At 38.2% G+C, this 57,671-nt stretch carries 54 protein-coding genes and 6 tRNA genes (2 of these 60 only partly in view); 26 read left to right on the top strand and 34 right to left on the bottom strand.

Translation table 11 applies throughout. The annotated features are described in order from the left end of the window. The 4 genes in view from DV428_RS08435 to iscX are tightly spaced (at most 40 nt apart) and all read left to right on the top strand, a layout consistent with a single transcriptional unit that may run on beyond the window. Positions 1-527: the 3' portion of a DUF2625 domain-containing protein gene (locus tag DV428_RS08435; protein WP_114909396.1), read on the top strand. The gene continues 160 nt to the left of window position 1, outside the view; 527 of the gene's 687 nt are visible here — the last part of the coding sequence; its start codon lies off the left edge, out of view; its stop codon occupies positions 525-527. Between the two features lie 18 nt (positions 528-545). Next, a complete protein-coding gene (gene hscA, locus DV428_RS08430; protein ID WP_114909395.1) occupies positions 546-2,405 on the top strand; it encodes a Fe-S protein assembly chaperone HscA in 1,860 nt (619 codons plus the stop codon). A 40-nt stretch (positions 2,406-2,445) separates the two neighbouring features. Beyond that, positions 2,446-2,787, top strand: a complete 342-nt coding sequence (gene fdx, locus DV428_RS08425) for an ISC system 2Fe-2S type ferredoxin (protein WP_005629440.1) — start codon at positions 2,446-2,448, stop codon at positions 2,785-2,787. Further along, positions 2,787-2,981: a Fe-S cluster assembly protein IscX gene (gene iscX, locus DV428_RS08420; RefSeq protein ID WP_114909394.1), complete on the top strand. Its 195-nt coding sequence runs from the start codon at positions 2,787-2,789 to the stop codon at positions 2,979-2,981. Before fdx ends, iscX begins: the two co-directional genes overlap by 1 nt. 50 nt (positions 2,982-3,031) lie before the next feature. On the opposite strand, the gene DV428_RS08415 is transcribed toward iscX, so the two are convergent. The 6 genes from DV428_RS08415 to rlmN all read right to left on the bottom strand — a co-directional run bounded on the left by DV428_RS08415 (position 3,032) and on the right by rlmN (position 8,839). Continuing rightward, entirely contained in the window at positions 3,032-3,646 is a 615-nt protein-coding gene (locus DV428_RS08415) for a YfgM family protein (RefSeq protein ID WP_114909393.1), read from the bottom strand. Positions 3,647-3,663: 17 nt separating this feature from the next. Beyond that, a complete protein-coding gene (gene hisS / locus DV428_RS08410) occupies positions 3,664-4,935 on the bottom strand; it encodes a histidine--tRNA ligase (protein ID WP_114909392.1) in 1,272 nt (423 codons plus the stop codon). Between the two features lie 9 nt (positions 4,936-4,944). Then, entirely contained in the window at positions 4,945-6,051 is a 1,107-nt protein-coding gene (gene ispG, locus DV428_RS08405) for a flavodoxin-dependent (E)-4-hydroxy-3-methylbut-2-enyl-diphosphate synthase (RefSeq protein WP_114909391.1), read from the bottom strand. 11 nt (positions 6,052-6,062) lie between these two features. Next, complete coding sequence (locus tag DV428_RS08400) at positions 6,063-6,974, bottom strand: RodZ domain-containing protein (protein ID WP_114909390.1); 912 nt, start codon at positions 6,972-6,974, stop codon at positions 6,063-6,065. Between the two features lie 70 nt (positions 6,975-7,044). Next, positions 7,045-7,587: a type IV pilus biogenesis/stability protein PilW gene (pilW, locus tag DV428_RS08395; RefSeq protein WP_114909389.1), complete on the bottom strand. Its 543-nt coding sequence runs from the start codon at positions 7,585-7,587 to the stop codon at positions 7,045-7,047. A 100-nt stretch (positions 7,588-7,687) separates the two neighbouring features. Next, positions 7,688-8,839, bottom strand: coding sequence for a dual-specificity RNA methyltransferase RlmN (rlmN, locus tag DV428_RS08390; protein ID WP_162790804.1), 1,152 nt, complete (start codon positions 8,837-8,839; stop codon positions 7,688-7,690). A gap of 245 nt (positions 8,840-9,084) precedes the next feature. Here rlmN and DV428_RS08385 point away from each other — a divergent pair, with 245 nt between their 5' ends. Then, entirely contained in the window at positions 9,085-9,963 is an 879-nt protein-coding gene (locus tag DV428_RS08385) for a D-alanyl-D-alanine carboxypeptidase family protein (protein ID WP_114909387.1), read from the top strand. A gap of 83 nt (positions 9,964-10,046) precedes the next feature. Here the strand turns inward: DV428_RS08385 and DV428_RS08380 are convergent, their stop codons facing one another. Beyond that, positions 10,047-10,514 (bottom strand): hypothetical protein, encoded by a 468-nt coding sequence (locus tag DV428_RS08380; protein ID WP_114909386.1) that lies wholly within the window; start codon positions 10,512-10,514, stop codon positions 10,047-10,049. 356 nt (positions 10,515-10,870) lie between these two features. On the opposite strand from DV428_RS08380, the gene DV428_RS08375 reads away from it, so the two are divergent. The 4 genes from DV428_RS08375 to DV428_RS08360 are packed head-to-tail and all read left to right on the top strand — an operon-like array spanning position 10,871 to position 14,332. Next, positions 10,871-11,752 carry a metal ABC transporter substrate-binding protein gene (locus tag DV428_RS08375; protein ID WP_114909385.1) on the top strand — a complete coding sequence of 294 codons (882 nt, stop codon included), beginning with the start codon at positions 10,871-10,873 and terminating at the stop codon, positions 11,750-11,752. After that, the gene (locus tag DV428_RS08370; RefSeq protein ID WP_114909384.1) at positions 11,752-12,672 is read left to right on the top strand and encodes an ATP-binding cassette domain-containing protein; all 921 of its coding nucleotides are present in this window, start codon (positions 11,752-11,754) and stop codon (positions 12,670-12,672) included. The genes DV428_RS08375 and DV428_RS08370 overlap by 1 nt, the downstream gene beginning before the upstream one ends. A 3-nt stretch (positions 12,673-12,675) precedes the next feature. Next, entirely contained in the window at positions 12,676-13,524 is an 849-nt protein-coding gene (locus DV428_RS08365) for a metal ABC transporter permease (protein ID WP_005645260.1), read from the top strand. Further along, positions 13,517-14,332: a metal ABC transporter permease gene (locus DV428_RS08360; RefSeq protein WP_114909383.1), complete on the top strand. Its 816-nt coding sequence runs from the start codon at positions 13,517-13,519 to the stop codon at positions 14,330-14,332. The genes DV428_RS08365 and DV428_RS08360 overlap by 8 nt, the downstream gene beginning before the upstream one ends. A gap of 351 nt (positions 14,333-14,683) precedes the next feature. On the opposite strand, the gene DV428_RS08355 is transcribed toward DV428_RS08360, so the two are convergent. The 3 genes from DV428_RS08355 to rnhA all read right to left on the bottom strand — a co-directional run bounded on the left by DV428_RS08355 (position 14,684) and on the right by rnhA (position 17,370). Then, positions 14,684-15,730, bottom strand: a complete 1,047-nt coding sequence (locus tag DV428_RS08355; RefSeq protein WP_114909382.1) for a porin — start codon at positions 15,728-15,730, stop codon at positions 14,684-14,686. 229 nt (positions 15,731-15,959) lie between these two features. Further along, positions 15,960-16,739, bottom strand: a complete 780-nt coding sequence (locus DV428_RS08350; RefSeq protein ID WP_114909381.1) for a DUF3800 domain-containing protein — start codon at positions 16,737-16,739, stop codon at positions 15,960-15,962. A 166-nt stretch (positions 16,740-16,905) separates the two neighbouring features. Then, positions 16,906-17,370 (bottom strand): ribonuclease HI, encoded by a 465-nt coding sequence (rnhA, locus tag DV428_RS08345; protein ID WP_114909380.1) that lies wholly within the window; start codon positions 17,368-17,370, stop codon positions 16,906-16,908. A 60-nt stretch (positions 17,371-17,430) separates the two neighbouring features. Between rnhA and dnaQ the strand changes: the two genes are divergently transcribed. The 4 genes from dnaQ to der all read left to right on the top strand — a co-directional run bounded on the left by dnaQ (position 17,431) and on the right by der (position 20,396). Next, on the top strand, positions 17,431-18,201 hold the full coding sequence (gene dnaQ / locus DV428_RS08340; protein ID WP_053466219.1) for a DNA polymerase III subunit epsilon: 771 nt from the start codon (positions 17,431-17,433) through the stop codon (positions 18,199-18,201). A gap of 87 nt (positions 18,202-18,288) precedes the next feature. Next, positions 18,289-18,365: transfer RNA gene (locus tag DV428_RS08335), tRNA-Asp, on the top strand. 23 nt (positions 18,366-18,388) lie between these two features. Then, positions 18,389-18,465, top strand: a tRNA-Asp gene (locus tag DV428_RS08330). Between the two features lie 419 nt (positions 18,466-18,884). Next, complete coding sequence (gene der / locus DV428_RS08325) at positions 18,885-20,396, top strand: ribosome biogenesis GTPase Der (RefSeq protein ID WP_114909379.1); 1,512 nt, start codon at positions 18,885-18,887, stop codon at positions 20,394-20,396. A 78-nt stretch (positions 20,397-20,474) separates the two neighbouring features. Here the strand turns inward: der and DV428_RS08320 are convergent, their stop codons facing one another. From DV428_RS08320 to udk, 4 genes are read right to left on the bottom strand one after another with little or no spacing between them, the layout of a single operon-like run. Next, positions 20,475-21,665, bottom strand: a complete 1,191-nt coding sequence (locus DV428_RS08320) for a sugar transporter (protein WP_114909378.1) — start codon at positions 21,663-21,665, stop codon at positions 20,475-20,477. Further along, entirely contained in the window at positions 21,665-22,840 is a 1,176-nt protein-coding gene (locus DV428_RS08315; RefSeq protein ID WP_114909377.1) for a hypothetical protein, read from the bottom strand. Before DV428_RS08315 ends, DV428_RS08320 begins: the two co-directional genes overlap by 1 nt. A gap of 3 nt (positions 22,841-22,843) precedes the next feature. Further along, a complete protein-coding gene (dcd, locus tag DV428_RS08310; RefSeq protein ID WP_046939517.1) occupies positions 22,844-23,431 on the bottom strand; it encodes a dCTP deaminase in 588 nt (195 codons plus the stop codon). An 8-nt stretch (positions 23,432-23,439) separates the two neighbouring features. Next, complete coding sequence (gene udk, locus DV428_RS08305) at positions 23,440-24,078, bottom strand: uridine kinase (RefSeq protein ID WP_005637481.1); 639 nt, start codon at positions 24,076-24,078, stop codon at positions 23,440-23,442. 166 nt (positions 24,079-24,244) lie between these two features. Here udk and DV428_RS08300 point away from each other — a divergent pair, with 166 nt between their 5' ends. From DV428_RS08300 to fbpC, 4 genes are all read left to right on the top strand, one after another. After that, on the top strand, positions 24,245-25,285 hold the full coding sequence (locus DV428_RS08300; RefSeq protein ID WP_005630149.1) for an ABC transporter substrate-binding protein: 1,041 nt from the start codon (positions 24,245-24,247) through the stop codon (positions 25,283-25,285). Between the two features lie 122 nt (positions 25,286-25,407). Beyond that, positions 25,408-26,442, top strand: coding sequence for an ABC transporter substrate-binding protein (locus DV428_RS08295; RefSeq protein ID WP_005627956.1), 1,035 nt, complete (start codon positions 25,408-25,410; stop codon positions 26,440-26,442). 63 nt (positions 26,443-26,505) lie between these two features. Continuing rightward, positions 26,506-28,563 (top strand): ABC transporter permease, encoded by a 2,058-nt coding sequence (locus DV428_RS08290; protein WP_162790803.1) that lies wholly within the window; start codon positions 26,506-26,508, stop codon positions 28,561-28,563. Positions 28,564-28,587: 24 nt separating this feature from the next. After that, positions 28,588-29,637, top strand: a complete 1,050-nt coding sequence (gene fbpC / locus DV428_RS08285; protein WP_114909376.1) for a ferric ABC transporter ATP-binding protein — start codon at positions 28,588-28,590, stop codon at positions 29,635-29,637. A gap of 90 nt (positions 29,638-29,727) precedes the next feature. Here the strand turns inward: fbpC and DV428_RS08280 are convergent, their stop codons facing one another. Then, entirely contained in the window at positions 29,728-31,044 is a 1,317-nt protein-coding gene (locus tag DV428_RS08280) for an NCS2 family permease (RefSeq protein ID WP_114909375.1), read from the bottom strand. A 233-nt stretch (positions 31,045-31,277) separates the two neighbouring features. Between DV428_RS08280 and DV428_RS08275 the strand changes: the two genes are divergently transcribed. Further along, positions 31,278-31,808, top strand: a complete 531-nt coding sequence (locus DV428_RS08275; RefSeq protein ID WP_105872822.1) for an inorganic diphosphatase — start codon at positions 31,278-31,280, stop codon at positions 31,806-31,808. Positions 31,809-31,926: 118 nt separating this feature from the next. Here DV428_RS08275 and DV428_RS08270 read toward each other — a convergent pair. The 4 genes from DV428_RS08270 to DV428_RS08255 all read right to left on the bottom strand — a co-directional run bounded on the left by DV428_RS08270 (position 31,927) and on the right by DV428_RS08255 (position 32,322). Further along, positions 31,927-32,002 (bottom strand) — tRNA-Lys (locus tag DV428_RS08270). A gap of 50 nt (positions 32,003-32,052) precedes the next feature. Further along, positions 32,053-32,139 (bottom strand) — tRNA-Leu (locus DV428_RS08265). Positions 32,140-32,166: 27 nt separating this feature from the next. After that, positions 32,167-32,240: transfer RNA gene (locus DV428_RS08260), tRNA-Cys, on the bottom strand. Between the two features lie 6 nt (positions 32,241-32,246). Next, positions 32,247-32,322: transfer RNA gene (locus DV428_RS08255), tRNA-Gly, on the bottom strand. Between the two features lie 245 nt (positions 32,323-32,567). Between DV428_RS08255 and DV428_RS08250 the strand changes: the two genes are divergently transcribed. The 3 genes from DV428_RS08250 (at position 32,568) to trxA (ending at position 35,128) form a co-directional block, all read left to right on the top strand. Continuing rightward, complete coding sequence (locus DV428_RS08250; protein ID WP_114909374.1) at positions 32,568-33,677, top strand: methionine biosynthesis PLP-dependent protein; 1,110 nt, start codon at positions 32,568-32,570, stop codon at positions 33,675-33,677. 12 nt (positions 33,678-33,689) lie between these two features. Further along, positions 33,690-34,685, top strand: a complete 996-nt coding sequence (locus DV428_RS08245) for a 2-hydroxyacid dehydrogenase (protein ID WP_114909373.1) — start codon at positions 33,690-33,692, stop codon at positions 34,683-34,685. A gap of 119 nt (positions 34,686-34,804) precedes the next feature. Beyond that, positions 34,805-35,128 carry a thioredoxin gene (gene trxA, locus DV428_RS08240; protein ID WP_114909372.1) on the top strand — a complete coding sequence of 108 codons (324 nt, stop codon included), beginning with the start codon at positions 34,805-34,807 and terminating at the stop codon, positions 35,126-35,128. A gap of 100 nt (positions 35,129-35,228) precedes the next feature. On the opposite strand, the gene DV428_RS08235 is transcribed toward trxA, so the two are convergent. From DV428_RS08235 to DV428_RS08210, 6 genes are all read right to left on the bottom strand, one after another. Beyond that, positions 35,229-35,693: a peroxiredoxin gene (locus DV428_RS08235; protein ID WP_114909371.1), complete on the bottom strand. Its 465-nt coding sequence runs from the start codon at positions 35,691-35,693 to the stop codon at positions 35,229-35,231. After that, positions 35,686-36,855 carry a cobalamin-independent methionine synthase II family protein gene (locus DV428_RS08230; protein WP_114909370.1) on the bottom strand — a complete coding sequence of 390 codons (1,170 nt, stop codon included), beginning with the start codon at positions 36,853-36,855 and terminating at the stop codon, positions 35,686-35,688. Before DV428_RS08230 ends, DV428_RS08235 begins: the two co-directional genes overlap by 8 nt. 53 nt (positions 36,856-36,908) lie before the next feature. Further along, positions 36,909-37,715, bottom strand: coding sequence for a phosphate/phosphite/phosphonate ABC transporter substrate-binding protein (locus tag DV428_RS08225; protein WP_114909369.1), 807 nt, complete (start codon positions 37,713-37,715; stop codon positions 36,909-36,911). A 13-nt stretch (positions 37,716-37,728) separates the two neighbouring features. Then, a complete protein-coding gene (locus tag DV428_RS08220; protein WP_114909368.1) occupies positions 37,729-38,856 on the bottom strand; it encodes an acyl-CoA dehydrogenase family protein in 1,128 nt (375 codons plus the stop codon). A gap of 111 nt (positions 38,857-38,967) precedes the next feature. Then, positions 38,968-39,756: a TatD family hydrolase gene (locus tag DV428_RS08215; RefSeq protein ID WP_114909367.1), complete on the bottom strand. Its 789-nt coding sequence runs from the start codon at positions 39,754-39,756 to the stop codon at positions 38,968-38,970. Positions 39,757-39,810: 54 nt separating this feature from the next. Next, entirely contained in the window at positions 39,811-40,320 is a 510-nt protein-coding gene (locus DV428_RS08210; protein ID WP_005627927.1) for a peptidylprolyl isomerase, read from the bottom strand. 102 nt (positions 40,321-40,422) lie between these two features. Here DV428_RS08210 and cysS point away from each other — a divergent pair, with 102 nt between their 5' ends. Further along, a complete protein-coding gene (cysS, locus tag DV428_RS08205; RefSeq protein WP_114909366.1) occupies positions 40,423-41,802 on the top strand; it encodes a cysteine--tRNA ligase in 1,380 nt (459 codons plus the stop codon). A 75-nt stretch (positions 41,803-41,877) separates the two neighbouring features. On the opposite strand, the gene DV428_RS08200 is transcribed toward cysS, so the two are convergent. The 3 genes from DV428_RS08200 to nrdD all read right to left on the bottom strand — a co-directional run bounded on the left by DV428_RS08200 (position 41,878) and on the right by nrdD (position 45,857). Next, entirely contained in the window at positions 41,878-42,744 is an 867-nt protein-coding gene (locus tag DV428_RS08200; protein WP_114909365.1) for a ferritin-like domain-containing protein, read from the bottom strand. 10 nt (positions 42,745-42,754) lie between these two features. Next, on the bottom strand, positions 42,755-43,615 hold the full coding sequence (gene tesB / locus DV428_RS08195; RefSeq protein WP_114909364.1) for an acyl-CoA thioesterase II: 861 nt from the start codon (positions 43,613-43,615) through the stop codon (positions 42,755-42,757). A gap of 118 nt (positions 43,616-43,733) precedes the next feature. Beyond that, positions 43,734-45,857, bottom strand: a complete 2,124-nt coding sequence (gene nrdD, locus DV428_RS08190) for an anaerobic ribonucleoside-triphosphate reductase (RefSeq protein WP_114909363.1) — start codon at positions 45,855-45,857, stop codon at positions 43,734-43,736. Between the two features lie 282 nt (positions 45,858-46,139). On the opposite strand from nrdD, the gene DV428_RS08185 reads away from it, so the two are divergent. Together DV428_RS08185 and DV428_RS08180 are read left to right on the top strand one after the other, a co-directional pair. Continuing rightward, complete coding sequence (locus DV428_RS08185; RefSeq protein WP_114909362.1) at positions 46,140-46,580, top strand: HI0074 family nucleotidyltransferase substrate-binding subunit; 441 nt, start codon at positions 46,140-46,142, stop codon at positions 46,578-46,580. After that, entirely contained in the window at positions 46,573-46,917 is a 345-nt protein-coding gene (locus tag DV428_RS08180; RefSeq protein WP_114909361.1) for a nucleotidyltransferase family protein, read from the top strand. Before DV428_RS08185 ends, DV428_RS08180 begins: the two co-directional genes overlap by 8 nt. A 12-nt stretch (positions 46,918-46,929) precedes the next feature. Here the strand turns inward: DV428_RS08180 and grpE are convergent, their stop codons facing one another. Next, complete coding sequence (gene grpE / locus DV428_RS08175) at positions 46,930-47,526, bottom strand: nucleotide exchange factor GrpE (RefSeq protein WP_114909360.1); 597 nt, start codon at positions 47,524-47,526, stop codon at positions 46,930-46,932. A gap of 100 nt (positions 47,527-47,626) precedes the next feature. Here grpE and DV428_RS08170 point away from each other — a divergent pair, with 100 nt between their 5' ends. Next, positions 47,627-48,517, top strand: coding sequence for an NAD(+) kinase (locus tag DV428_RS08170; RefSeq protein WP_114909599.1), 891 nt, complete (start codon positions 47,627-47,629; stop codon positions 48,515-48,517). Between the two features lie 112 nt (positions 48,518-48,629). After that, positions 48,630-50,306 (top strand): DNA repair protein RecN, encoded by a 1,677-nt coding sequence (gene recN / locus DV428_RS08165; RefSeq protein ID WP_114909359.1) that lies wholly within the window; start codon positions 48,630-48,632, stop codon positions 50,304-50,306. A gap of 21 nt (positions 50,307-50,327) precedes the next feature. On the opposite strand, the gene glnE is transcribed toward recN, so the two are convergent. The 5 genes in view from glnE to tsaE are tightly spaced (at most 7 nt apart) and all read right to left on the bottom strand, a layout consistent with a single transcriptional unit that may run on beyond the window. Continuing rightward, positions 50,328-53,273: a bifunctional [glutamate--ammonia ligase]-adenylyl-L-tyrosine phosphorylase/[glutamate--ammonia-ligase] adenylyltransferase gene (glnE, locus tag DV428_RS08160; RefSeq protein ID WP_114909358.1), complete on the bottom strand. Its 2,946-nt coding sequence runs from the start codon at positions 53,271-53,273 to the stop codon at positions 50,328-50,330. Between the two features lie 5 nt (positions 53,274-53,278). Then, complete coding sequence (gene miaA, locus DV428_RS08155) at positions 53,279-54,214, bottom strand: tRNA (adenosine(37)-N6)-dimethylallyltransferase MiaA (protein ID WP_114909357.1); 936 nt, start codon at positions 54,212-54,214, stop codon at positions 53,279-53,281. Between the two features lie 7 nt (positions 54,215-54,221). After that, positions 54,222-56,102, bottom strand: coding sequence for a DNA mismatch repair endonuclease MutL (gene mutL / locus DV428_RS08150; protein ID WP_114909356.1), 1,881 nt, complete (start codon positions 56,100-56,102; stop codon positions 54,222-54,224). Next, positions 56,103-57,476: an N-acetylmuramoyl-L-alanine amidase gene (locus DV428_RS08145; protein ID WP_114909355.1), complete on the bottom strand. Its 1,374-nt coding sequence runs from the start codon at positions 57,474-57,476 to the stop codon at positions 56,103-56,105. 7 nt (positions 57,477-57,483) lie between these two features. Further along, on the bottom strand, positions 57,484-57,671 hold the final stretch of the coding sequence (gene tsaE, locus DV428_RS08140) for a tRNA (adenosine(37)-N6)-threonylcarbamoyltransferase complex ATPase subunit type 1 TsaE (RefSeq protein WP_114909354.1). 289 nt of this gene lie beyond the right edge of the window; the window shows 188 of its 477 coding nt (coding positions 290-477); its start codon lies beyond the right edge, outside the window; its stop codon occupies positions 57,484-57,486.

Here is a 57,671-nt window from a genome sequence, read left to right as displayed (position 1 = left end):
TGGGGGCAGTGATTTATGAAACAGGTGGAATTTTAATTCATCATGGTTGGTTGCGTATTTTAGGTTCAGGAAGTTTTAAATTACCGCGTGGATTGATGGATTGGAATTTTAGTAAGTCTTTTAGTGAGTCTGGTGAAAAACCAAAATATTTATTGGTTGCAGATGATGTGATAGGCGGTTACTTTGCATTAAATGGTGGTTCGTTAGGCGATAACCTTGGCAAAATTTATTACTTTTCACCAAAAGATCTCACTTGGCATAATTTAAATTTTACTTATACAGAATTTTTAGCTTGGGCATTGAATGGTGATTTAGAGGCTTTTTATCAAGGTCTATTTTGGCAAAATTGGCAAGATGATGTAAAACAATTGGATGGTAATCAAATTTTTATATTCTCGCCTGACTTAAGCGAAGAGAGAAAAATAGCGATTGATGAACGTCAAAAACACGAAGTCAATATTGAAACACATTACCAAGCAAGCTTTGCAGAAAAAAATAAATTTGATTTGGCGTATTCCGTCGCATAACCAGTAGAAAAATAGTATATGGCATTATTACAAATTGCAGAACCAGGACAAGCCGTTGCACCGCATCAACATCGTTTAGCCGTTGGGATTGATTTGGGAACAACCAATTCTTTGGTTGCATCCGTGCGCAGTGGGCAATCCATGATTCTTAATGATGAACAAGAGCGTAGTCTTGTTCCATCGGTCGTTCATTATGACGTTGAAGAGAAGAAAGTTGGTTTAGAAGCCTTTGAACAAGCCTCACTTGATCCAAAAAATACGATAATTTCGGTAAAACGCCTAATTGGTCGTAGCCTTGCTGATGTTCAGTCTCGTTATCCTAGTTTGCCTTATGAATTTGTGGCGAGCGAAAATGGATTACCTTTAATTGTTACGGCACAGGGGCCAAAAAGTCCAATTGAAGTATCCTCAGATATTTTATCGCATTTAAATCATATTGCAGAACAACGCCTTGGTGGCGAGCTTTCGGGGGTTGTGATTACGGTTCCTGCTTATTTCGATGATGCTCAACGTCAAAGTACGAAGGATGCTGCGCGTTTAGCTGGGCTAAATGTATTACGTTTATTGAATGAACCCACTGCTGCCGCAGTCGCGTATGGATTGGATTGCGGACAGGAAGGCATTATTGCAGTTTATGATTTAGGTGGCGGTACATTTGATATTTCAATTTTACGCTTATCAAAAGGTGTATTTGAAGTTCTGGCAACAGGGGGCGATACTGCGCTAGGTGGTGATGATTTTGATCATTTAATTGCAGATTGGGTCGTTGAACAAACCCAACTAAAACCACAAACCCCAAATCAACAGCGCGAACTGATAACCCTTGCAAGTAAAGCCAAAATTGCTTTAAGTACTGATAAAAGTGCGGTGATTTCTTGGCAGAATTTTTCAGTAGAAATTTCACGAGAACAATTTAATGCGTTGATTCATTCGCTGGTAAAACGTTCATTGTTAACTTGTCGCCGAGCTTTGAAAGATGCCAACGTTGAATCTGAAGAAGTGCAAGCTGTGGTGATGGTTGGTGGTTCAACTCGAGTGCCATACGTACGAGAGCAAGTTGGAGAGTTTTTTGGTAAAACACCACTCACTTCCATTGATCCAGATAAAGTTGTAGCACTTGGTGCCGCAATTCAAGCGGATATTTTAGTCGGTAATAAAACTGACTCTGATATGTTGTTGCTCGATGTCGTGCCGCTTTCTTTAGGCATAGAGACCATGGGGGGATTAGTGGAAAAAATTATTCCACGTAACACAACAATTCCTGTGGCTCGTGCACAAGAGTTTACTACTTTCAAAGATGGCCAAACAGCAATGACCGTTCACGTCGTACAAGGTGAACGTGAGCTGGTAGATGATTGTCGCTCTTTAGGGCGTTTTACTCTACGAGGTATTCCAGCAATGGCTGCTGGTGCAGCTCATATTCGAGTGACTTATCAAGTCGATGCAGATGGTTTATTAAGTGTGACTGCAATGGAAAAATCGACGAAAGTGCAGGCATCAATTCAAATTAAACCGTCCTATGGTTTAACAGATGAAGAAGTGACAGAAATGATTAAATCTTCTTTTGATAATGCGCAAGAGGATTTACAAGCTCGCGAATTAGCTGAGCAACGAGTAGAAGCGGAGCGTGTAATTGAAAGCGTGATTGTTGCGTTACAAGCTGATGGAGCTGAATTGCTGAGCACAGAAGAATTTCATCATATTGAAAGTGTGTTAAAACAATTAATGGATGTAAAACAAGGTTCAGATCGTGATGCAATCGCGCAAGGAATTAAAGCCTTGGATATTGCTACCCAAGAATTTGCAGCACGTCGAATGAATGCATCGATTAATAAAGCTTTGACTGGCAAAAATTTGTCAGATATTGAAAAACCGTAAAAGTGCGGTCAGATTATTAAATAATTTTGAGGAAAGTGTTATGCCAAAAGTGATTTTTTTACCTAATGAAGAATTTTGTCCCGAAGGTATGGTTGTTGATGCCGCTGCAGGTGATAATTTATTAGAAGTTGCTCACAATGCTGGAGTAGAAATCCATCATGCTTGTGATGGCTCCTGTGCTTGTACAACCTGCCATGTCATTATCCGTGAAGGTTTTGACTCTCTAAATGAAACGAGTGACCAAGAAGAAGATATGCTGGATAAAGCTTGGGGATTAGAAATGGATAGTCGTTTATCTTGCCAATGTGTAGTGGGAGACGAAGATCTTGTAGTAGAAATTCCTAAATATAACATTAACCATGCCAATGAGGCGGCTCACTAATGAAATGGACTGATGCACAATTAATTGCAGAAGAACTTTACGATCGTAATCCAGATTTAGATCCAAAAACAGTTCGTTTTACTGATTTACATAAATGGATTTGTGAACTTGAGGATTTTGATGACAATCCTAATAAATCAAATGAATCAATTCTTGAGGCTATTTTATTAAAATGGTTAGATGAATTTGAATAATCAGAAATTTGATTGAAAAAATACCCGCACTTTGATGCGGGTATTATTTTTTAAAGATTGTTTAATTTCATTTTTGCCATTTGTTGTTCTAATTGGCTACCACTTTGTTGTGCTTGTTCAAAGCTGTTTTTAGCCTCAACTTTATCTCCTTTCGCGACTTGGATGTTGCCAGTTAAAATCGCTTTACGAGCATTAAAGCTTTCGCCTTTCACTTGGTTTAAGGTGGTTAAAGCATTGTCTAATTGACCCAATTGAAATTGTACTGCACTGAGACGTAATGCAATAATAGATGTTAATACTTCATCTTGAGATTGGGTTAATGCTTGATTTAAGTTTGCTTCTGCTGCTGCAAAATCTTGTTTTTCAGTCGCTTTTTTCGCTTCATCTAACAAAGCAAAGACAGCGTATGCCGTTTTGCTGTTAGCTTGCACAAATTGTTCTATATTTGCTTTTTTAGCTTGTTCATCTTGTTGTGCGGAATAGATTAACGCATCATACTGAGCAGAAGCTTGAGCGATTTGTTCTGCTTGGTGGGCTTGCCAATAACGCCATCCAAACATACCACCAACCCCTAAGATAAAAGCGACAATAATTGTTTTGCCATTTTCTTTCCACCAGTCTTTCAACTGGTTAATCTCTTGTTCTTCTTCAATGGAATAAGCCATGTTTTTCCCCTTTTAAATTAAAATTGAGTTTGAATATAGTCGATTACATTCACTAAATCTAAGGTTTGCTGATCTGCACCACCTTGTAAGTGTTTGACAACGACTTGTTTATTTTGTACTTCGCTTTCGCCGATAACTAATGCCAATGTTGCACCAGATTTATCTGCACGTTTAAATTGTTTTTTGAAATTACCGCCAGAGCAGTGCAACATAGTATTTAAGTGCGGTAATTCTGAGCGTACTTTTTCCGATAATTCAAAAGCGGCTAATGTTGCGCCTTCACCTTGATAAACAACATAAATATCCACCGCACTTTTCACCGGAATATTTGGGTTCACTTCTTGTACCAACAAGACTAAACGTTCTAACCCCATCGCAAATCCGATGCTTGGTGTTGCGTGTCCACCAAGTTGTTCCACTAAACCGTCATAACGACCGCCGCCACATACCGTACCTTGTGCACCAAGAGCTGAGGTTACCCATTCAAATACAGTTTTGTTGTAATAATCTAAACCACGCACGAGTTTAGGATTAATTTCATATTGAATACCCACTGCATCTAATAATGAACATAATTGTTCAAAATGCTCACGGCTTTCGTCATCTAGATAATCAAGTAATTTTGGCGCGTTATCTAATACTTTTTGTAATTCTGGATTTTTTGTGTCCAAAATACGAAGCGGATTTTTTACTAAACGGTCTTTTTCTTCATCGCTCATTAAATCTTGATGGTTTTCTAAGAATCCAACCAAAGCAGAACGATAATTTGCGCGTGCTTCTAAAGAACCAATTGAGTTAAGTTGAAGTGTGACATGTTGATCAATACCTAATGCTTTCCATAAACGGTAGGTAAGCATGATTAATTCAGCATCGATTTCTGGATTCGCAATACCGAATACCTCAACACCTGCTTGATGGAATTGACGGTAACGACCTTTTTGCGGACGTTCATGACGGAACATTGGCCCCATATACCATAAGCGTTGTTCATTGTTATAGATCCAACCGTGTTCAATGGCAGCACGCACGCAACCTGCAGTGCCTTCAGGGCGTAAGGTTAATTGTTCATCGTTATCCCAAAATGTGTACATTTCTTTTGAAACAACATCTGTTACTTCACCGATTGCACGAGCAAATAATGGTGTGCTTTCTACAACTGGCATACGCACTTCGGAATAACCGTAATTGTTTAATATCTGGCGTACTTGCGCTTCAATCCATTGCCATAATGGAGATTCAGTAGGGGAGCAATCGTTCATTCCGCGAATTGCTTGAATAGTTTTAGCCACGAGCTTTCCTTAAATAATTCTGTTTTTTGGATCTTGTTGTGCGACTTTTGCACGAATTTTTGCTTCTAATTGGTTAACAATATCTTCGTTATCGAAGCGTTCTTTTTGACGTTCGCCATTAAGATAATAACCGCTTTTTTTGTTACCACCGGTTACCCCTAGATCAGATACGAGTGCTTCGCCTGGACCATTTACTACACAACCGATAATTGATACATCCATTGGTGTAATAATATCTTCAAGGCGTTGTTCTAATGCATTTACTGTACCAATTACATCAAACTCTTGGCGAGAACAGGTTGGGCACGCAATAAAATTAATGCCACGAGAGCGAATTCGTAAAGATTTAAGAATATCAAAACCTACTTTAATTTCCTCTACGGGATCCGCGGCCAATGATACACGTAATGTGTCACCAATACCTTCGGCAAGTAACATACCTAAACCTATTGCAGATTTAACCGCACCTGCACGTGCGCCACCCGCCTCAGTAATACCTAAATGTAATGGCTGCTTGATAGATTTGGCAAGTAAACGATAAGCTTCTACCGCTAGGAATACATCAGAGGCTTTTACACTCACTTTAAATTGATCGAAGTTAAGACGATCTAGAATTTCTACATGACGTAATGCTGATTCTAATAATGCCTCTGGTGTTGGCTCGCCGTATTTTTCTTGCAGATCTTTTTCTAAAGAGCCTGCGTTTACGCCGATACGAATCGGAATATTTTTGTCACGAGCACAATCAACAACGGCACGGATGCGATCTTCACGACCAATATTGCCTGGATTGATACGTAAACAATCCACTCCATATTCTGCGACTTTTAGTGCAATACGATAGTCGAAATGAATATCTGCTACGAGAGGGACATTCACTTGCTGTTTAATTTGTTTAAATGCTTCTGCAGCATCCATTGTTGGAACAGATACACGAATGATATCTGCACCAACACGTTCTAATGATTTAATTTGAGCAACTGTCGCTTCCACATCAGTGGTACGAGTATTTGTCATAGATTGCACGGCAATTGGCGCATCACCACCAACTGGTACATTTCCTACATAAATTTTTGTCGATTCACGACGCTTAATGCTTGGTTGAAAAGCTGACATCTTTTTCCTTATTAAGGTTGTGAAAGTTTGAATTTTGCAATGCGGCCATCCACTTTTAATGGATAATTTTCACCTTTATAGGTGATACGCACATTACTTGGTGCGCCAACAATTAATGAAAACTCATCTCCATTAAAAGTTAATACTTCACCTTTTTTGTACTCTTTTTGTGCTAATACTCGGCGATTTTTATCTTTTACGCTGAGCCAGCTCGTATTATTTAAGATTTCTACAATCAAGTCTCCTTTTACAGTAGGAGATGCTTGAGAAATTGATGGATTTTCTACCGCACTTTGAGTGTCTGAAACTGATTTTTCATCGTTTTTTGTTTGTGGAACGGCATTTTCTTGTGCTATGTCTGGTAACACATTATTTGTTATTTCTACTGGTTGTGAGACAGCTGCTGTTGTTTCTGGTGCAGTTTTATTACTTTCTTCTGTCGTCACAAGAGCTGTGGCTGGCTGATTGTTTTCGGTAGAAGCAACATAGCTTTGTACTAAGTCATCACGATCTTGGTTATTTTGCTGATAACTTTGCCACCACCAAAGTCCAGTCATGCCAAGGACTAAAATAAGTACAATGATAGATAAACGCCCGACCCAACGAGAATGCGATGAATATTGATTGACTTCACGAGTTGAACGAGCATTTTTACTCAGATCGTTTTTATCATTTTCTGCAAATGTAATATTTTCCCATACAGAATCAGGTAAGCGTAAGAACTTGGCATAGCTACGCACATAACCTTTTACAAAGATTGTAGGGGTAGATTTTTGAATAAATTCGTTGTTTTCAAGTTGTTGTAATATGGAAGGACGCAGCGCAATTTCTTTGGCGACGTCTTCAAGAGAAAGATTCAAGTTTTCACGTGCTTGGCGAAAAATCTCACCTGGTGAAAGTTCTTGCTCAGTTGTTGGATTCATAAATTCAATCAAATAATATGCGATAAATAAAGGCTAAATTTTAAAGTCCAACGCTTGATTTGGCAATGCTTTATTTGAAGGTATTAAATTTTTCCGCTCGTTTACTATCAGTTTGTCGCAATTTTTGTAATGCTTGTTGATAAATATCCATTTTTTGAGCCGAATAAGCACAAAGAGCCATATTTTCAAATGTATCTGCTTGATGATAATAATTAGGGGAATTTAGTGCGAGTTGAAATTGCTGCTGAGCTTGTTCAAATTGTTTTTGACGACATAAAAATGTACCAAAATTATTATGCAAGTCTCCCTGTTGATTATTGAGTTTTAAAGCTATTTCATATTCACGATGTGCGTTCTCGATTTCACCTTGTTGTTGATAATAATGCGCAAGTGCTGAATGCACGAGATAGTAATCGTTATCGTGTTGAAGTGCTTTATCTAAGTTGATTTTAGCGAGTTGAGGATTATTTTGTTGAAGGTAACCGAGTGCGAGTTCTACGCGCGCTTTCGCTGCTGATTGTTGATTGAAATCTTGAATAGTTGATTGGGAAACGCAAGCAGAAAAAATGAAAGGGAAAATAACCGCACTGAGTTGTTTACTTATTGTTTGCATTTTTTCTCCTTTTAACAGGGCAGGAAGAAATATTTAATATGCTTTAATTTGTATGAAAACATAGGGCATGTGAACTTGATTAATTCACATGCCTAGAATATTAATTAACTTCTGTCACCCCAATATTTTGTCCAAATTGGCGTTTCATTGCCGTACGTTTAGTACGATCGATAACATCTCCAGCTAACTGCCCGCAAGCTGCATCAATGTCATCTCCTCGAGTTTTACGAATAATTACGGTAAAGCCATATTCCATCAAGGTTTTTTGGAAGCGGTCAATACGCGTATTCGAGCTTTTTGCATAAGGTGCTTCTGGGAACGGATTCCACGGAATTAAATTAATTTTACAAGGCGTATTTTTTAATACTTCTGCAAGTTGATGAGCATGTTCTACGCCATCATTTACATGATCGAGCATGACATATTCAATTGTCACTTTGCCGTGATTCGCATTTGATACGCTTAAATAACGATTTACCGAGTCAATCAACATTTTGATATTATATTTTTTGTTGATTGGCACAATTTCATCACGTAATTCATCGTTTGGCGCATGTAATGAAATAGCCAAAGCCACATCGATCATTTTGCTCAAATTATCTAGTGCCGGCACAACGCCAGAAGTCGATAACGTTACACGACGTTTTGATAAACCATAGGCAAAATCATCTAACATAATTTCCATTGCGGGAACAACGTTAGCGACATTTAACAAGGGTTCGCCCATTCCCATCATTACCACATTGGTAATTGGTCTAATGCCTGTCACCCCAAAGTTGCCAATAATTTTAGAGGCTCTCCAAACTTGGCCGATAATTTCTGAAACCGTTAAATTGCGATTAAATCCTTGTTGTGCTGTTGAACAGAATGTACAAGCTAAGGCACAGCCAACTTGGGAAGATACACAAAGCGTCGCGCGATCTGCTTCGGGAATATACACAGTTTCAACTTGTTGTTCACCCACTTGCATTGCCCATTTTATTGTGCCATCGGTTGAACGCTGTTCAACGGCAACTTCTGGGGCTTTAATTTCTGCAACAGCTTTAAGTTTTTCTCGTAATTTTTTATTAATGTTTGTCATATTGTCGAAGTTATCTTCGCCAAAATGATAAATCCATTTAACTAACTGATCTGCACGGAATGGTTTTTCACCGAGTTCTTTAAAAAATTCGCGCATTTGTTGGCGCGTTAAATCCATTAGATTAATTTTTTTAGCTGGTGCATCTGATTGCACAGACAATAATTCTGACATTTTAGCCTCGTTATTACACATTGTGGCGATAGCGTTGTGCAGGTGTTTTATCAAAAACTCACAACGAAAAATTCGCAATTAAAAAATGAACGGCGATTGTACAGATTTGTCACCGCATAATCTAGCAGAATTGAAAAACGATAGAAAATATCACCGCACTTTTTTGCGATCTAGATCGCAAATATTTCCAATTACAGCGTAAAAAGTGCGGTAAAATGTAAGCCTATTTTCTAAGGTGACCAATAATGTTTAAAAAAGCTTTATTTATTTTATCTTTGTGTCCTTCTTTTGTGGTGGCACAGTCTTATGTTGTGTATGATTTTACGCATAATCGAGTGTTGGAAAGCCATGCGCCTGATAGCGTTCAGCCTATTGCTTCTGTAACGAAATTAATGACGGCGAACGTTTTTCTAGAGAATAATACAAATCCTAATTGCACCATTGCGATAACCAGTGACGATCGTGATTACATTAAAGGTACAAGCACCAAATTACCGATGAATGTTCCGATGGCTTGCAGAGAATTATTAAAGGCGATGCTTGTGCATTCTGATAACTATGCGGCTCATGCGCTTTCTCGTGCTGCAGGAATGAGCAGAATACAATTCATTAATAAAATGAATGAAAAAGCTCGCCAATTAGGCATGTATTCTACTCGTTTTCATGATAGTTCTGGTTTATCGAGTAGCAATATCTCTAGTCCTATGGATTTAGTTAAGCTTGCTAAGCATTCTTTAAATAAGCCTGAAATTCGACAGTTATCGAATATCAGTGCTACGAATATTCAAGCAGGAAGACATAGCGTATTAATGAAAAATACAAATAAATTAGTGCGTGATGAAATTTTTGATGCTGTAGTCAATAAGACAGGCTATATTCGAGAATCTGGTTATAATCTCGTTTTCATCAATAAACACCCATGTAAAAGTTCCACCATCGGTGTAATTAGTCTCAATAATTCTTCTTCTGCATATCGTTCTAGCTTTACTAAAAATAAATTAGAAAAATACGGTTGTACTGCATTGAATGGACGAACCATTCATGATGTAGCTGGAGAAGCTCAATATGAAGATGGATATGATGAAGTGGGCTTTAATACGCTAATTCAGAAATTATCAAAATAATGTTCATAAACATAAAAAATGCGAGATAATAGTTTGTTTATCTCGCATTTAATTAAATAGTGGCTAGAAGAATGAAACTTGCCCTATTTTTCGGAAGATTGGGCTTGTTGATTAGCCTTATTTGCAGCTTCTTCAGCCTCTTTAGAAAGTTGGATTGAAAGTGCTGAAGCTGCTTTTGATTCTTCAGACAATTTCAGGGCTAACTCTGCAGCAGCATTAGATTCGTCCATTTTTTGTTTAGAAAGTTTTTCAGCCTCTTCACCACCTTGACTTAACACAGTCTGTGCCTCTTGCTGTTTTTGCATTGCTACTTTTACAGCTTCATTGGCTTGAATTGATTTATCTTGAGCAACTTTAGCAGTGTCAATCGCTTTTTGGGATTTTTCTAGTGCGATCTGTTTGTAGTTTATCGATATTGGTTGTTGAGCAGGTTGCTCTACCGATATTTTAGTTTGTTCAGTTGTTTTAGTTTGCTCTGTCATTTTAGGCTTATCATCACAGGCAGTTAAGACTATTGCTGAACTTAATACTAACCAAAATGCTTTTTTCATGTATTATCCTCAAAAGATGAATTTATAACAGCCGTTGCATTCTAGACTTAATTTTAGAAAAAGTCATTCTAGTGATAGAAAAATATTTGTACTTTTGTATCAGTAATTAAATCAATAAATAAGGATAAAAGTTTTTGAAAACTTAGATTATCACGATGATATAACACTTAAAAACATAGGGAAAATCTATCTCACTTTTTGTTATGCTTTCAAAACCACAATAATTTTAATTTTTGATAATTATTTTCATTTGAAATGCGTAATAAAAGTAGTACTATTACCTATGATGAATAATTGTTGAGCTGTTGAGCGATTATTCAGGCATCCAATCTAATACTTTTTTATAAGGACATCTTATGCGAAATTCATTAAAAATTATGACCGCACTTGCACTTGGTTTGTTTGCAATGCAGGCTAATGCAAAATTCAAAGTCGTCACTACCTTTACCGTGATTCAAGATATCGCACAAAATGTGGCGGGTAATGCTGCTACAGTGGAATCTATCACCAAACCTGGTGCTGAAATTCATGAATATGAACCAACGCCAAAAGACATTGTAAAAGCGCAATCTGCTGATTTAATTTTATGGAATGGTTTAAATTTGGAACGTTGGTTTGAACGTTTCTTCCAAAATATTAAAGATAAACCAGCCGTGGTGGTGACTGAAGGTATTCAACCATTGTCTATTTATGAAGGTCCGTATAAAGATGCGCCTAACCCACATGCGTGGATGTCGCCATCTAATGCATTAATTTATATTGAAAATATTAAAAATGCATTGGTGAAATACGATCCACAAAATGCAGCTGTGTATGAAAAAAATGCCGCTGACTATGCTCAAAAAATTAAACAACTTGATGAGCCGCTTCGTGCAAAATTAGCACAAATTCCAGAAGAACAGCGCTGGCTTGTGACAAGTGAAGGTGCTTTCAGTTATTTGGCGAAAGATTACAACTTAAAAGAAGGTTATTTATGGCCAATTAATGCTGAACAACAAGGCACACCACAACAAGTGCGTAAAGTGATTGATTTAGTTCGTAAAAACAATATTCCTGTTGTGTTTAGTGAAAGTACAATTTCACCAAAACCAGCACAACAAGTAGCGAAAGAAAGTGGCGCAAAATACGGTGGCGTGTTGTACGTTGATTCACTTTCTGCGAAAAAAGGCCCTGTGCCAACTTATATTGATTTGCTTAACGTCACTGTATCAACCATTGTTAAAGGATTCGGAAAATAATGGACTCTTTCTCGACATCAATTTGGGTTAATGATGTAACTGTTCGTTACAACAATGGCCACACAGCTATTCACAATATGACGTTCTCATTAAACAGTGGAACTATTTGTGCATTAGTGGGTGTGAATGGCAGTGGTAAATCCACGTTATTTAAAAGCATAATGGGGCTTGTGAAGCCACAACAAGGTGAAATCAAACTTTGTGATCTGCCAATTTCCCAAGCACTGAAACGTAATTTGGTTGCTTATGTTCCACAATCTGAAGAAGTAGACTGGCAATTTCCGGTGTCAGTGTATGATGTCGTGATGATGGGGCGTTATGGGTATATGAATTTCCTTCGTATCCCCAAAGCGATTGATAAACAAAAAGTTCAAGAGGCGATGCAGCGAGTGAACATTGAGCATCTCGCGCATCGTCAAATTGGTGAGTTATCTGGCGGGCAGAAAAAACGCGTGTTTTTGGCCCGCGCTTTAGCACAACAAAGTCCAATTATTTTATTGGATGAACCTTTCACTGGCGTTGATGTGAAAACTGAAAATGCCATTGTTGATCTTCTTCAACAGCTTCGAGAAGAAGGTCATCTTATTCTTGTCTCAACTCATAACTTAGGGTCTGTTCCTGATTTTTGTGATCAAGTGGTGATGATTAATCGTACGGTGATTGCCGCAGGGAAAACGGAAGATACCTTTAACCAACATAATTTGGAAATTGTGTTTGGTGGGGTATTACGCCATATTAAATTGTTGGGTGAGGATTTACATAACGATGAAGATAAACGTGCGGTTACCGTCTTAACGGATGATGAAAAAGCCGTTGTATTCTATGGCGAAACTAAGCAAGATCCTCCTGCACCAACAACACAGGATTGCCATTTTGAAGACTGTCCTTGTAAAAGTGCGGTCAAAAATAAGAGGGATTAGGTAATGTTAGATTTATTACTCGAACCTTTTTCCTATGATTATATGCTCAAGGCGATGATCTTGAGCACTGCAGTTGGTGGGATTTGTGCTTTTTTGTCTTCATATTTAATGCTTAAAGGCTGGTCTTTGATTGGCGATGCACTTTCTCATTCTGTTGTGCCTGGTGTCGCGATAGCCTATGCCTTTTCTTTGCCTTATGCACTTGGTGCATTTTTTGCCGGAATTTTAGCCGCACTTTCCATTCTTTGGATTAAATCCATTTCTAAACTGAAAGAAGATGCCGTTATCGGTTTTATTTTTAGCACTTTCTTTGCATTAGGTCTATTGATCATTTCTTTAAATCCAACCGCAGTAAATGTGCAAAGCATCATTTTAGGCAATATTTTAGGTATTGCTGATGAAGATATTTATCAAGTGGCAATTATCATCGGTGTTTGTTTAGTATTGCTTTTATTATTTTGGAAGGATTTACTGCTGATTTTTTTTGATGAAACACAAGCGATTACAGTCGGTCTTTCTCCATTATTTTATAAAATTTTATTTTTCACATTATTGAGTGCTTGTGTGGTTGCTGCCTTGCAAACTGTCGGCGCGATTTTAGTGATTGCGATGGTCGTTACCCCAGGTGCGACAGCATATTTACTCACAGATAAATTCAAAACCTTGTCTATCATCGCTATTATTTTAGGGGCAGTGACAAGTTTTGTTGGGGTCTATATTAGCTATTATTTAGATGGTGCTACTGGCGGTGTGATTGTCACATTGCAAACCATATTGTTTTTGGCAGCTTTCTTATTTTCACCAAAGTATGGTTTACTCACTCGCAATAAAAAGGCGGTAGAAAATGTTTGATTGGCTTTTAGAACCGCTACAATTTGAGTTTATGCAAAATGCTTTGTTGACTGCATTTATTGTTTCAATTATTTGTGCGTTGCTTTCTTGCTATTTAGTCTTGAAAGGTTGGTCGTTAATGGGTGATGCGATTTCCCATGCAGTATTGCCTGGTATTGTGCTTGCTTATTTGGCAGGAATTCCTTTAGCGATTGGCGCATTTTTCTCTGGCATTTTTTGCTCCCTTGGCGTGGGATATTTAAAAGAAAACAGTCGTATAAAAGAAGATACAGCAATGGGCATTGTATTTTCTGGAATGTTTGCTATTGGTCTTGTTATGTTCACCAAAATTCAAACAGAACAGCATTTAACGCATATTTTGTTTGGTAATGTATTGGGCGTAAGTCATCAAGAACTCATTCAAAGTGCGGTTATTTCTGCGATAATTTTTTGTATGATTGTTTTTAAACGTAAAGATTTTTTGCTTTATTGTTTTGACCCAAGTCATGCTCGTGTTGCAGGACTTTCTCCAAAGATTTTACATTATGGATTGTTAATGTTGCTTGCTTTAACCATTGTAAGCACGATGCAAGTGGTAGGCGTTATTTTGGTGGTGGCAATGTTAATTGCGCCAGGAATTACCGCACTTACGCTCACAAAATCTTTTGATAAAATGTTATGGATTGCTATTGTCAGTTCCATTACATCAAGCCTAATTGGCGTAATATTGAGCTATCATTTTGATGCGTCAACAGGAGCTTGTATTATTCTGCTGCAAGCTGTGTTTTTTGTCGTGGCATTAACCTATAGCAAAATTAAAACAAGATAATTTCCCTTCTTTTAAAAACGGTACAAGTCATGTTTGTGCCGTTTTTATTCAATGAAATATTCTTTTAACTTCCACAAGGTATTTATTTTATATAAGTCATTCTTTATCTTATTTTCCTCATGATTTTCAAAATCTTCTTTAGCTGAATTTTGTGGTATCTCTTATTGAATAGATATTGTGAGGATTTAACGTAGAGAAAAATCAAAATGAATAACTATAAAATAACGTCACATACTTTGTAATTCCTATCGGCCTTAAATATTTTAAACAACTTTAGATTGTTTTATTCGATTTTAGAACAAACAAAAAGGCGAACCTTTCGATTCGCCTTCATAGTTTCTAATTGTTTAATTAGAAGAATACACGGATACCTACACCGATAGCTTTGTCTTTAACTTTAGAGCCTTCAACATAAGAACCATTAGCGTCGTACCCTTTACCAACTTGGTATTTTCCTTCTACATAAGTTAATACTTGTTTATGAAGTTTATGACCTACGCCAAGTAAGAAACCGTGGACTTTAGCTTTTGAACCATTATGTTCTTTTTCTTGCTCATATTTGTAGTTACCATATACGTTGGTTAAATCAGTAACTTGATATTGGAAACCTGGAGATACATAGAATCTCTTAGTATTTTGATTCATTTCTTTTTCTTTCGCATAACCGCCATCAAGAGATACGATTGCACCACCGAAATCATAACCCAAGGTAGTTAAGAAACCATCTACATGATGTTTTTGAGAAGTTGCTGATTTATAGTTAGTACGACCATAACCGAATTTAGCAATAATGCCATCTTCATAGGCAACGCCAGCTTGGAAACCATTTTCAAGAGTATTAGTTACTACTTCATTATTTTGGCGTTGGTTTGCAAATAAGTAGTCAGCACTAATTACTAAATTATCAATACCTTTGTAAGCATAGCGAACTACAGAATCACCTTCGGTTGGAAGGTACGCATCTTTATCGATAATGCCATAGGTGTAATCGTTAGCTGTGCTTAAAGAGTCTGCAGTGGTTACTTGGCGACCAAATGTAACTTCACCACGTTCTTTGTGACCTAAACCAACGAAAGCGCGTTTAGTACCTAAAGCTCCAAAGCCATCGTCTTTAGCGCCATTGCCTTGTTTACCATCAAGACGAACTTGTAAGTAACCCAATGCATAGTAGCCGCTATCTAAATTATGTTTAACTTTAACTTCTAAACGAGAGCCTGCATTTCTTAAGCCTGAGTGGGTGTGTTTATTTGCTTCTCCACCTTTATTAGTTTTTTCTAAAATAAGACGAAGAGAACCACCAATTTCAACTTTAGTTCCTTCGTTATCGTAAACTACTGCTGCGTTCGCTGCTGAAGCTGCGAATGCACCGATGATTAATGCTGCAAGTGTTTTTTTCATAATTTGTATTCCTTATGGTTGTTTACTATCTATGATTGAACTCTTTTCATATAAGATTGTCCAACCGCCTAAATAGACATCGCGAATCATTGCAAATTCGCATTTTGATGTCAACTCTCCAAAATTTTAATTTTCTTGAAATCTGATCTAGATCACATTTTTTGTATATTTTTGTCTGTTTTTTGTTCTGTTTTGAACGGCTATGCTTGTATAAAGTAGATTTTAATATTTACGAAGAGGCATTTGGAAATGGATACCCTTGGTCATTAGCATTTTCCAGTAGTGTCTTTTTTGTTTCTTCAGAAATATGTTCAATAAGCCCAACTTTATGTTTTGCATATTGGTAAATATGTGGACTGATTAAATTAAATCCTCTATTGTCTTTGCTTTGGTAATAACGATATATCCAATAGGCGACTAAATCAGCTAGCTGAATAATTCTAGATGCTTTAGAATCAATAAACATTGGAACTTCTGCAAAATTTCTTAGTTTGTCATCCCCTTTACCTATATGTTTATAGGTGTAAGATAAATCTTGTATCATTCTTTCTGATGTTGAATTATCAAAAATCATAATACCTCTTTGTTTTTGACTTTGATTTTTGTAGTAAATATTTTTTAAGAAATTATCAAATGCAAAAGCAATATCTTTAAATGCTGTTGGAATAATTTTGCTTCTATCGCTGAAAAGTGATTTTTCTATAACTGAAATAAAAATAGGGATTTTACCGTGTTCATGGTCAAGTAAATCTAAAGAATCTACAACAGCTTGAACTCGTTCTGGTACGCTTGCTGCTAACTTCCATCCATCTCGACCACTAAACATTGGGCTGCCGTGTAATTCGCAATGCCTTTCTCCAAAATATCCACTAAAGCGATTTGCGATACTTTCAAGTTTATTATCAACCCAATGTGTTTGACGTTCAAATAAGCAACATCCAGCTAAAACAAAGAAATCACCATTAGGATCATCTATCGATCCTGATTCATCAGCGTATAATAAATACATAAATAAATTTTTCCTTAAAAAAACCCAATAAATTATAAAAATAATCTATTGGGTTAAATTCGGTGAGTTAGGTGAGTCAATCGCTCAGCGTTCTGCATATTATAAAGTCCAGCACTCCTAACTCTTTTGCTAATATAGTCATTTTATGAAAAAAATCAAGTATGTTTTATTCTTCAAAATACCCCATATCTTCCGATGTCGGATTTTCAGCTCCTTTTCTAGCTAATTCATCGCACATTTCATTTTCTCTGTGTCCTGCATGACCTTTTACCCATTGCCAATTAATTTTATGACGTTGGATGGATTCATCTAAGGCTATCCATAAATCTTGGTTTTTTACAGGCTTTCCAGAACTTGCTTTCCAATTATTTTTTTTCCAGTTAAAGATCCATTTTGTTATGCCATTTTTCATATATTGGCTATCACTATAAAGCGTGATCAAGCAAGGTTCTTTTAATGCATTTAATGCTTCAATGACAGCACGTAATTCCATTCGATTATTGGTGGTTTTAAAATAGCCTTTGGAGAGCATTTTTTCATGTTGTTTATAACGTAATACGGCGCCAATTCCGCCTGCACCGGGATTACCTAAGCAAGATCCATCAGTAAAAATTTCAATCTGTTTTTGCATAACAAAAAGGTTGTTGTGTAGAATGACAAGTATTTTAATGGAAAGAGATAGGTTGAACAAATGATTAATCCCAATCGCCAAATTGTATTAGATACTGAAACTACAGGTATGAATCAGCTTGGCGCGCATTATGAAGGACACTGTATTATTGAAATTGGTGCAGTTGAATTAATAAATCGTCGTTACACAGGTAATAATTTCCATATTTACATTAAGCCAGATCGCCCCGTTGATCCTGATGCGATTAAAGTTCATGGTATTACTGATGAAATGTTAGCGGATAAACCTGAATTTAAAGAAGTTGCCCAAGATTTTTTGGATTATATTAATGGTGCGGAATTGCTTATTCACAATGCCCCTTTTGACGTTGGATTTATGGATTATGAATTTCGTAAACTCAACCTTAATGTGAAAACAACCGATATTTGTTTGGTGACAGATACGCTACAAATGGCGCGTCAGATGTATCCTGGAAAACGTAATAATTTGGACGCACTTTGTGATCGTTTAGGTATTGATAATAGCAAACGTACTTTACACGGTGCGTTACTGGATGCCGAGATCTTAGCGGATGTTTATTTGATGATGACGGGGGGGCAAACAAATTTATTCGATGAAGAAGAATCTGTTGAGTCTGAAGTTATCCATGTTGTACAAGAAAAAGCGGCGGAAGAAATAAAAAGTGCGGTGGATTTTGCGCACAATTTAAAATTACTTCAACCTACTGATGATGAGCTACAAGCGCATTTAGAATTATTAAAGATGATTAATAAAAAAAGTGGAAATAATTGCCTTTGGGATAAACGCTTTGGCAATGATAATGTGCATTAATCGTTTGGAATTTAAGCAGGTAAGTAAAATTTAATAAAAAAAGATTGACGAGATTTATGTTCGTCATTATGATACGCACCACTTAGCGGAGTGGTAGTTCAGCTGGTTAGAATACCTGCCTGTCACGCAGGGGGTCGCGGGTTCGAGTCCCGTCCATTCCGCCAATTTAAAATTAATGTCTTATCTCGGAGTGGTAGTTCAGCTGGTTAGAATACCTGCCTGTCACGCAGGGGGTCGCGGGTTCGAGTCCCGTCCATTCCGCCAATTAAGATAAATAAAGATAGCACCTAACGGTGCTTTTTTTGTATCTGAAATTTGCTTCATCCTTGACAAAAATAAAGTAAACTTTTAAGATTTGAAGAACTAGGGAGCTGCTACTCCCTAGTATGTTGTCTTATTAGTAAGCGGGGTGGCTCACTAATAATAAAACGACAACAAGGATAATGAGTTTAATCATTTTCTTATCCTCTTCAAACGTTGCGAAAAAGCGCAACACTCGCTTTCAAGCTGACTCCTTGAAAGCGAGATTATTATAACGTTAAGTTATAGATAAATAAACAGTGTTTAGAAAGCCATAGGATTGTATCCTGTGGCTTTTTCTTTTCCTTGTTGAAATCATTTTTTACCAATCCTTTAACTTCCGATATAATAGCCGCCATTTTTGACAAAATAAGAGATTTTTTATGGCAACTCCAGTTGTGGCCCTTGTTGGTCGCCCGAATGTGGGAAAATCCACATTATTTAATCGCCTTACTCGTACAAGAGATGCGTTAGTCGCTGATTTTCCTGGTTTAACTCGTGATAGAAAATACGGCCATGCTTATATTGCTGGCTATGAGTTCATTGTTATTGATACTGGCGGTATTGATGGAACCGAAGAAGGCGTAGAAGAAAAAATGGCGGAGCAATCTTTGCTTGCTATTGATGAAGCCGATATTGTTCTTTTCCTTGTGGATGCTAGGGCGGGTTTAACGGCAGCTGATATTGGTATTGCGAATTACTTACGTCAACGTCAAAACAAAATTACTGTGGTGGTGGCAAATAAAACCGATGGCATCGATGCGGATTCTCATTGTGCTGAATTTTATCAATTAGGCTTAGGGGAAATTGAGCAAATCGCTGCTTCACAAGGCCGTGGTGTCACTCAGTTAATGGAACAAGTACTTGCGCCTTTTGCGGAACAAATGGAAAACTCTGATGAAAATGACCGCACTTCTGAGGAAGAACAAGACGAATGGGAACAAGAATTCGATTTTGATTCAGAAGAAGATACAGCCTTACTTGATGAGGCGTTAGAGGAATCGGAAGAAGAGCAAGATAAAAATATTAAGATTGCCATTGTTGGTCGTCCAAATGTGGGTAAATCCACTTTAACCAATCGTATTTTAGGGGAAGACCGTGTGGTGGTTTACGATATGCCAGGCACGACACGCGATAGTATTTATATCCCAATGGAGCGTGATGGGCAGCAATATACGTTAATTGATACGGCTGGTGTGCGTAAGCGTGGTAAGGTGCATTTGGCAGTGGAAAAATTCTCTGTGATTAAAACCTTGCAAGCGATTCAAGATGCTAATGTTGTATTGCTGACTATTGATGCAAGAGAGAACATTTCTGATCAGGATTTATCTTTGCTCGGCTTTATTTTAAATGCAGGTCGTTCTTTAGTGATCGTTGTGAATAAATGGGATAGTTTAGATCAAGATGTGAAAGACCGGGTTAAATCTGAGCTTGATCGTCGTTTAGATTTTATTGATTTTGCTCGCGTGCATTTTATTTCTGCGTTGCACGGCAGTGGTGTGGGTAATCTTTTTGATTCGATTAAAGAAGCGTATGCTTGTGCGACTCAAAAAATGACCACCTCGCTTTTAACTCGTATTTTGCAAATGGCAACCGATGAGCACCAACCACCAATGATTGGCGGTCGTCGAATTAAATTAAAATATGCTCATCCAGGTGGTTATAATCCGCCGATTATAGTGGTTCATGGTAACCAAATGGATAAATTACCGGATTCTTATAAACGTTATTTATCTAATTATTATCGTAAGAGTTTGAAAATTATTGGTTCACCGATTCGTCTGCTTTTCCAAGAAGGCTCAAACCCATTTGCAGGACGCAAAAATAAACTCACTCCGAACCAATTGCGTAAACGTAAACGTTTGATGAAGTTTATTAAGAAAGCGAAACGTTAAATGTGAGATAAATAAAACTTAGCAAGATTTAACCGCACTTTTAGAACTCTTTTGGAGAACTAAAGTGCGGTTATTTTTTTATTTGTTTTGCAGAAGAAAGGTATGGCGATATTTTAAGTGCGTTGTAATAAAAATGATGAAACCGATTAAACCTAATGCTGCGCCCGTATAACCAATTTCGTTTAATCCTAAATAGGTTGTCGCAAGATTGCCAAATAATGCGCCTGCGCCAATTCCTGCATTGAAAATGCCCGAGTAAATAGCCGTGGCAACATCGGTTGCATCTGGCGCAAGTTTTAGTACGCGCATTTGTAGCGATAGTCCGATACAAGAAATGCCAATCCCCCAAATAAACACAAGGCTGAACATTGCTATCATTGTTTCGGTCGAAAAGAGGAGTAGTAAAAGGGAGAATATCAATAAACTCATTGAAACAACAATAAATTTTGTGGGAGCAAGTCGGTAGAATCTGTTAAATAATAGACTTGCGGCAATACCTGAGAAACCAAAAACTAATAATACCGCCGTGGCAAAATTTGGATCCAAGTGCCCCACATCAATCATGAATGGTTCGATATAAGTATAAGCGGTAAAGTGTGCTGAAATGACGATTGCCGTTGTTACATAAAGCCAAAGTAATAATGGACGTTTAGCAAGCAAGGGTAAACTTGCAATCGAACCAGCATTTTTACTGGGTAAATTTGGTAATAATCGAATAATTAAAAACATGATGGATAATGCCAGTACCGCAATAATGCCAAAAGTGACACGCCAACCGACGAGCTGTCCGACAATTCGTCCAATCGGTAAGCCTAAGATGGTGGCAAGTGCGGTGCCAATAGCGAGCATTCCTAATGCTTGAGTTTTCTTGTGTTTAGGTGCGATGCGCATCACAAGTGAGGCAGTAATTGACCAAAACACCGAATGTGCTAATGCAATACACATTCGAGCGAGAAGTAATATCCAGAAATTCCATGCAATGACCGATAAAATATGCCCAACAATAAATATAATGAAAAGCTTAATAAGCAGACTTTTACGTTCCATATTGCCTGTGGCAAGCATGGCTGGTAAAGACATAATTAGCACCGTCCAAGCATAAACTGTCATCATTAAACCGGTATCGGCGGTTTGCATATCAAAACTTTGAGCGATGTCACTTAACATTGCGACTGGCACGAATTCTGTAGTATTAAAAATAAATCCTGCGCAAGCCATAATAAGCACGCGCCATGATTGGATTTTTTCAGCTTTTAAATATAACGACATTAACGTAACTTTTCTTTAATCGCATCAATTAATTGATGGCGGAATTTCTTCGTAAAATTAATTTTATATTGTGGTGAACTGCAGTTACCAAAAAAATTGATTGGTAGTGTCAAATTTTGATAGCGTTGATTGGTAGAATTTAAATTAATATCCACATTGCATTCCATTCGGTTTAAATCAATGATGCCTTTCCCTTGCCCCAAAAGTGCGGGTGTTTTTAATTCGATTTTTTCAGCAATAAATTGATTCTGTTGGAGAAATAATTGTAAGTAAAATTGTTCAAAGCGAGTGTTTAATTCTTTGTTTTGTAACAGATCACCGTTGTAATTGATTGGGAGATATTGGCTGACCATATCCAATAAATTTACGCCAAGAATTTCGCCATTTTGAGCGAGGATATTTAACTTTCCTTGAATAAGTTGTGAATGTAAAAATGTGAAATCAATATTAAAATCTGCGTGTCCACTTAATATTTCGGGCATGTTTAATAGTGTTAATAAGCGTTTAACAGGGAAATATTTGCCTGAAAAATTTACCGCACTTTGATTATCTATTTGTTGATATTTCAATACTGCTAAACAATCGTTATCGCATTGTGGTTTTATATAAGTCACTATTTGTTGGTGGGCTGTGTGAGTTTCAATATAACCTATAGGCTGATTATTTAGGTTTGCATCTACAAATTGAAGTAGGGCTGATTCTGATGTTGAGAAGTCTAAATTTGCTTTGTGGAAAGAAAAATGGAAAGTTTTTGTTTTTCCATAAATAGGCTTATTAAATTCAATGTGAATATGGTTTTCGCCATTCAATATTACTTTTTTTGATAAAAGCTGTTTTAAAGAAAAAGGCGAAACCTCTATCGATACATTGGCAGGATTTTGTGTGTTTTGAGTTAATTTGAGCTGTTGAATATTCAGTGAATGAAGTGCTGTGTTGCCATACAAAAGAGGCAAAAAACTAAGTTTGGCTTCAAATTTTTGAGCTGAAAATTGCGTAGTTTTTATATTTTTAAGAGAAAGTGCGGGTGGAAATAGAGATAAATTGACTGATTGAACCGCAATATTTTGTTGTGCTAGTTGTTCACCGATGGCACTTTGTACTCGATAAAGTTGGATATACAAAAAAGAAAAGATCGCCAAAGCGACGATCCCTACGCCAAGCGCGAACTTTTTCATCGATTATTCCTTGTCTTCGTCAATACGACTCGCAACCGCACTTTGTTGATTTTTATATTTTGCATCTTTGCGGCTACTGTATGGTCGCTTCGCTTCGCCACTTAATATTTCAAAGCTTAATGCACCAATCACCATATTGGGGCGTAATGCTAATGGTAATTTCCCTGAATTATAAAATTCCAACACGATTTTTCCTTCCCAACCTGGATCAATTCGGTGTGCTGTGACGTGCACCATTAAGCCTAAACGCGCTAAAGAAGAGCGGCCATCTAACCAACCGATAATATTGGCGGGCAATTTCACGGATTCAAGTGTGGTTGCTAACGCTAAAGTACCAGGATGCAAGAAAAATGCTTCGCCTTCAGGCACAATAATTTCATCGCTCATTACCGATTCAAGCTGGGCGGAGACTTCTTCTTTCGGTCCGCTTAAATCAATGAAAGGCGCCGAATGCTCACGAAATACGCGGAAAGAATTACCTAAGCGAACATCAATCGTCGCACCGTTGATTTTGTCATTATTTGGACGAGGAGTTAAAGAAATAATGCCATCATCGAGATAGCGTTCAATATCAGTATCGCAAAGACGCATAAGATTTCCTATTTTTGATTCAATAAATGAAGGATTTGAGCTTTTAACATATTGATTGCAATGCGGTTTTTACCACCACGAGGAATAACAATATCCGCATATTGTTTAGATGGCTCAATAAATTGTAAGAACATTGGACGCACGGTTGCACGATATTGATCAATAACTGATTGTAGGGAACGACCACGTTCTTCCATATCGCGTTGTAAACGACGAATAAAACAAATGTCTAATGGCGTGTCCACGAATACGGAAATATCCGCAAGTTGACGAACACGTTCATCAGTAAGCAGTAAAATCCCTTCTAAAATCACAATACGTTTTGGTGTAAATGTTGTGGTTTCACCCGTACGAGTATGCTCAACATAGCTATAAACAGGTACATCAACCGTTTTTCCTGACTTTAAATCTTTTAAATGTTGAATGAGCAAATCGCGATCCATTGAGCTTGGATGGTCGTAATTTGTTTTTATGCGTTCGCTCATTTCTAAATGGCTTTGATCTTTGTAGTAACTGTCTTCGGCAATAATCCCAATTTCTTGGCAGCCTAATTCATTACAGAGTTCTTTGTGAACGGTAGACGCGATAGAACTTTTGCCTGATGCGGACGCGCCAGTGATGGCGATGATGATACAAGAATCTGACATAATCGTATTTTGATGTAAGGGAAATTTCGGCAATTATAAGTAAAAGTGCGGTGAATTTCACGTTTATTTTTTTACTTGAATTTTAAAAAGTGTGAGCTTCATCACGGTATTATTCGCCTTTTTCACGTAGGATTCGTACCATTCTATCCAATAAGGAGTATTTATTATGAAGTTCAACAAAATTTCTCTTTCTGTTTCTGCCGCACTTTTAGCTGCAGGCTTGGCTATTTCTGGTTCTGCTAACGCTAAAGGTCGTTTAGTTGTGTACTGTAGTGCAACCAATATTTTGTGCGAAACCACCACAAAAGCATTTGGCGAAAAATATGATGTGAAAACATCCTTTATTCGTAATGGTTCAGGCAGTACTTTTGCTAAAGTTGAAGCTGAAAAAAATAACCCTCAAGCGGATGTTTGGTTCGGCGGTACTTTTGACCCTCAAGCTCAAGCTGCAGAATTAGGGTTAATTGAGCCTTATAAATCTAAACACATTGATGAAATTGTGGAACGTTTCCGTGATCCAGCGAAAACGAAAGGTCATTATGTTTCCTCAATTTATATGGGGATCTTAGGTTTTGGTGTGAATACTGAACGTTTGGCAAAATTAGGCATTAAAGAAGTGCCGAAATGCTGGAAAGACCTAACAGATCCACGTTTAAAAGGCGAAGTTCAAATTGCAGACCCTCAAAGTGCGGGTACAGCCTACACAGCATTGGCAACTTTCGTCCAATTATGGGGTGAAAAAGAGGCGTTTGAATACTTAAAAGCCTTACATCCTAATGTTTCTCAATATACCAAATCGGGTATCACGCCATCACGTAACTCTGCGCGTGGCGAAGCGACAATTGGGGTAGGTTTCTTACATGATTATGCATTAGAAAAACGCAATGGCGCACCGTTAGAATTAGTCGTGCCTTGTGAAGGAACAGGTTATGAGTTAGGTGGCGTGAGTATCTTAAAAGGTGCGCGTAATATTGATAATGCAAAATTATTCGTCGATTGGGCTTTATCAAAAGAAGGCCAAGAATTAGCTTGGAAACAAGGGGATTCTTTACAAATCTTAACTAACACGACCGCAGAACAATCACCAACTGCATTTGATCCAAATAAACTCAAATTAATCAATTATGACTTTGAAAAATACGGTGCAACAGAACAACGTAAAGCCTTAATTGAAAAATGGGTACAAGAAGTTAAATTAGCGAAATAGCGCTGAATAAGTGCGGCAAAAAATACTGAAGTTTTTGACCGCACTTTTTCGTATTTTTAATGTGATTTCGTTTTCCCTCTAAGAGATTGCAAAACCTTCATTTATAAGGGAGTTATAATCAGATGAAACTATCAAAAATCGCAGTAACCCTGTCGGGTGTGATGTTAAGTGGATTAGTGTTAAGTAATCCATCTTTTGCAAAAGGACGTCTAGTCATTTATTGCAGTGCACAAAATACGATGTGCGAGCAAGAAGCGATGGCATTTGAGAAAAAATTTGATGTTAAAACAAGTTTTATTCGTGGTGGCACGGGAACCATTTTAGCGAAAATTGATGCTGAAAAAGATAATCCGCAAGGTGATGTTTGGTATGGTGGGACGATGGATCCTCATTCTCAAGCAGGGGAAATGGGCTTACTGGAGCCTTATAAATCATCCAATCTTCCTCAGATAGTAGAAAAATTCCGTGATCCAGCCAAAATGAAAGGGAATTATTCTTCAGCAATTTATTTAGGCGTGTTAGGTTTTGGGGTAAATCCAGAACGGTTGAAAAAATTGAATTTACCTATTCCAAAATGCTGGAAGGATTTAGCTAACCCAATTTACAAAAATGAAATTCAAGCCGCAGATCCACAAAGTTCTGGTACGGGTTACACTCAGCTAGCCACTTATATGCAACTTTGGGGAGAAGACGAGGCGTTTAAATTCTTAAAAGAGTTGAATAAAAACGTATCGCAATATACCAAATCTGGTAATACGGCAACACGTAATACAGCGCGTGGAGAAACGGCAATTGGCATTGGTTTCTTACATGAATATTCTTTAGAAAAAGCGAAAGGCGCGCCAGTCGAATTAGTTGTACCTTGTGAAGGTACTGGCTATGAAATTGGCGGTGTGAGTGTCATTAAAGGTGCTCGTAATTTAGATAATGCGAAACTTTTTGTTGATTGGGCGTTATCCAAAGAGGCACAAGAATTAACTTGGCAAAAAGGTGAGGCGTATTCCATTTTAACGAACACCACTGCGCAACAATCGCCTTATGCGTTAGATTTTAAATCTATTAATTTAATTAACTATGATTTTGATAAATACGGTGCGACTGATTTACGTAAACGCTTAATCACAAAATGGGTTGATGAAGTAAAATTAGCCAAATAATGATGTCACTAACGAAGTGATATGTCGCATATCGCTTCGTTTTTTTACCTTATGCGAGGTTGTATGAACGCAAAAAAACTTTCCATAATGCATTCTGCTTATTTTTGGATTATTTTATCCTTGTTGGCGTTTGCACTTCTGCCTTCCAATGCACTTGATTACGGTTTGTTTGAAAGTACTTCAGATGAATATTTAGAGGCAATGGGCTGGGCTTCTTTCAATTTAACTTGGGCTTGGTTCCTGCCTGTTATTGTGTATGGTGCTTTGCCGTTATTTAGATTGCCACAGCAAACCCAAGCAAAAACAGAGCTATTTTTGACCGCACTTTCTGTACTGTTTATGTTTATCAGTGCGACGGTGTACAAAATCAGTATGGGCTATTCTGTGATTGTGTTACTTGTGGGATATACCGCATTGGCGACACTTTCATTGGCCAAACTTAAAGTAATGCAAGGGGATAAGTTTATTATCGCTTCTTTACTTTGCATTATTTTGTTGATTTTCTTTTTTATCGTTTATCCAACATTGGCGATTTTTGTTTCAATGTTTTATGACGGCGATACCTTTGCACCACAACAAGTGATGCGTATTTTAACGCAGAGCTATATTGTTCGCGTGATTACGAATTCTCTTTTCTTATCGGGCTTTGTGGGCATCGTTTCTACTGTATTTGGTTTAGCCTTTGCGCTTTATACTACGCGTATCGCTCGTAGAACGGCATTTATCGGAAAAATTTTCTCTATTTTGCCAATTGTTACACCACCATTTGTTGTGGGATTAGGGGTAACTTTAATGCTTGGCCGTTCTGGTTATGTAACCGAATTTTTAAGTACGAATTTTGGTTTCACCAATCATAACTGGCTGTATGGTTTTAATGGGATTGCGATTGCTCAAATTCTCGCATTTGCTCCGATTTCTTTTATGATTCTAGATGGAGCATTGAAATCGGTACACCCGTCTATTGAAGAAGCCTCTTATACGTTGCGCGCTAATCGTTATCAAACGTTCTATCAGATTATTTTTCCGTTACTGCGTCCAGCATTAGCAAATTCTTTCTTAATTGTGTTTATTCAATCATTGGCGGACTTTAGTAATCCGTTAGTGCTGGGTGGAAGTTTTGATGTAATTGCGACACAAATTTATTTCTATATTGCGGGTTCACAACTTGATTATGCTTCAGCTAGTACTTTAGGTTCTATGTTGTTAATTTTCTCGTTGGCGATTTTTATCATTCAATACATTTGGATTGGTAACCGCTCTTATGTCACCGTTTCAGGTAAATCTTATCGTGGTGATGTGCAAGATCTTCCAACTGGTTTGAAATATACCATCATCGGCATGCTTGGATTCTGGGTAATCTTTAACATGGCGCTTTACGGAAGTATTTTCTACGGAAGCTTCACTGTAAACTGGGGCGTAGATTACACTTTAACCTTGAAAAACTATGCCATGTTATTCGGACAAGGACTGAGCGATGGAGCGTGGCCGTCACTAATCAATACCTTAATCTATGCAGGTATTGCCGCACCATTAACCGCATTCTTTGGATTATTGATTGCGTACATTGTGGTGCGTAAAGATTTCCAAGGTAAAAAATCCCTTGAGTTCTTAACTATGCTTTGTTTTGCCGTGCCGGGTACCGTGGCGGGGGTATCTTACATTTTAGCCTTCAACAATGCACCGCTTTATATTACGGGTACTGGCATTATCGTGATTATTTCAATGGTTATGCGTGACTTACCAATTGGTATGCGAGCAGCGATTGCTGGGTTAGGACAGCTTGATAAATCTCTTGATGAAGCATCGCTTTCTTTAAAAGGGAGTTCGTGGAAAACATTGTGCTTTATCGTATTACCATTATTAAAACCTGCGTTGCTTTCTGCTTTAGTGACTAGTTTCGTTCGTGCAATGACGACGGTAAGTGCAATTATATTCTTAGTGACTGCAGATACTCGAGTTGCAACAGCTTATATCCTAAATCGTGTTGAAGATGGTGAATACGGTGTTGCTATTGCATACGGTTCAATCCTAATTGTTGTCATGATGGCAATTATTTTATTCTTCGACTGGATTGTAGGTGATACACGTATCTCTCGTTCTAAAGCGAAAAAAATGAATTAACTCGTTAAGTTGTAGGTAAATATTATGAGTAATAATGATTTCTTAGTATTAAAAAATATCACCAAAGCATTTGGTAAAGCGGTCGTCATTGATAATTTAGATTTAACGATCAAACGTGGCACGATGGTAACATTGTTAGGGCCGTCAGGTTGCGGCAAAACCACCGTATTGCGTTTAGTGGCAGGATTAGAAAATCCAACATCAGGTCAAATTTTTATTGATGGCGAAGATGTAACAAAATCCTCTATTCAGAATCGAGATATTTGTATTGTCTTCCAATCTTACGCGCTTTTCCCGCATATGAGCATTGGCGATAACGTGGGCTACGGCTTAAAAATGCAAGGCATTGGCAAAGAAGAACGTGCTCAACGTGTAAAAGAGGCTTTAGAATTAGTGGATTTAGCGGGCTTTGAAGAGCGTTTTGTGGATCAAATTTCTGGTGGGCAACAACAACGTGTCGCATTGGCTCGTGCTTTAGTATTAAAGCCAAAAGTTCTATTGTTTGATGAACCATTAAGTAATTTGGATGCAAACTTACGTCGTTCAATGCGTGAAAAAATCCGTGAATTGCAACAACGTTTAGGCATTACTTCGCTTTATGTGACTCACGACCAAACAGAGGCATTCGCTGTATCTGATGAAGTTATCGTTATGCATAAAGGTAAAATTATGCAAAAAGCGCCAGCGAAAGAGCTTTATTTACGACCAAATTCTTTGTTCTTGGCAAACTTTATGGGCGAATCCAGTATTTTCGATGGAAAATTAGAAAATGGCATGGTGGATATTAATGGCTATCATGTACCTTTAAAAGACGCTGCACAGTTTAATTTACCCGATGGTGAATGTTTAGTGGGTATTCGCCCAGAAGCAATTTATCTTGCTGCAGAGGGCAGTGATGCACAACGTTGCGAGATTAAAAGTGCGGTTTATATGGGCAATCATTGGGAAGTGGTCGCAAATTGGGCAGGAAAAGATTTATTGGTGAATTGTAAACCAGAAGATTTTAATGCCGATTTAAAACAAGCTTATGTCAATTTATCTGATCACGGTATTTTCTTATTGAAGAAAGAGTAGTACAGCGTATAAAAAAAGTGCGGTGAAATTTCACCGCACTTTTGTGATTACAATTAAGGGGATGGATTTTCCCCTTTTTTATTTCTGTTATTAAATTGCCCAGCCGCCTGCATAGAATGCAACGAGTACGATTGCAATAATCACAGTACCTACATTTAAGCGTTTAATATCGCCGCTCACGATTCTTCCAATCACTAATGCCGCAAAACCTAACATAATACCTGTTACGATGTTAGCGGTAAGTACGATAAATACTGCGCAGATTAATCCGCTCATCGCGCCAACGAAATCATCGAAATCTAATTTGCTTACATTGCTTAACATTAATAAACCAACATACATTAATGCTGGGGCAGTTGCGTATCCTGGCACTAAGAAAGCTAATGGTTGGAAGAAAAGCATTAATAGGAATAACACACCAACAACGATAGCAGTAATGCCTGTTTTACCGCCTGCTGCTGTCCCTGCTGCTGACTCAATATAAACGGCAGCTGGAGCTGTACCGAATAAGCCAGAGAATAAGCTACTGATTGAGTCTGAAGTTAAAGCTTTACCGCCATTGATAATTTGGCCATCCTTATCAAGTAAGTCTGCTTGACCTGCAACTGCGCGAATTGTACCCGTTGCATCAAATACGGCGGTCATCACCAAAGCAAATACGACAGGTAAGATTGCGGGTTGTAGTGCGCCCATAAAGTCTAATTGTAAGAAAAGAGAATTTTCACCAAAGGTTGGCATTTTGAAAATCTCTCCGCCAAATTTTACATTTGGATCAAAAATTAAACCTACGATAGTAATAGCGATAATTACCCATAAAATACCGCCTTTAATTTTCATTTTTTCAAGGCCGATAATGAGCGCCAAACCAATTAAGGACATCATGACTGGGAATGAGGTGAAATCGCCTAATTTTACTGGTAAGCCAGCTTGGTTGCTGACGACTAAACCAACGCCATTTGCGGCAATTAAAAGTAAAAAGAGTCCGATACCAATGCCCGCTCCGTGAGCGATACTGGATGGTAAATTACGCAAGATCCATGCACGGATACCAGTGGCAGAAATTAAGGTAAACACAACCCCCATTAAGAATACTGCGCCTAGCGCAACGGGAATGGCGACCTTTTGACCAATCACTAAGCTAAATGCTGTAAAAGCAGTAAGAGAAATGGCACAACCAATTGCCATTGGTGCATTTGCCCATAAGCCGATTAAGATAGAGCCTAATCCTGCAACTAAACAGGTGGCAATAAAAACAGATTCCGTAGGAAAACCTGCAGCACCTAGCATATTGGGTACCACGATTACAGAATAAACCATTGCTAAGAAAGTGGTTAAACCCGCGATAATTTCTTGACGAACAGTTGAACCACGTTGTTTGAGCTCAAATGTTTTTTCTAAAGTTGGCATAGTGTTCCTTAAAGTTGAGTGAAAAATTGAAGTAAATAAGGTGCGCTATTTTACATCATAAAAATGATAAGTAAACGTTTGCGCGAGTTTTGTTTAGGATAAAGTGCGGTCAAAATTATGAATAGTTATGAAATAATCTATTTGCTGATTTTCTCTACAAATGAGACTGCGAGTCAGCAGAAAAACTGCTATACTTGTCGCGTTTTTTAACTTGATAAAATGAAGGAAACAAAATGGCTGATTTTAATCAAATTTTAACGCCAGGCGATGTAGATGCTGGCATTATCAATGTAGTAAATGAAATTCCAGAAGGTAGCTGCCATAAAATCGAATGGAACCGTAAAGTTGCGGCATTCCAGTTAGATCGTGTTGAGCCAGCAATTTTTGCAAAACCAACTAACTATGGTTTCATTCCACAAACTTTAGATGAAGATGGCGATGAGTTAGATGTGTTATTAATCACTCGCCAACCATTAGCAACAGGTGTATTCCTTGAAGCTAAAGTAATTGGTGTCATGAAATTTGTTGATGATGGCGAAGTTGATGACAAAATCGTTTGTGTTCCTGCAGATGATCGTGATACAGGCAATGCGTACAATTCATTAGCAGATTTACCGGCAAACTTAATTAAACAAATTGAATTCCATTTCAATAACTATAAAGCGCTTAAGAAACCAGGCTCAACGAAAGTAACTCATTGGGGCGATGTAGAAGAAGCGAAAGAAGTGATTCGTGAGTCTATTAAACGTTGGAATGATCGTTAATTAATTAAAGACGTTTGATTGTAAAAGTCCCTGATTCTTTGAACCGGGGATTTTTTATATGAGTTTCAGAAATTTAGATAATAAAAAAACACCTCTCGGTGCTTGCTTTATTTTTAAGTGGTGGGTCGTGAAGGATTCGAACCTTCGACCAACGGATTAAAAGTCCGCTGCTCTACCGACTGAGCTAACGACCCAATTAGATGATTTTAAAGTAAATTTTAAAATCTTTGAATTGGTGTTTAAATGGTGCCCGAAGCCAGACTTGAACTGGCACGCCTCGAAAGGCGAGGGATTTTAAATCCCTTGTGTCTACCGATTCCACCACTCGGGCATATAGACAACTAACATTTGCGTATTATGGAGGCGTGTCCCGGAGTCGAACCGAGCTACATGGATTTGCAATCCAGTGCATAACCGCTTTGCTAACACGCCACGAATTGGAGCGGGAAACGAGGCTCGAACTCGCGACCCCGACCTTGGCAAGGTCGTGCTCTACCAACTGAGCTATTCCCGCATTCGCTGTTAGTGGTGCGCATTTTACGGAAATTCAGATAAGTGTCAATTACAGATTTAAAAAAATTATCTAACCGTTTAAAAAAAGTTCATTTTGTTCAAATAAATCACAGAAAATGATGGAAAAATGGAATTTTATGTAATTTTCTAATTTCTACTTTTATCACTTTTTCCTTTGTGCCAAAATGCTAAACGTTTTTTAGCACGTAAAGTGCGATTGATTTTTTCATTATTTTAGAGGATGTTATGACACAACAATATGCTATCGATACTTTATTAGCTCAAGCAGGTAATCGCAGTGATGAGCGTACTGGCGCAGTTTCTACACCAATTTTTCTTTCTACGGCTTATGGTCATTATGGTATCGGTGAAAGTACGGGATTTGATTACACACGTACCAAAAACCCAACTCGTACAGTATTAGAAGAAACGATGGCTAAATTAGAGAATGGAGATCGTGGTTTTGCCTTTTCTTCTGGTATGGCTGCCATTCAAGTTTTGATGACGCTTTTCACTGCCCCAGATGAATGGATCGTTTCTAGCGATGTGTATGGTGGTACTTATCGATTATTAGATTTTTCTTATAAAAATAACAATAGTGTAAAACCTGTTTATGTTAATACAGCATCTGTTTCTGAAATTGAGGCGGCAATTAACCCAAATACGAAAGCGATTTTTATTGAAACCCCATCAAATCCCTTAATGGAAGAATGTGATGTAGTTGAAATTGCAAAACTTGCGAAAAAATATAATTTGATGTTGATCGTGGATAATACGTTTTTAACGCCTGTGCTTTCTCGTCCGTTAGATTTAGGTGCGGATGTGGTAATTCACAGCGGAACTAAATATATTGCTGGTCATAATGATGCACTTGTAGGGCTGATTGTTGCAAAAGGGCAAGAACTTTGTGATCGCATTGCTTATATTCAAAATGGTGCGGGTGCAGTACTTTCACCTTTTGATTCTTGGCTGACTATTCGCGGTATGAAGACCCTTTCTTTGCGTATGAAACGCCATCAAGAAAATGCACAAGCTATTGCGGAATTTTTAAAAGATCAACCACAAGTGGAATCGGTGCTTTATCCAAATAAAGGTGGGATGTTGTCTTTCCGTTTGCAAGATGAAGCTTGGGTTAATACGTTCTTAAAATCCATCAAATTGATTACTTTTGCAGAAAGTCTAGGCGGCACAGAAAGTTTTATTACTTATCCTGCCACTCAAACTCATATGGATATTCCAGAATCCGAGCGTGTAGCTCGTGGGATTACTAACACCTTGTTGCGTTTTTCAGTCGGTATTGAAGATGTAGAAGATATTAAAGCGGACTTATTACAGGCTTTTGCAAACTTAAAATAATTGGAGCAAACCATGAAAATTGCAATCTATAGCACTAAAAGCTATGACCGAAAATATATTGAACTCATTAACGCGAAATATAATTTCGATTTAGAATTTTTTGATTTTATGCTGAACGAGAGCACCGCACGTTTGGCAGAGCATTGCGAAGTAGTATGCATTTTCGTGAATGATAATGGTAGCCGAAAAGTATTAGAAAAATTAGCCGCACTTGGTGTGAAAATCGTGGCTTTGCGCTGTGCGGGTTTCAATAATGTTGATTTAAAAGCCGCTCAAGAATTGGGCATTCAAGTTGTACGCGTTCCCGCTTATTCGCCTGAAGCAGTGGCAGAACATACCATTGGTTTGATGATGACGCTGAACCGTCGAATTCATCGTGCTTATCAGCGTACCCGAGAAGCGAATTTCTCTCTTGAGGGATTAATTGGTTTCAATATGCACGGACGCACGGTTGGCGTAATCGGAACGGGTAAAATTGGGATTGCGGTGATGCGAATTTTGAAAGGTTTTGGCATGAATATTTTGGCATACGATCCTTTCAAAAATCCAGTGGTGGAAGATCTTGGTGGACAATACGTTGAATTAGATGAGCTTTATGCTAAATCTCATGTGATTACGCTCCATTGCCCAGCAACGCCAGAAAACTATCATTTATTAAATCGCGAAGCTTTTGCAAAAATGAAAGATGGCGTGATGATCGTTAATACGAGTCGCGGCTCTTTGATTGATACCCAAGCTGCAATTGATGCGTTAAAACAGCGCAAAATCGGGGCGTTAGGTATGGATGTGTATGAGAATGAGCGAGATTTGTTCTTTGAAGATAAGTCTAACGAAGTGATTCAAGATGATATTTTCCGCCGTTTATCTTCTTGCCATAATGTATTGCTGACAGGCCATCAAGCATTTTTAACCGAAGAGGCACTAACCAATATTGCGGATGTGACTTTATCAAATGTTTATAAATTGAAATCGGGCAAAGTGTGTGAAAATATTGTTTTGCCGTCTTAGCTTTTGGCAATTAAAACGATTAGTTTACATTTTTTAAAACGGTGTTATTCTGCACCGCACTTGTAAGTTTAAAAAAAGCCCTTATATAGGGATTCCATTCACAAAATAAGGAAAACAAAATGAGCGAAGTATTACACATTAATGACGCAGATTTTGAAGGTGTTGTAGTTAATTCAGATATCCCCGTTTTATTAGACTTTTGGGCACCATGGTGTGGCCCTTGCAAAATGATTGCACCAGTGTTAGATGAACTTGCTCCTGAATTTGCAGGTAAAGTTAAAATCGTGAAAATGAATGTGGATGACAATCAAGCAACCCCAGCACAATTTGGTGTTCGTAGTATCCCAACATTATTATTGATTAAAAATGGTCAAGTTGTTGCAACTCAAGTTGGTGCATTACCAAAAACTCAATTGGCTAACTTCATTAACCAACATATTTAATCGTTGCTTAAAGCTATAAGTAACTTTAGAGCATTGATAAGATTGCCCCTTAATGGGGCAATTTTTTTGTCTAAAATTTTGATGAACGACCTGATGAGAATCAAAGCACTTGCTCAAATTCTATATTTAAAGGAAAGGCTTTGGTTATCGTGTTGTAAATAAAACAACAGCTTAATGAGTTTTGCGTGAGTTGTGTGAAGATGTCATCGGTTAAATCTGATGAAATAAAAATTTTAATTTTTCCGTCATTAATGACAGGTTGCTCACTATAGCCGCGAACGCCCAGTAAGGTTAAAGGATTGTCGAGGTTGAGCCAAATTTTTCCTTCCATTTCTACAATATCGGCACGTTGTTGAGCAAAATGTGCTTTTACACTGCTCAAAATGCCACCTAAAATAGAAACAGCAAAATAATCTACCGCACTTTTTTGTAACGATTGGTTATCAAAATTGACTTGTGAATAGAGCGAAATGCTGTCATTCGGGGTGAATAATTTAATTTCTTCTCCGCGTAATACGGCTCGATATTTAGCGGTAAAACATTCACTTTCAGGTACGTTATACATAACGTTCTCTCAATATTGATTTTGCCTCATTTAATACCTTAAGTTTGGCTTCAATAATGTCAAAACCATTTAAAGGGCGGTTAGAAAAAGTGGCAAATCCACAATCTGGATTTAGCCAAATTTGCTCTGGTGGAAGGTAATTTAAGGCTTTTTCTGCTCGTTGAACAATCTGCTCTACGCTTTCCACTTCATCAGAACGAGGATTGATGACGCCTAAGCCTAAAATACATTTTTGTCTTAAGATTTTACTTTCTAATAACGAACTTAATTCTCCCGCTCTTGGCGTAGAAAATTCGAGCATTAAAATATCAGGTAATGCCGATTCAAATAAATCCACTAATGATGTATAAGGCCCGCGCAATAATACACTTTCATCTTTGCTCCAGTTGCCACGACATACATGTAGTGCGGTTTTGATATTTTTATTTCTTGCATACTCAAAGATTTGAGTAATTAAACTTTTTGCAAATTGTAGTTCCGCAGCAAAATCTTGTTTTTCGCTTAACGCCGCACACATAAATGAACGTGTTTGATGATGGCTAAAAATAACTTCTGTCAAAACAGGCTCATCAAATTGAACTACGTTTACGCCTAGCTCACACAAATGATCAATTTCTTGCTTTAAGATAGCAACAACATCTTTTGCCATTTCTTCTTTTGATGAATAATGTTGCCCTGACACAGGCGAAAGCCACATGGAGCGAGCCATTAAGTAAGGCCCTGGCAAGGTTGCTTTAATTGGTTGCTTGATTAGATTTTTTAGTAGTAGCATTTCATCTGCTACTAAAGATTGTTTGTAGCTGATTTTTCCCACGCAAATAGCATTTTTTATGGAAAGTGCGGGAACATCCAAGGTTTCTAGCATTGACTCAAAAATTTGCTTTTCTTTAATGTGATCGAGCATTTCACTCATGCTCATTAAGGTCGCGCCTTGAATTTTTTGTGCAATAAATGAAAGGTAATTGTCGCGAAGTAATTCACCGCTAGTGATGATATCAATGCCAGTTCGTTGTTGAAGTTCGACAATTTGTTTCGTTTCTTGAACAACGATTTGCTCAAGCTCTGCTGTGGTTATTTTGCCTAGTGTGTGCTTTTTACGCGCCATCAAAAGTACTTGGCTACGAGGCATTGAGCCTAAAAGGGAAGTAGTGAAAGGTTTCATAGAAAATCCACAATGATGGGCGTTTATTACACGCCCATCATGACATATTGATCTTAAAAGAATTTTAAATATTCATTGGCAGCTTGTAATTGAGCAAAACCTTTTGTTCTGCCCGCAACCCAACGTTTTAATCCTTCCAAATCCATCATTTCTTTATGTTCTGGATTGTTGTAATCCATTTTGAACAAGGTTTCGGTGAATGCATTGAATTTGGTTTCATCTAATCCCACGCGCCCACTAAAAATACAATGGTCAAATGATGGTGTTTTTGCAAGTACTCGAACTGTTGCTGGATCGAGTGTGCCATCTTTTGTCCAACGTTCAAAGTTGAAATCTAACATCCATGTTGCCGCGACTTGGCGATCTTTTAATGCATTTGCTGCATCTAATTCACCGCCTACATGATCGCCGTGTAAACCAACACCCACATCAAAGCGTTTTTCTACATAATCTTGACCAAATTCCAGGCCATGTTGATGTAAAAACTCGATTGGAATTAACCGCGCTTGTGGGGAATCAATTGCACCAAAAGCAATAGTTTTATTTTTTAAATCTTCAATGGATTGGATCGTTGGATCATTAACAACTAAATAGCTTTGACGATCTTGGTCGGTATCACGCATGGCACCATTTAAGGTTTTTCCACCACTCCGCAAGTAACCGTCTAACCAAGCTAGGGGAGAGTTCCACGCTACATCAATTTCAGTATTGAGTAACGCATCAACTTGCCCTTTGTAGTCTTTGAAATACACGGGTTCAATAGGGAAGCCTTCTTTTTCGAAAAAGTCTGCAATAATTCCCCAAATCACTGTCACTTGTGGGGCGTAGATGACCGCCCCAATTTTTAATTTCTCACTCATTTTTCACCGCACTTTATGGAATTTGTTGACCTGTAATGGCTTTACCTAACCAAATATTTAGCACATCGACACTTGGCGCCATCACTTGACTTGCTAATGCATCGCGTAAATAGCGTTCCATTGGCCCCATTTTGTTATAGGCCTTACCACCGCCAATACGCATACCAATTTGTGCAAGGGTAATAGCATTTTCGCTCGCAAGAATACGGGCGGCTAATAATTTATCCAATGCATCTGTATCACCTTCTGTGGCTGCACGAGCAGCATCTCTCGTAGCACATACAGCAGCGTTTGTATTTGCATAGATTTTAGCTAAATGAATTTGCACGGTTTCGATTTCAGCTAATGCAGTGCCAGATGTGTATTTACGGTGTGTTGAATGTTTAATTGCCTCAGTAAGCACGGCTTTGCATACGCCGCTATAGACAGCAGCCAAGCCACAAATAAAGGCTGGTGCAATGCCACCAAATACTTGTTCTGCGCCTGCGCCAACTTCGCCAATGCGCCAGTCACGATCTAATGGCATATCGGTCATTCGCATAAAGCAAGAGACATTGCTACGCATACCTAATCCATTCCAGCTATCGGCTTCAAAAGTTAAGCCTTGAGTACCAAGTGGAAGCACCCAATTATCAATAGTTTCGCCATTTTCAGAAGGCAAAAGCGCTAAATAATAAGAGGCATAATTGCCCGATGTCACCATGGATTTTAAGCCATTGAATACTGCATGTTCAGCATTAAATTGTGCGTTTGCATCGGTAATATAGAAGTGAGTCCCAGTTCCTAATTCACTATAGGCGAGTGCGGCAAAGGTTTGATTTTGAACAATATCAGAAAAGATTTTTTGTTTGAGTTGATCGCTGCCGAATAGATTTAAACAATTCACTGCAACGTTACTCATCATGTAACAGAGACCAGCAGAGGCTGAACTTTCAGCTAACGCCATACAGACTTCAGCGTGTTCTTTTAGGGTTAATCCCATTCCGCCGTATTCTTTTGGAATTAAAAGTGAAAACCAACCAGCTTTACCTAATTCCTTAAATGCCTGAACAGGAAATTCTTTTTTTTGATCGAGTTCGTCGGCGTAAGGCTCAATAAACCGTTCCGCTAACTTTCTCACCTGAGTATAGATTTGCGACATAATATATCCTTATTGTGTGTTGAGAAAAACTTTCTACGAGGCGGATATTATTATGCTCAGTTTCTTTTTTCTAGTATTTAATTCAAAATAATTTCAGTAATGTGACGTGGATCAAGAAAAAATCTGGCAAGCATTTTCCCATGTGACTTTTTTAATCAATTTAGCAGGTTCATTTCTTAAGGCGCAAAGGGCTTTAAAACTTTCCACAATACGCTCTGGTCGATTAGGCTGGCCTTGAAAACCAAATACAGGCATATCTGGACTGTCTGTTTCCAACACTAAGGCATCAAGTGGTAGTTTTGCAATCGCTTGACGAGTTTTATTGGCGCGTTCATAAGTAATAGTGCCGCCAACCCCGATTTTATAACCTAAATCAACAAAGCGTTTAGCTTGATCGTAGCTTCCTGAAAAACCGTGTACCACGCCAAGTTTAGATAATGGAATACGTTTTAAAAAAGTAAAAATTTGATCATGGGTTTTTCGACTGTGAATATTGATGGGTAAATTGAATTGCTTTGCCAAATAAAGTTGGCTTTCAAAAAAATGACATTGCTTTGCCCAAAGTTCATCGGTGAGCAAATCAGGAATCGCGCGTTCTAAACCAATTTCTGCCACTGCCGTGCAATTTGCATCACGATTTTTTAAGGCTTGTTCTAACAGCATCAAATCATTTTCGGCGTGTTCTTTAATATAAAGAGGATGTAACCCAAGCCCATAGCATAAATTATCAGGAAAAAGTGCGGTCATATTTTGGATTATTTTAAAATCAGCTTCTTTCACTGCCACAATCAGTATTTTTTGCACATCGGCTTGCTTAGCATTATCAATAAGCTGTGACAAAGGCTCCCCCGTAAATTGTTGGAGATAATCGAGATGCGTGTGAGTGTCGAAGAAAGGCATGAGCATTTTCCTTTAGGTCGATAAAAAATGGCGGAATTCATCCGCCATTCATAATTATTCTACTGAAACCGATGTAATCACTACATCTTCAGTTGGAACATCTTGATGAAAGCCTTTGTTGCCTGTTTTCACTTTTTTGATTTTATCAACAACATCCATCCCTTCAACCACTTCGCCAAATACTGCATAGCCCCATTCTTGAACGACTTCGCGACCAAACATTTCTTTTGAACGATAATTTAAGAAATCATTGTCTGCCACGTTAATGAAAAATTGTGCTGTCGCTGAATGTGGATCTGAAGTGCGAGCCATTGCAATGGTTCCACGTTTGTTACTTAAACGATTGTTCGCTTCATTTTGGATTGGTGCGTTGGTTGCTTTTTCACGCATACCGCTTTCCATACCACCACCTTGAATCATAAAGCCATCAATAACACGGTGAAAAATTGTGTTATTATAAAAACCGTCTTTGCAGTAATTTAAGAAGTTTTCTGCTGTAACTGGAGCTTTATCAAAATCCAATTTAATTTTAATGTCGCCAAAGTTTGTGTGTAACGTAACCATTTTGTTTTCCTTCTGAAAAATTAAGGGTCGTATTATTCCACAATCGAGGTAAAAGTGCTATAAAAGTGCGGTTTGTTTTTATTTCATTTTACGAGCTTAAAAATGCTAAAAATTTTCAATACCTTAACGAGAGAAAAAGAAATCTTTAAACCTATCCACGAAAATAAAGTGGGAATGTATGTTTGTGGCGTCACTGTTTATGATTTGTGCCATATCGGTCATGGACGCACTTTTGTGTGTTTTGATGTGATTGCCCGTTATTTACGTTCTTTGGGTTACGATTTAACTTATGTGCGCAATATTACGGACGTAGATGACAAAATTATTAAACGTGCGTTAGAAAACAAAGAAACCTGCGATCAACTTGTGGATCGTATGGTGCAAGAAATGTATAAAGATTTTGATGCACTTAATGTATTACGCCCTGATTTTGAACCTCGTGCGACCCATCATATTCCAGAAATTATTGAAATTGTGGAAAAATTGATTAAACGCGGACATGCTTATGTTGCGGATAATGGCGATGTGATGTTTGATGTGGAAAGTTTTAAAGAATACGGCAAATTATCTCGTCAAGATCTTGAGCAATTACAAGCTGGTGCACGTATTGAAATCAATGAAATCAAGAAAAATCCAATGGATTTCGTGCTTTGGAAAATGTCGAAAGAAAACGAACCAAGTTGGGCTTCCCCTTGGGGTGCAGGTCGTCCTGGCTGGCATATTGAATGTTCTGCAATGAACTGCAAACAGCTTGGCGAGCATTTTGATATTCACGGTGGTGGCTCTGATTTAATGTTCCCTCACCACGAAAATGAAATCGCGCAATCTTGCTGTGCGCATGGTGGACAATATGTGAATTATTGGATCCATTCCGGCATGATCATGGTAGATAAAGAAAAAATGTCGAAATCCCTCGGCAATTTCTTCACAATTCGTGATGTATTAAACCACTACAATGCAGAAGCGGTACGTTATTTCTTACTAACGGCACAATATCGTAGCCAACTCAATTATAGTGAAGAAAACCTGAATTTAGCACAAGGTGCATTGGAACGTTTGTACACCGCTTTACGTGGCACTGATCAAAGTGCGGTCGCTTTTGGCGGTGAAAATTTTGTGGAAGCCTTCCGTGAAGCAATGGACGATGATTTTAATACGCCAAATGCACTTTCTGTTTTATTCGAAATGGCGCGTGAAATTAACAAATTAAAAACAGAAGATGTTGAGAAAGCCAATGGGCTTGCCGCGCGTTTGCGTGAATTGGGTGAGATTTTAGGATTACTTCAACAAGAACCGGAGAAATTCTTACAAGCAGGTTCTGACGATGATGAAGTGGCAAAAATTGAAGCGCTGATTAAACAACGCAATGAGGCCCGCGCTGCTAAAGATTGGTCTGCCGCAGATGCAGCGCGTAATGAGCTTACCGCTATGGGTATCGTATTAGAAGATGGGCCGAATGGAACAACTTGGCGTAAGCAATAAATTCAAATGTTAAATTAATTTCATTAAAAAGACTAAGTTCAGAACGTAATAGAACTTAGTCTTTTTATTTTTTCATCATTTCTTAATATAGGATTTTAATGTTTGTTCCACTTCATAAATCCAATCTAATTCATGCTGCGTGAAACCCGCTTGAATACGAGCATCGGTATTAATGACACCTTTAAAAATTACAATACGATATTTGTGTAGCAACTCAGTAAAGCACTTCATTGCATCCAAACCCCGTTTTTTAGAAAGTGCGTGATACCAATGATTGCCGATATACACATGGCCAATTTCATCGCGCAAAATAATATCCAAAATGTTCACTGCGGCAAAATCTTTACGTTGTGCGATTTTCTCTTGCAGAACAGGTGTTGCATCGAGGCCGCGTGCTTCTAATACACGAGGAACTAACGCCATTCGTTCCCAAATATCGTGCGCGGTGGCTTGCGCCATTTCCCATAATCCAGCATGAGCTTCAAAATCACCATATTGATAACCCAATGTTTTCAAATGTTCATTGACTAAGGAAAAGTGCGTGCTTTCTTCACGAGCGACACGTAACCAATCTTTCACAAAAGCCAAACCTTCGCCAAGTTCTTCTTGTGCATTACGCCCGAATCGCCAAGCCGCATCTAAGCCTAAATTAATCGCATTAAACTCAATATGTGCGATAGCGTGCAATGTGGCTGCATAGCCTTCTTCTGTGGCGAAAGAACGTTTAGGCACATCTTTCGGTGCAACTAAGAGCGGTTTTTCAGGAAAAGCGGCAATATTATCTTGCGGCACGACTTCAGGAAAATCTTCTAATTTAATCAACTTAATTTGTGGCAGAAGATTATCGTAGAGATCATTAACTAAACGACATTTTTCTTGTGGATTCGCTGTTTTTAGTGCGGTTTCAACCTGTTGCCAAAATTGTGTAATAAGTGCGGTCATTTTTTCTCTCTTATTCGTTAAAACGGATCAAACCTTCTTGTTGTGTTGTTGCGATTAATTGACCATCTTGCGAGAAAATCTGCCCACGCGCCAAACCACGGCCTCCAAAGGCATTATTGCTTTCAATTGCGTGCAAATGCCAGTGATTTAAATCAAACGGACGATGGAACCAAATACTATGATCAATGGTTGCGACTTTCATTCCTTTTTGTAAAAAGCCTTTTTCGTGCGGATGAAGTGCGGTCAAAATACAGTGAAAATCGGAAAAATAAGCCAATAAACATTGCTGAATTTTTATATCAAGCGGCGTTTCACCATTGGTTTTAAACCACGAATATTGCTCGGCTGGCAATTTTGTTCCGTTGAATGGATTGTTTAAATATTTAGTACGCACCTCAAATGGACGCTCTGCGGCAAATTTTTCATTGAGTGGTTCTGGCAAGGTTTGAGCCACTTTTTGTAGCATTACATTTTCATCCGTAAAGTCTTCAGGCGCGCCAACATTTGACATTGCATTTTGATGTTCAAAACCTTTTTCTGGCACTTGGAAAGAAGCGGTTACATGACAAATAGTATTTTTATGTTGAATGGCTTTCACGCGTAATGCAGAAAAGTTACGCCCTTCACGCAAGGTTTCCACATCGTAAATAATCGAATATTGGCTGTCTCCAGGGGCAAGAAAATAGGCATGACAAGAATGTAAAATGCGATCTTCTGGTGCCACCTGCATTGCTGCTGATAATGCTTGAGCCACAACTTGCCCACCAAATACTTGACGAAAACCTAAATCTTGGCTTTCACCACGAAAGATTAAATCATCAATTTTTTCAAGTTTAAGAAGATGAATGAGGTTATTGAGAATATCTGACATATTGCTTTCCTTGAAGAGACGATAAAAGTGCGGTTATTTTAGCGGAGATTTTGGGGAATGCCAAAGTTGGAAATAAAAAGCACGCATTAAAAAATGCGTGCTTTTGCTATCGTGTTAATCAAAGGTGTTTAACTCTTCTCTTCACTTCTTCCTGTTTTCCCGCATTAAATGGGCGGGCATCAGGGCTGCCTAGATAGCCACATACGCGGCGAGTGACAGACACTTTTGTGCTATCGTGATTGCCACATTTAGGGCAAACAAAACCTTTACTGGTACATTCAAATTCGCCGGTGAAACCACATTCATAACATTCATCAATCGGTGTATTTGTGCCGTAGTAAGGCACGCGATCGTAGCTATAATCCCACACATCTTCCAATGCTTTTAAGTTGTGTTGAATATTTGGATATTCTCCGTAGCAAATAAAACCGCCGCTAGCGAGTGGGGGATATGCCATTTCGAAATCTAGTTTATCGTAAGGATTCACTTTCTTTTCTACATCTAAGTGGTAACTGTTCGTGTAGTATCCCTTATCCGTGACACCTTCAATCACGCCAAATTTTTTGGTGTCTAGACGGCAGAATCGGTCGCATAAGTTTTCGCTTGGCGTGGAGTAAAGGCTGAAGGCATAGCCTGTTTCTTTTTGCCAACGTTTAACTGCCTCGCTAAGGTGGCGAACAATCGCAATGCCTTTTTCGCGTAATTGTTCATCATCAAAAATATGCCCTTTGTTATATAGCGCATTAATGGTTTCGTGAATACCGATATAGCCGAGCGAAATAGAAGCGCGTCCATTTTTGAAAATTTGTGCCACATTTTCATCCGCTTTTAACCGCACTCCGCATGCGCCTTCCATATAAAGAATGGGAGCAACGCGAGCTTTGGTATTCTCAAGGCGGGCAATGCGCGTCATTAATGCTTTTTTCGCAATAGCTAAACGCTCATCTAAAGTGCGGTAGAAATCTTCTTCGTTTTTAGACTCCAACGCGATACGCGGTAAATTCAAACTCACCACGCCAAGATTATTACGCCCATCGTGAATTTCATGGCCGTCTTCTTCGTATGCACCTAAAAAGCTACGACATCCCATAGGGGCTTTAAAAGAGCCTGTGACTTTGACAACTTGATCGTAATTGAGAATATCTGGATACATACGTTTTGATGCACATTCTAATGCGAGCTGTTTGATATCGTAATTCGGATCGCCTTGAGTTTGGTTCAAGCCTTTTTTGATGGTGAAAACAAGTTTTGGAAAGACTGGCGTTTTATGATTTTTTCCGAGTCCACGAATACGATTTTTCAAAATAGCTTGCTGAATTAAACGGGATTGCCAGCTTGTACCTAAACCAAAACCAAAGGTCACAAATGGTGTTTGTCCATTCGAAGTATGCAATGTATTAACTTCATATTCTAAAGATTGGAAGGCATCGAAACATTCTTTTTCAATCAATGCTTTAGCGTAACCTTCAACATCAGGTACATTCCATTCTTGGGCATGTTTGAGGTGTTTTTCGTAACTGATTTGCACATAAGGAGAAAGCACTTCATCAATGCGATTAATGGTTGTGCCGCCGTAAATATGGCTGGCAACTTGGGCGATAATTTGTGCTGTCACTGCTGTTGCCGTGCCGATAGATTTTGGGGGTTCGATTTCCGCATTGCCCATTTTGAAGCCATGAGAAAGCATGCCTTCTAAATCCACTAACATACAGTTAAACATCGGGAAGAACGGCGCGTAATCTAAATCGTGATAATGAATTTCACCTTTTTCGTGAGCCTCTACCACATCGCGTGGAAGAATATGGTGCTTGGCATAATGTTTTGCCACAATTCCAGCAAGCAAATCTCGTTGTGTTGGAATCACTTTCGCGTCTTTATTGGCGTTTTCGTTAAGTAATTCTACGTTGCTTTGTTCAATCAAGCCTTCAATTTCTTTTGTTAGCTGGCTACGTTTTTCTCGCGCTAAATCACGATCATGACGATATTCGATATACGCACGAGCAACCTCGGGATAACGACTTGCCATCAATTTATCTTCAACGATTTTTTGAATCTGATTAATATCAATCTCGCCTTGATGATGGGTGAAAATTTCATTTCCTACTTCTTGCCCAATTTGGTGGCAATAAAATTCATCGGAAATATTGACCGCACTTGCGGCTTTTTTAATGGCATTGATGATACGTTGAATCTCAAACTCCGCACGAGAACCATCGCGCTTGATGACCCCAAAGTTACTCATGATATAGCTCCAATATATAGTTTTTTTGAAATGCGGACTGCACTATATATAGATCTAAAAAGATAATCAACGCACAATATGTAGTGTTTTTAGGAGTTTTATTGTAAGAGAATTTTGTTAAAGATTGATTTTATTAGAAAAATATCAAATTAAGTTGTTGAGAACTTTTCTCAAATATTTTTTGATTTTGTGATCAATATCACAATGTTTACTTTTGGGGTTATAGGTTTTGAGAAAAAATAGTCTATGGTAAAATAGAATGAATATTTAACAAGGGTAAAAATGATGACTGATAAGCTAAATTTAAATGTATTAGACGCTGCATTTTATTCGTTAGAGCAAACCGTAGTACAAATTTCAGACAGAAATTGGTTTGATATGCAATCCTCTATTGTACAAGATACCTTAATTGCAGGTGCAATTCAGAAATTTGAATTTGTTTATGAGCTAAGTTTAAAAATGATGAAACGCCAACTTCAACAAGATGCAATTAATACCGATGACATTGGGGCTTATGGATTTAAGGATATTTTGCGAGAAGCATTGAGATTTGGTTTGATTGAAGATATGTCAAAATGGGTTGCTTATCGTGATATGCGTAATATTACATCACATACTTATGATCAAGAAAAAGCCATGGCTGTTTATGCACAAATTGATGATTTTTTAATAGAAAGTCGTTTCCTATTGGAACAATTACGTCAGAGAAATCAATATGACTAGTTTTGCACAGCTTGATATAAAATCTGAAGAATTGGCGATTGTGAAAACTATTTTACAACAATTAGTACCTGATTATACCGTGTGGGCTTTCGGTTCTCGTGTAAAGGGAAAGGCAAAAAAATATTCCGATCTTGACCTTGCGATTATCTCTGAGGAACCTTTAGATTTTTTAGCTCGTGACAGATTAAAAGAAGCTTTTTCTGAATCAGATTTACCGTGGCGAGTGGATCTTGTTGATTGGGCTACAACGAGCGAAGATTTTAGGGAAATTATCCGAAAAGTTTATGTTGTTATTCAGGAAAAAGAAAAAACGGCCGAAAAACCGACCGCTCTTTAGACCAAATGTAAATTAAGCTGCCACCATTACCATCGCTGGGCGAATGACTCGACCATTTAAGGTGTAGCCTTTTTGCAATACGACGCTAATTTGATTGGTTTCAAAGCCTTCAGCAGGTTGCATTGAAATGGCTTGATGTAAGTCAGGATTAAATGCTTCACCGACAACTCCCACAGCTTCCACGCCAAAACGACCAACGGTTGAAACTAATTCTTTTAAGGTCAGTTCTACGCCGTCAAATAAGGCTTTTACGCTTTCATCTTCTTTATTTGCTGGAGTGGCAAGGGCTCTCTCTAGGTTATCGATAGTATTCAAAATGTCTTTTGAGAATTTTTCCAATGCGAATTTATGTGCTTTTTCTACATCTTGTTCAGTTCGACGACGAAGGTTTTCAATTTCAGCACGAGAGCGAAGTAAAATATCCTGTTCTTTGTTTGCCGCTTCTTCAATTTGAGTTTTTAGCTGCTCTTCAAGTTCTTGCACTCGGGCAATAGCTTCTTCTAAAGGATCAAGTTCTCGAGAAGGCTCTGTTTGTTGTGTTTCTTCCAGAACGACTTCTTCTTGCTTTTCTACTTCTGGGTTTTCAACTTTTTGTTCTTGTTCTGACATTTTTTTCTCCGTAAATACAAAATTCGCTATAGTCGTTAGCTATAGTCTAACAAAAAACTATATAATGACGAAAATGTTAAATTCAAGTGCGGTTTATTTTATGAATAATTTATATCGTTCCTTTAAAACCATTGGGCTTGTAGGAAAGCCTAGAAATGACATTAACCTACAAATGCACAAAAATTTGTTTCACTGGTTAACGGAACGTGGCTATCAAGTAATAATGGAAAAAGATGTTGCAGAAAAATTGGGGCTTCCTGCAGAAAATCTTGCAACACTTGATGAAATTGGTTGCCAAGCACAGTTGGTTATCGTGATTGGTGGGGATGGTAATATGCTTGGGCGTGCTCGTGTATTAGCAAAATATGATATTCCATTGATTGGTATCAACCGTGGTAATTTGGGATTTTTAACAGATATTGACCCGAAAAATGCCTATGCTCAACTAGAAGCTTGTTTAGAACGCGGTGAATTCTTCGTGGAAGAACGTTTTTTATTGGAAGCACAAATTGAGCGTGCAGGTGAAATTGTATCGACAGGTAATGCAGTGAATGAGGCGGTTATCCACCCTGCGAAAATTGCACATATGATCGATTTTCATGTGTATATCAATGATAAGTTTGCATTTTCACAACGTTCTGATGGATTAATTGTTTCTACTCCGACAGGTTCTACAGCTTATTCTCTTTCCGCTGGTGGCCCGATTTTGACACCAAACCTTAATGCCATTGCATTAGTGCCAATGTTTCCACATACATTAACTTCTCGTCCTCTTGTTATTGATGGTGATAGTAAAATATCGATTCGTTTTGCTGAGCATAATACATCTCAATTGGAAGTGGGCTGTGATAGTCAAATAGCCTTACCTTTTACTCCAGATGACGTGGTTCATATTCAAAAAAGTGAGCATAAACTCCGCTTGCTTCATCTAAAAAATTATAATTATTACGATGTATTAAGTACCAAATTAGGTTGGTTAAAATCATTTTGATTATGGTAAAAATTTTCGATTGAAATAGATTTGACAAAATACTGTAAAAAAATCCTTTACTGTAAATTAAATCAGTTGTATCATATTAAATATACAGTTAAAGGATTTTGCTATGCTTACTCAACTTACTATCAATAATTTTGCGATTGTTCGCCAGCTTGATATCGAATTGGCGAAAGGAATGTCTGTAATTACTGGGGAAACTGGGGCAGGTAAATCTATCGCCATTGATGCTTTAGGTTTATGCTTCGGACAGAGAGTGGAAACCTCAATGGTGCGTGAAGGGCAAGAACGTGCCGAAATTTGTGCAACTTTCCAACTAGAATCGCAGAATCCTGCTTATCACTGGTTGAGTGAGCAAGAATTACAAGATCCAGATAATCCAACAGAATGTATTTTGCGTCGTGTGATTAATGCTGATGGACGTTCTAAAGCTTTTATTAATAGTACTCCTGTATCAGCTTCTCAATTAAAAGAAATTGGTCAATATCTTGTTCATATTAATGGGCAGCACGCTTCTCAATTATTGTTAAAAAATGACTATCAGCTTCAGTTAGTTGATGATTTTGCCGCTCATCCTGAATTACTTGTGAAAATGCGTGAAGATTATCAGGCATGGAAAAATCTCCAAAATCAAGTTAAAACCTTTCAACAAAAAGTGGCAGAAAATGAAGCACGTAAACAACTTTTACAGTATCAAGTGGATGAGTTAGATGAATTTAACCTTCGACCAAATGAATATTTGGAATTAGAAGATGAACAACGTCGTTTATCTAGCAGCGAACAGCTAACTCAACTTTCTCAATCAGTCCTGCAAATTTTAAGTGAAAATGACACGGTAAATATCGATAGCTTGCTTTATCGTGCGACACAATATATTGATGAATTAGCTGAACTTGATCCGCAATATACTGAAGTGCAAAGTATGCTGAATGATGCGTTAATTCAAGTGCAAGAAGCAACCAGTGAAGTGCGAAATTTATCGAGTAATATCGAGCAAGATCCTCAACTTTTACAGGAAATCGAACAAAGAATTAGTCAGACTTTACAACTTGCTCGTAAACATCAAGTTAAACCTGAAGATCTTGTGGAACATCACAAAAAATTAAAAGCAGAATTAACCGCACTCTTAGATTTTTCTGAAAGTGAAGAGATGTTGATTGAGCAAGAAAAACTCGCATTTGAACAAATGCAAGTAACGGCTAGTGCATTAACTGCAAGTCGTCAGCAATCTGCAACCCGCTTAGCGCAAAATGTCACACAGTCGATAAAACAACTTGCAATGGAAAACGCTGAATTTTATGTAGAGTTGAATACGGATTTAGATAAAGTGAGTGCAAATGGTGCGGATAATGTGATTTTCACTTTGCGTAGTAATTTAGGACAACAACCGCAGCCATTAGCTAAAATTGCTTCTGGTGGCGAACTTTCTCGTATTTCTTTAGCGATTCAAGTTTTAACTTCTGATCAATCGGCTATTCCAACCTTAATTTTTGATGAAGTGGACGTGGGCATTAGCGGAAAAACAGCAAGCGTTGTCGGAAAACTCTTACGTCAATTAAGTGAACGTTGCCAAGTATTATGCGTCACTCACTTGCCACAGGTTGCTTGTCATGGCCACCATCAGTTCAATGTAGAAAAATTTACTGTGGATAATAAAACTGAAACACAAATGACCGCACTTTCACAAGCTGAACGTGTACCAGCCTTGGCAATACTCTTGGGCGGAAGTGAAATTACAGAATTAGCCTTAGCCAATGCGCAGGAAATGCTAAATTTAGTTCATTAAAAATGGGATTTAATTGCTATTTTATGAACTAAATAGCTTATCCCAAAATGCTTGAATAAATGACCGCTCTTTGACAAATTCAGTTTTATCTACAACAGGAGATTTACCTATCAAATTCAAATGGTGAATAGCATTGCGTAAATCGACATAACTTTGTTTTAAAGCGTCGCAGTCTGTTTGGCTAATAATTTGAGCCTCTGCCATATCATCGAAAATACGTACATTGTCTGACCATTTTGTCAGTTGTGGGTTTTGCGGAGCATTGGCAAGCATTAAATATTGAGCAATAAATTCAATATCAGTGATACCACCGCGATCTGTTTTAAGATTAAATTCAGCATCTTTTGAATGGGACAAATGTGTGAACATTTTTTCTCGCATCTCTACAACATCTCGCTTTAATTGCTCAAGATCTCGTGATGCAGAAAGCACTTGTTGGCGGATATGCTCAAATTTAGCTTTAAGAGATGATTCGCCAAATACTGGACGAGCGCGCACAAGTGCTTGTTTTTCCCATGTCCAAGCGTCATTTAATTGATAATGGGAAAATGCAGAAAGAGAGCAGCCAATTAAGCCAGCATCGCCAGAAGGGCGCAGGCGCATATCTGCCTCATAAAGTACGCCAGCGGAAGTATTTATGCTGAAAATACTTACAATCTTTTGTGCCAAACGCAGGTAAAATTGATTGCTATCAATCACTTTTTTGCCACCTGTTGTTTGACTTTCTACGGCATCGTATAAAAATACGAGGTCTAAATCAGATTTATAACCGAGTTCAATCCCTCCCAGTTTTCCATAACCAATCACTAAAAATCCTTTTTCATTATTTTGCAAATGTTCAGGCACGCCAAATCTAGACGAAATTTGTTTCCAAGCTAGATTCACAACCACTTCAATAATCGCTTCGGCAAGATAGGTTAAATGATCGCTTACCTTCATTACCGGTAATGCCCCTAAAATATCTGCCGCAGCCACTTTTAATAGGGTTGCTTGTTTAAATTGACGCAAAGCATCAATAAGCTGTTCTTCATCATCAGGTGGTAAACGAAGCAAATATTGATGTAACTCTGCAGGATATTGGGTAAATGGCAACGGATGGCGTAGTGCTTCTGTATTAAGCAATTCATCTAATAAGATAGGATGGCGAGCTAGTTGTTCTGAAATAAGTTGAGACTGTGCACAAAGTTCAATAACTTGCTGAAGGGCACGAGGATTTTCCAATAATAATTCTAAATAAGTCGTGCGACTCGAAATTTTTTCAATAATGTTCAGAATTCGGGGGAGCAAAGTGCGGTAATTTTCTTGAGTAAAAATAAGAGCAAATACCGTTGGCATTAAATGACTTAATACATCACGCCCACGCGAACCAATCACTCTGTGATTTAGGCTGTCTTTGAATTGAGCAAGCTTTTCTAAAACTTCATCAATATTATTTTCTGATATGCCGTTCTCTAATAATGTCTGTTCAATATCCTCAAAATCTGATTCTAAAAAATCTTGCCACTGGCTATCAGTTTGTGAAGGCTCATCTTGTTCATCACCAATTAATTGAGTAAATACCGCCCGCACTTTTTCTTGTTTTTGTTGTAAAGTGCGGTAAAAATCGTCCCAATTTTCTATTGGATAATGTTTTTCAATGGTTTGATTATTTTCATTTAAACAGGTGAATGTTTTACATGCCTCTACTAAACGAATTTGATCTATTTCATCGGTTGGTAGTGTTTGAGTTTGTTGATCGTTAATGGCTTGTAGAATGTTTTCTACACGACGTAAAAAAATATAACTTTCACGTAAATCGTGGAATTGTTGTTCGGTAATTAATCCTAGTTTGGTAATTTCAGGTAAGATCCTTAAGAGTGAATGTTGTTGCAGATTGATTTCTCGCCCGCCTCGAATGAGTTGAAAAACTTGCACGATAAATTCGACTTCACGAATACCGCCAGCACCTAGTTTAATATTATCTTTCAAACCACGACGGCGTACTTCTCGCTCAATTTTTCCTTTCATTTCGCGTAAAGATTGAATCACACTAAAGTCAATATAGCGACGATACACAAAAGGGCGTAACATTTTTTGCAATTTGGATGCGTTAGGATCCTTGGTTTGTGCGCCCAATACTCGTCCTTTAATCATTGCATAGCGTTCCCAATCTCGACCTTGATCTTGATAATATTGTTCCATTGCTGCAAAGCTGAGAACAAGCGCGCCACTGTCACCAAATGGGCGCAAGCGCATATCGGTTCGATACACAAAACCATCAGAGGTAAATTCATCTAAGGCAGAAATAAGGCGTTGCCCTAAACGCGTAAAAAATTTTCCATTATCCACAGAACGTCGAGCATTCGTATTCTCAATGGACGTTTCTCCTTGTGATGGATAAGTAAAAATTAAATCAATATCCGAGGAAAAATTTAGTTCAAAGCCGCCTAATTTCCCCATTCCTAGGATATAAAGCTGCTGCGGATTGCCTTGTTCATCCATTGGTGTGCCCATCTCCGCACAGGCTTGATGATAAAGCCAATCGCGGGCAGCGATAATTAAACTTTCTGCAAGTTGTGAAAGCTGAACAAAAATTTCCTCAACGGTCGCAAGATTCAAACTTTGACAAAAACTTAATTTTGCCATTTCAATGTTACGGAATTGGCGTAATGTTTGATAGAGTGAGGTTTCGTCATGTACATTGGCTAACTCTCTATTCAAACGTTCAATATAGGCAGAGCAATCTGCAAAACAGGGCGATTTTTCCCACCATTGTTTCACTAAGTGCGGGTATTTTTGAAAGACTTTTTCCACAAAGTCAGACATTGCCATAGCATAGCCTAATTGATAAACAGGCAGTTCAGGATGATTTGAATTTTGTTGAATAGCTTCGTGAATTTTTTCTGGGGAAAGTTCTGGAAAAGATTGGCACAGGATTGTGCCAAGATATTGTAATTTTTGTTCAATGAGGGCAGAAAGTGCGGTCATTTTTTCTAACCTTTTTGATAAGAATCTAAGTGACGTAATACGGTTTCTTTCGCTTGTTGAGGTTGTAAACTATCCAGCCATTGTATTGGTGTTTTCCAACCGCGCAGCCAAGTGAGCTGGCGTTTTGCAAGTTGGCGCGTTGCACAAATACCACGGAAAATCATTTCTTCGTGATCGTAATCGCCTTGTAAATATTCCCACATTTGACGATAGCCTACACAGCGAATTGACGGTAGATTAATATTTAAATCGCCACGCGTATAAAGTTTTTCTACTTCTTCTTGAAAGCCCAGTTCAATCATTTTATGAAAGCGTTGTTCGATGCGGTCATGCAAAATATGACGATCTTGCGGAGCAATTGCAAATTGCACAAAATCATAAGGCAAGGCTTCGCCTTTTTCTTCTGTCAGCTCTGTGAGTGATTTTCCTGTGATGTAAAAAACCTCTAAAGCACGATTGATTCGTTGAGAATCACTCGGATTAATTCGAGCGGCAGAAATGGGATCGATTTTGGCGAGTTCTGCGTGTAATGTTGCCCAACCTTGTTGAGCCGCTTTTTGTTCAAGCTCGGCGCGAATATTTTCATCAGCAGAAGGCAAGGGAGAAAGCCCTTCGATTAAGGCTTTGTAATACAACATCGTGCCGCCCACTAGTAACGGAATTTTGCCTTGTGCGGTAATATCCGCCATTTCACGTAGCGCATCATCGCGGAAATTCATTGCGGAATAGCTTTCTGATGGATCTAAAATATCAATCAAACGGTGAGGCGCAAGAGCAAGTTCTTCTTTTGATGGTTTCGCTGTGCCAATATCCATTCCTTTATAAATGAGCGCTGAATCTACACTAATCACTTCGACTGGAAGTGAGCTTCGTAGTTGAATGGCTAAATCTGTTTTACCTGAGGCTGTAGGACCCATTAAAAAAATTGCGGTTGGTTTCATGAAGAATCTAAATTTCGTCTAATAAAGGCTGCCAATTAACAGGTTTGAGTAATTGGGTGAATACCGTGCGATTCGTTTGCGTGAGTAAACGTTCCGTCTCGCTCAATAAATTGAGTGCGTCCGCTAAAGCGTCAAAGGTTTTACATTCTAATTGTGCGCAAAGTGCGGTTAAAAATGGTGATGAATTTTCATCTCTAGTCAGCATTGCCATCACGCATTTTTGTAGATTTTGTGCGCGTAATGCACTTGGCACTTTATTTAAGGTTAAGCGTAATTGTGCTTGATTTTCGATAAATTCAAAGCCAATTTTTTTGAAGTTATCTGAATATTGTTGCCATGTTTGAAATTGTGATTCAGTTAATCGGAACACAATTGGAATCAATAAAGGCTGTTGTTCGATGTGTAGTTGTTGTAAAGCCAATTGCCATTGCAAGCGTTGTAATTTTTCCAATGAAAGCAAAAAGAAATCTTGGTTCTGTTGTAATAATAGCGCGCGATTTTCAATAAGTGAAAGGGCACGCAGATGTGATGAGCACTCAATTATTTCAGTTGAGATGATTTTAGCTGTATCTGAAATATTTTGTTGTGAAATATCTTTTTGCTCTGTAGGTGGTAATGTACGTAACAATTCACCATATAAACGTTGCTCGGTTTTACTCGGTGCATCAGAACGGTAATCTCGATAACCAGTACTTACATGATTTGGCAATACTGGTGTGTTAGAAAAGTGCGGTTGATTTTGCTGTGGTTTTTCGTGATATTGTGGCGCAAAGATATTTTGCCCCGCAGCTGCACGATTAGGACGAATGTTGTAATTCGGTTGGGGCTCACGCACCGTATTTTCTTCGTGATTTTCTACCGCACTTTGGTCTGTGTGCCAATTAAGCTGTTCTTGATTGTTTAGCGCATGGCTGATGCCTTCGTAAATAAAATCATGAATGAGGCGTTGTTGGTGAAAGCGCACTTCATGCTTGGTCGGATGAACATTGACATCCACATCATGCGGGTTTAAGTCGATAAACAACACAAACGCAGGATAAGCATCGGTTGGTAAATATTGTGCATAGGCTTGTCGAATAGCATGGCTGATTACCTTATCTCGAACCATTCGGCCATTAATATAGCAATAACTTAAATCATTTTGAGTTCGGCTAAAATTTGGTGTGGCTACCCAGCCCGATAAGTGTAAATCATCGTGTTTCCAATCAATTCGTAAGGCATTTTTGACAAAATCATCTCCACAAATAGCTGCAACACGTTTTAGTTGCTGATTGAGCTCTTCAGCTGGACGATATTGACGGATGATTTTCCCATTATGCGTTAGCGTAAATGCCGTGTTAAATTTTGTTAAAGCAATACGGCGAATGACTTCATCAATATGAGCAAATTCTGTTTTATCTGTGCGCAAAAATTTTCGGCGGGCTGGCGTGTTGAAAAAAAGATTGGCAACTTCAACTGTTGTGCCGACAGGATGTGATGCGGGTTTGATTGTGGTTTCCATATCACGACCTTGCGCATAAACTTGCCAAGCTTCAGTTTGTGCTTCGGTGCGAGAGGTGAGCGTTAAGCGCGATACCGAGCTGATACTTGCCAACGCCTCGCCTCTAAAACCTAAACTTAAAATGGCTTCTAGATCGTCAAGATCAGCTATTTTACTCGTAGCATGTCGCGCCAAAGCAAGACTTAATTCTTCTTTTGGAATGCCACAGCCGTTGTCACGAATGCGGATTAAATTTGCCCCACCATTTTCGATATCGATTTGGATTTTATTTGCACCTGCATCAAGGCTATTTTCCACTAATTCTTTCACAACAGACGCAGGGCGTTCTACTACTTCACCAGCAGCAATTTGGTTAGCAAGTTGTGGGGAAAGAATTTTAATTGGCATTTATTTTTCTCTTAATTTAATTTTTTGTCCGCTTAGGGCTTTACCATCTTTTAATTTTGGATTCAGCTTTAAAATTTGGTTGACTGAAATATTGTATTCTCGCGATACAGCATAGATTGTCTGATCTTTTTGAATGACATGGTAAAGCGGAATTTCTTTTTTTTCATCATCCGATTTTTTAGTGGATGAGGTTTCCTCTTTTTTCATTTTATTTGAGGATTTATTTTTATCCGTTTTATTTTCTGATTTTTCTATTTTTGGATTGTTGGTTTTTTCAGTCGTTTTCTCTGCCTTTTTCACCGCACTTTCTTTATTTTTTGATGAATTTGTTTTGTCATCTTGTGCTTTCTGAGTTTTTCCATTATCTGGAATTTTGATGGTTTCTCCAATCCAAAGCGCTTTGCGTTTTAATTTATTTAACGCCACAATGTCTGCCACTTTGACATCGTATTTATTAGCTAGGCTTCCTAAACTTTCCCCATTTTTGACTGTGTGGCGAAGACCGCTATCTTTTACTGCGTTCTCATTGGCATTTTTATCGGAAGTGCGGTCATTTTTTTCAGTATTTTTTGTATCACTTTGTTTGCTATTCTGAACAATATCATCACTTATGAAAGATTTGGCTTTTCCGCCACGGAAAACCACTAATCCCTCATAAATCATATAGGCGATACGACGGCGATAAGCTGGGGAGTTAAGTTTTTGTTCTTCATCAGAATTTGATAGAAAACCTGTCTCTACTAATACGGAAGGAATATCGGGCGAACGTAAAACGCCAAGGCTTGCGTGTTGAGGAACGCTGCGGCTTAAAGTCGTCACTTTTGAAAAATGACTTAAAATATGTTTGCCAAGTTCATAACCTGTACGTTGGCTATGACCAAATTGTAAATCAAGCACAGTTTGGTCAAGATATTTATCGTTATTGTGTGAAAGCACTTTTCCTGCGCCACCGAGTAGTTCAGAGCGTTTTTCATCGTCTTCTAACCATTGACCCATTTCATCATTGGCTCGACGGTTTGACAACACCCAGACTGATGCACCGCGACGTTCAGGTGATTCAGATGAATCCGCATGAATGGAAATGAGATAATTCGCTTTAAATTTACGTGCGATTTCTGAACGTTCAGGCACGGAGATATAGTAATCGCCGCTGCGCGTTAATACGCCGCGAAAATTTGGATCTTTATCGAGTAAGGCTTTTAACTCTTTTGCAATCGAAAGAGTGACATTTTTTTCATAAATGCCCAAATTTCGGCTGATTGCACCGGGATCTTTTCCCCCATGACCTGGGTCAATCGCAATCGTAATTGGGGCTGCAAAAAGAGAGAAGCTAAACGTTGAGAAAAAAAGAAAAAATAAAATTTTTGTTTTCATAAATAAATTAATTAGAGAATGCTTTTATAATATTTTTACCTAAGTTTGTTTGTGCGACTAATTCAATATTTCGTGCATCATCGTAATAATCAATATTTACTAAAATATCTGCTTCCGGCAATATGCCTTGGCCTTTTTCAGACCATTCAATTAAGCAGATGCTACCCGTATTAAAATAATCTCTAATGCCCATGA

The organism is Haemophilus haemolyticus, assembly GCF_003352385.1.
Classification (GTDB): Bacteria; Pseudomonadota; Gammaproteobacteria; order Enterobacterales; family Pasteurellaceae; genus Haemophilus; species Haemophilus haemolyticus_I.
Note: the sequence above shows the minus strand (reverse complement) of the source record. Positions and strands in the feature narration are given on the sequence as shown.

Excerpts from the sequence above, each read along its gene's own strand:
- DV428_RS08370 (WP_114909384.1), top strand. The coding sequence starts at position 11,752 with ATGGACTCTTTCTCGACATCAATTTGGGTTAATGATGTAACTGTTCGT.
- udk (WP_005637481.1), bottom strand. The coding sequence starts at position 24,078 with ATGTCAGATTCTTGTATCATCATCGCCATCACTGGCGCGTCCGCATCA.
- rnhA (WP_114909380.1), bottom strand. The coding sequence starts at position 17,370 with ATGCAAAAACAGATTGAAATTTTTACTGATGGATCTTGCTTAGGTAAT.
- DV428_RS08290 (WP_162790803.1), top strand. The coding sequence starts at position 26,506 with ATGAACGCAAAAAAACTTTCCATAATGCATTCTGCTTATTTTTGGATT.
- DV428_RS08230 (WP_114909370.1), bottom strand. The coding sequence starts at position 36,855 with ATGAAACCTTTCACTACTTCCCTTTTAGGCTCAATGCCTCGTAGCCAA.
- tesB (WP_114909364.1), bottom strand. The coding sequence starts at position 43,615 with ATGTCAGATATTCTCAATAACCTCATTCATCTTCTTAAACTTGAAAAA.
- DV428_RS08215 (WP_114909367.1), bottom strand. The coding sequence starts at position 39,756 with ATGCCTTTCTTCGACACTCACACGCATCTCGATTATCTCCAACAATTT.
- recN (WP_114909359.1), top strand. The coding sequence starts at position 48,630 with ATGCTTACTCAACTTACTATCAATAATTTTGCGATTGTTCGCCAGCTT.
- DV428_RS08375 (WP_114909385.1), top strand. The coding sequence starts at position 10,871 with ATGCGAAATTCATTAAAAATTATGACCGCACTTGCACTTGGTTTGTTT.
- DV428_RS08185 (WP_114909362.1), top strand. The coding sequence starts at position 46,140 with ATGATGACTGATAAGCTAAATTTAAATGTATTAGACGCTGCATTTTAT.
- mutL (WP_114909356.1), bottom strand. The coding sequence starts at position 56,102 with ATGCCAATTAAAATTCTTTCCCCACAACTTGCTAACCAAATTGCTGCT.
- DV428_RS08170 (WP_114909599.1), top strand. The coding sequence starts at position 47,627 with ATGAATAATTTATATCGTTCCTTTAAAACCATTGGGCTTGTAGGAAAG.
- DV428_RS08380 (WP_114909386.1), bottom strand. The coding sequence starts at position 10,514 with ATGAAAAAAGCATTTTGGTTAGTATTAAGTTCAGCAATAGTCTTAACT.
- grpE (WP_114909360.1), bottom strand. The coding sequence starts at position 47,526 with ATGTCAGAACAAGAACAAAAAGTTGAAAACCCAGAAGTAGAAAAGCAA.
- DV428_RS08315 (WP_114909377.1), bottom strand. The coding sequence starts at position 22,840 with ATGAAAAAGTTCGCGCTTGGCGTAGGGATCGTCGCTTTGGCGATCTTT.
- DV428_RS08250 (WP_114909374.1), top strand. The coding sequence starts at position 32,568 with ATGACACAACAATATGCTATCGATACTTTATTAGCTCAAGCAGGTAAT.
- nrdD (WP_114909363.1), bottom strand. The coding sequence starts at position 45,857 with ATGAGTAACTTTGGGGTCATCAAGCGCGATGGTTCTCGTGCGGAGTTT.
- DV428_RS08235 (WP_114909371.1), bottom strand. The coding sequence starts at position 35,693 with ATGTATAACGTACCTGAAAGTGAATGTTTTACCGCTAAATATCGAGCC.
- rlmN (WP_162790804.1), bottom strand. The coding sequence starts at position 8,839 with ATGTCAGAATTATTGTCTGTGCAATCAGATGCACCAGCTAAAAAAATT.
- ispG (WP_114909391.1), bottom strand. The coding sequence starts at position 6,051 with ATGTCAGCTTTTCAACCAAGCATTAAGCGTCGTGAATCGACAAAAATT.
- DV428_RS08245 (WP_114909373.1), top strand. The coding sequence starts at position 33,690 with ATGAAAATTGCAATCTATAGCACTAAAAGCTATGACCGAAAATATATT.
- miaA (WP_114909357.1), bottom strand. The coding sequence starts at position 54,214 with ATGAAACCAACCGCAATTTTTTTAATGGGTCCTACAGCCTCAGGTAAA.
- fbpC (WP_114909376.1), top strand. The coding sequence starts at position 28,588 with ATGAGTAATAATGATTTCTTAGTATTAAAAAATATCACCAAAGCATTT.
- DV428_RS08180 (WP_114909361.1), top strand. The coding sequence starts at position 46,573 with ATGACTAGTTTTGCACAGCTTGATATAAAATCTGAAGAATTGGCGATT.
- DV428_RS08385 (WP_114909387.1), top strand. The coding sequence starts at position 9,085 with ATGTTTAAAAAAGCTTTATTTATTTTATCTTTGTGTCCTTCTTTTGTG.
- DV428_RS08225 (WP_114909369.1), bottom strand. The coding sequence starts at position 37,715 with ATGAGTGAGAAATTAAAAATTGGGGCGGTCATCTACGCCCCACAAGTG.
- der (WP_114909379.1), top strand. The coding sequence starts at position 18,885 with ATGGCAACTCCAGTTGTGGCCCTTGTTGGTCGCCCGAATGTGGGAAAA.
- DV428_RS08200 (WP_114909365.1), bottom strand. The coding sequence starts at position 42,744 with ATGACCGCACTTATTACACAATTTTGGCAACAGGTTGAAACCGCACTA.
- DV428_RS08145 (WP_114909355.1), bottom strand. The coding sequence starts at position 57,476 with ATGAAAACAAAAATTTTATTTTTTCTTTTTTTCTCAACGTTTAGCTTC.
- DV428_RS08295 (WP_005627956.1), top strand. The coding sequence starts at position 25,408 with ATGAAACTATCAAAAATCGCAGTAACCCTGTCGGGTGTGATGTTAAGT.
- DV428_RS08350 (WP_114909381.1), bottom strand. The coding sequence starts at position 16,739 with ATGTATTTATTATACGCTGATGAATCAGGATCGATAGATGATCCTAAT.
- dnaQ (WP_053466219.1), top strand. The coding sequence starts at position 17,431 with ATGATTAATCCCAATCGCCAAATTGTATTAGATACTGAAACTACAGGT.
- DV428_RS08220 (WP_114909368.1), bottom strand. The coding sequence starts at position 38,856 with ATGTCGCAAATCTATACTCAGGTGAGAAAGTTAGCGGAACGGTTTATT.
- DV428_RS08210 (WP_005627927.1), bottom strand. The coding sequence starts at position 40,320 with ATGGTTACGTTACACACAAACTTTGGCGACATTAAAATTAAATTGGAT.
- hscA (WP_114909395.1), top strand. The coding sequence starts at position 546 with ATGGCATTATTACAAATTGCAGAACCAGGACAAGCCGTTGCACCGCAT.
- dcd (WP_046939517.1), bottom strand. The coding sequence starts at position 23,431 with ATGCGTCTTTGCGATACTGATATTGAACGCTATCTCGATGATGGCATT.
- fdx (WP_005629440.1), top strand. The coding sequence starts at position 2,446 with ATGCCAAAAGTGATTTTTTTACCTAATGAAGAATTTTGTCCCGAAGGT.
- iscX (WP_114909394.1), top strand. The coding sequence starts at position 2,787 with ATGAAATGGACTGATGCACAATTAATTGCAGAAGAACTTTACGATCGT.
- DV428_RS08320 (WP_114909378.1), bottom strand. The coding sequence starts at position 21,665 with ATGTCGTTATATTTAAAAGCTGAAAAAATCCAATCATGGCGCGTGCTT.
- DV428_RS08360 (WP_114909383.1), top strand. The coding sequence starts at position 13,517 with ATGTTTGATTGGCTTTTAGAACCGCTACAATTTGAGTTTATGCAAAAT.
- DV428_RS08365 (WP_005645260.1), top strand. The coding sequence starts at position 12,676 with ATGTTAGATTTATTACTCGAACCTTTTTCCTATGATTATATGCTCAAG.
- DV428_RS08400 (WP_114909390.1), bottom strand. The coding sequence starts at position 6,974 with ATGAATCCAACAACTGAGCAAGAACTTTCACCAGGTGAGATTTTTCGC.
- glnE (WP_114909358.1), bottom strand. The coding sequence starts at position 53,273 with ATGACCGCACTTTCTGCCCTCATTGAACAAAAATTACAATATCTTGGC.
- DV428_RS08415 (WP_114909393.1), bottom strand. The coding sequence starts at position 3,646 with ATGGCTTATTCCATTGAAGAAGAACAAGAGATTAACCAGTTGAAAGAC.
- DV428_RS08300 (WP_005630149.1), top strand. The coding sequence starts at position 24,245 with ATGAAGTTCAACAAAATTTCTCTTTCTGTTTCTGCCGCACTTTTAGCT.
- DV428_RS08275 (WP_105872822.1), top strand. The coding sequence starts at position 31,278 with ATGGCTGATTTTAATCAAATTTTAACGCCAGGCGATGTAGATGCTGGC.
- pilW (WP_114909389.1), bottom strand. The coding sequence starts at position 7,587 with ATGCAAACAATAAGTAAACAACTCAGTGCGGTTATTTTCCCTTTCATT.
- DV428_RS08355 (WP_114909382.1), bottom strand. The coding sequence starts at position 15,730 with ATGAAAAAAACACTTGCAGCATTAATCATCGGTGCATTCGCAGCTTCA.
- DV428_RS08280 (WP_114909375.1), bottom strand. The coding sequence starts at position 31,044 with ATGCCAACTTTAGAAAAAACATTTGAGCTCAAACAACGTGGTTCAACT.
- cysS (WP_114909366.1), top strand. The coding sequence starts at position 40,423 with ATGCTAAAAATTTTCAATACCTTAACGAGAGAAAAAGAAATCTTTAAA.
- trxA (WP_114909372.1), top strand. The coding sequence starts at position 34,805 with ATGAGCGAAGTATTACACATTAATGACGCAGATTTTGAAGGTGTTGTA.